We start from the raw sequence: 56,630 nt of genomic DNA, 5'->3' as shown, positions 1-56,630 counted from the left end.
TTCTTGCCCAAGGTGGAACGGGTGAAAAATTCAAAGAGACTGGATTACAAAATTTATTAGGTCGCTTTTCAAATCTAATGGCTACATCTATAGTAGACCCTGCTAAAAAAGCAGATTGGGGACTTGAACCACCCACGTTTAAATTAACTATCTCAAGGGATGGTGATGCGGATGTTGTGATTGAGGCTGGAAGACCTAATCCTGCACAAAATGGATATGTCCGTATTGCTACTAATCAAGAAGATATTGTTTATGAGGTTAGCAAGTATACATTTGAACAGATTTTCCCGAAAGGTCAAGACTTGTTTGACCTGCCTTCATTAAATCTTGATAAGGAAAAAATTGAACAGGTTACTATCGAACAACCAGAAGGTAAAGTTGTAGTTAAGAAAGAAGGTAGCGACTTTAAAGTTCTTGAACCAGCTATTGATCTGAATATTCAAGTATCAACCCTGAACACATTAATATCCGCTTTAGCAAGTTGGAAGTCCGCAGATTACGCTGATAACGACGCAGATGTCGGAGAGTTTAATAAAACAGTAACATTTAAAGCTGGAGACGAAATGCATATCCTGAAATTAGCAGGTAATGCACGGACAATTGATGGTGTCTATGTAATGCTTGACGATAAACCCCAACGTCTCGTAGTTAACCGTACTGATGCTAATAAGATTTTGTTAAAACCCAGAGACGTTTATGAATTAAAAATTTTAGATTTTTCACCTGATAAAGTGACATCCATTGATATAAAAGAAAATGATGTGACACAGACGATTAAGAAGGGAGAAGGTGGCGAATGGATATTGTTGGCAGATGGAAAAGAGACCAAGCTGATAAACGACAATGTTATGAACTTCTTGAATAGCATAAATGGACTACAGGCATTGGATATTCGGCCTGACCTTGCATGGAATTCATTTACACCCGAAGTCAATATGCAGTTTAATATAACCGATAGTGAGCCATTAAACTTCTCTGTCGGGCAAGGACCACAAGAAAGTATTGTTTCGACAGTACCACGCTATAAAGCAGTTGTACAGCTTGCAAAAGAACGTTGGGAAGAGATTAAGAACGCCCTCGCTAAAGCCCGTGAACCGAAACCAGAAGAACCACCCAAACCACCTGAAGAACAACAGACACAATCATCAACTGAACAAGATCAACCAAATGCAGAAACATCAACCGAACAGCCGACAGAGTCAAAAGAAACAGAACAACAGCCAACACCTGCACCAGAATCAACTCAAATAACAATCACTCCCAGCACATCAGAACCACAACAGAGTTCTCAAACATCACAATAGATAATGTATCAAATTAATCATAATACCGACCTTGTATCCTCTACAAGGTCGGTTATTTATTTTTTTTATTGAGCCTATAGGGGAAAATGTGATTTTATAATCGGAAGAATAGTTATCTATAATCTTTTTTGTTTTAATAAGTATGTTAGAATATGACTCATTAATTAACATTAATACTTTGATTAAGGAGACGCAAGATGGCTAAAAAACTTCGGGTTGGATTTATTGGTGCGGGAGGTATTGCAATATTACACTACAACAGATTTTCAAAGATTAAGCAGGCAGAAGTTGTTGCATTGAATGAACCCAGTTCAAAATCAATAGACCAATTTCATAAACATTGCCCAAATTCAGTGTCGCTACCTATATATTCTGACTATAAAGACATGATAAAAAAAGAGAATTTAGATGCGGTAGTCATTTTAAGCCCTCATACCTTGCATTATGAACAAATTATGTATTCTTTGAATTGTGGCTTACATGTATTAACAGAGAAACCGATGGTATGTTCTATCGTTCATGCAAAGGAGGTTATTAAAAAATCGAAACAAGCAAAAAAAATATTGATGATTTCCTACCAACGGCATTTTGAACCGCCATTCCGTTATATGCGTGACCAGATACAAAGAGGTGCTATTGGAGAAGTTCAATTTGTGCAGGCATTATTGTCTCAGGAATGGTTACGTTTAACACGCAATACATGGAGACAGATTCCGAAACTTTCAGGTGGTGGGCAGTTGAATGATTCGGGCAGTCATTTCATTGATATTATGATGTGGATGACAGGTATGAAAGTAAAGGAAGTGTTTGCCAAAGTAGAAAAATTTGATGTTCCTGTGGACATCAATTCCGCTTTGACCTTAAAATTTGAAAATGGTGCATTAGGAAACCTATCTGTAATTGGAAATGCTCCAGGCTGGTATGAAGACCATACAATTGTGGGCAGTAAAGGAGCATTATTCCTAAGACAGGGCATAGGTGTTTTACAGCAAGATGAATTAGGTAAGCCTGTAAAAGTGAAACTGCCGAAAATGTCCAGCGACCCTGACCGCAACTTTATTATGAGCATCTTAGGAAAAGAAATGCCAGAAGTCCCACCCGAATGTGGTCTGAGAACTATGGAAGTAACCGAATCTGCATGGAACTCTGCAAAAACAGGGAAACCCGTCCGTGTTCCATAAATTTATTTTACGATAAATGTATTAGGTCAAGTATGACAACGAAATGTCTACAATTGTTTTGTGCTTACATGTTCTTCTCTCTCTGTGTGTTTGCCATAGACCTTCCTGATGATAAAGATTCACAAATATTCGAACACTACAAACAAGGGGTGTTTTTTTATGAGAAAGGAGATTTTCAATCGGCATTGGAGTGTTTTGAAAAGGCGTCCGTATCAAGTCATTATACTTTTCCATTTGTTCAAATAAGAATTGCACAATGCAAAGACGGTATGAAACTTACAGAAGAAGGGATTAATATTCTTGAGGAACTTATAAAAAAGGAACCGACACCTACTGCATGGAAATTGCCTGCTTATTTTTTTCTTGCCAAATATTACGAAAAAACAAATAATTCCCCATTAGCAGGACGATATTATTTAAATATTCACTCGGATATTCTCTTGCCATGGTGGATGGTTTCTCTCATAAATGACGGTGGTGCATTTTTAATAAAGACGAAAGAATTCCAAAAAGAGGGTTCTACCTTACTACAGCAAGTAATCAATTATGGTGGATATAATTTATCCCGAAAAGATTCCTTACTCAACTTATGTTTATCTGAAAATGAAGCAGATAGGGCTTTTGCTATCCGATACCTCCTCAGAAGCGGATATTTATCAGAGGCATGGTTTATCATCAGTAATCAATTTCCTAAATTATGGTTGGTATACACAGGCACGGTAAGTTCAGTTGCAACATGGAAAATATTTGAAGATGGAGGGAAAGAATTTATAGAGCAAATAAAGAATAGCAAAGATTCCGATTATGCATCATTGATTTTCGAATATGTTCTCCGTTGTCTTGTCCTTTCTAAAAAGACTTCCTTTGCAAATCAAATTTTAGAAAAAATGAATTATGATGTTCCTATCAATTTTGATATGGGCGAATTTTTATACTGGGCAGGCCAAAAGTCAGAACAGAATAACGATAAGGAATCCATCCTTTTCTACTACAAGACGCTCTTAAGAATGTTTCCACAACATAAACGAATTTCGGAGGCAGTTTTTAATTTGGGTTTCTGGTTTTATAGTAAAGAGGATGTTGTCAATGCATATGCCTATTTTGAAAAATTAATAACAGACTATCCACAATCATTTTATTTTGCAAGGTCTGCATATCTAAATGGGTTAATTTATGAAAAGAATGGTAATAAATTAAAAGCGAAGGAATATTTCAAAAAAGCATTGCAGGGGAAATTGGGTGATTATTATGTCCATCGCTCTGCTGATAAATTATTAAAAGATTACCATGAATCAATAGCACATCAAAAAATAGCTCCGTTAAAACATTTGCCTGTTTCATCATTGATTGTGGATAAGCAAATTTCTCATGACATAGACACAATTACGAAAATATTGAATAAGAATACTGAATTGAAATGGTTAAATTATTTTGCAGAAATAGGGGTAGAAGAAAAGGAGTGGATTGCCTTTGACATTTGCAAAAGGGCTCAAAATGGAGAGATTGAATTGGATACTCTTCCCCTATTGTCTCATTTAGGGACTGCTCAAGTTGTTTGGGATTACTACTATTCACAATGTTTCACCACAAAGAAAGAAATGATAAATAAGAGCAACGAATGGCAGATATTATTCCCTATGCCATATTATCAATCTGTGCTCCACTGGTCAAAGAAGGTAGATGTAAATCCTTTTCTAATCTGGTCTATAATGAAACAAGAAAGTTCATATCGGACATCTGTTATTTCTACCTCAAATGCGAGAGGACTCCTACAACTTATACCCAGCACTGCAAAATGGATTGCAAATAAAGACGACAGACTAAAAGGGATTGACTATTTTTTGTGGAAATACCCTGAATATAATATTGCCTTAGGGTCTGTATATTTTCGATACCTATTAGACCGATTTAATGGGAATGTTGTGTATGCTATAGCTGGATATAATGCAGGTCCTGGAAGGGTAGACGAATGGAAGAGAAATATAAAAGATAATGATTTAGAAACATTTATTGAAAATATCCCATTTAAAGAGACACGAAACTATGTAAAAAAAGTTTTGGGCAACTATGCAGGTTACCATTCTATTTATAAAGGCTTTTAGCTTACAGTAAATGTACAAATTTATTTTTTCTATATATTTGTGCTACGATATGGATAGAGATATTCAATCCCCTATTGTTCACGATTAAAAACAACCCTTTTTGGAGGAAAAAATTATGCGTATGGTTAAAGTTCTTTTCATTTCAGCCATGCTAATGGTTAGTGGCTATTCTGCGATGGCTCAGGATGTTGCTGAAGGACAGTGGATAAACCTGTTCGATGGCGAATCTCTTTTTGGCTGGGTTCAGTTTGGTGATGCAGATTGGAGTGTTCAAAATGGCGTGTTAACCGCTACAAAAGGCACAGGTGGATGGCTCGCTACAACATGTCCATTTGCTAATTTTGAATTATCCGCAAAAATAAAAGTTTCTGGTGATGGCACAGCAGGTCTGGCAATTCGTGTTCCATTAGAAGGACATTATTCGGAGAATGGTGGCGGTGCTATTACATTACAAGCTGGCGGTGAATATGATATTTCCGTGCGTGCAGTGGGAAATGCAGTATCCGCATCTGTTAATGGCAATCCCGTAGAAGGATTAAATATCACAAATGCAAAAGGACATATCGGTATTCTCTATCATAAATACCATGATAAGAAAAAATCCACTAAGATTGAAGTTCAGTCAATGAAATTAAAGCCTGTTCAACTGAAATCTTTATTTAATGGCGTTGACCTGACAGGCTGGAATATTATCCCTGACCATAAATCTGTTTTCTCGGTTGTTGATGGTGCATTAAATATTAAAGATGGTAATGGACAAATTGAAACCGCGGATGTATATAAAGATTTCCTTCTACAGTTAGATATTTTTGTAAACGGTAAAGCCCTGAACAGTGGTGTTTTCTTCCGCGGTCCGAAAGGTGTATTCTGGAAAGGTTATGAGTCTCAAGTCAAGAACGCATGGCTTAGCAACGACCGCACAAAACCTGTCGATTTTGGAACGGGTGGTATCTATGGTGTTCAAGAATCCCGCAAGGTTGTATCAAATGATAAAGAATGGTATACCAAAACCATTGTTTGCGATGGCAATCACATGGCGGTGTGGTTAAATGGCTATTTAGTTAGTGATTTGTACGATACTCGCCCTGTTCATCCCGAAGGAGATGGGAAGAATGGGTATGTTCCATCTGCAGGGACGATACATTTACAAGGGCACGACCCTACAACCGATTTATCGTTCAAAAACATAAATATACAGGTGTATCCTGAAAAGTAAGAAATGTTTTGATAGCGAATTATTTCCAAGAAGGGACGAAGACGTATTCGTCCCTTCTTATTTATATCCCAGACTAAGTTACACAGGCAGAGTTCCTGTGTCACTTTTTGGGGGATATATACTGTTTTGTGTCCTTACATTTTTGCAAAACGAACTATCAAATAGATAACCTAATAAAAAAGATGCAGTTAAACACTTTTTCAAGGAGATTAACAATGGACACGATGGCAACCCGTTATCAAAATTGTTTGAAGCGATATGTTACCGCATTACGAAATGAAAAACCTGATTGTGTCCCTATCCGACCATTTGTAGCAGAGTTCACAGCACGTTATTGTGGTTTTACCTGTCAGCAAGTAACTCATGATTATCGGATTGCCTTTGATGCGGTTTGCCAAACTGTGAAAGATTTTGATTGGGATGCGGTTGTCCCAAATATGGTGTATGTATGGACAGGTTTGGCTCAATCGTTGGGCTTGAAATATTACGGAATTCCTGGAATTGAACTTGACCCGAACACAGGGTTTCAATATAAAGAACCGCCCGAAGACCAGGCATTTATGAAAGAGGATGAATATGATGAATTAATTGCTGACCCAACGGGTTTTTTATACGAAAAATGGTTGCCTCGTGTATCAACAGAAGTGGTTGAACCTGGAAAACCCGCGAAAGTAAGGACTTATCAGGCATTAGTCAAAACAGCCATGGCAATGTATGATTATTTCTATGCCTTTGGTCCTCAAATTGAACGATTAAAAAACGAATGTGGAACAGTCTCTGCTATCGCGGGGATTTTTAAAGCACCTCTGGATATTATTGCGGATAAATTACGTGGTTATATTGGTTTGACGATGGATTTACTAATCCAGCCAGATAAAGTATTAAAAGCATGTGAAGCCTTGATGCCCCATTTGCATCATGTGGCAAAGACAACCGCTGACCCTAATAAATTAGTTCCCATCGGCTTTTGGATGCATCGCGGTTGTACTCCATTTGTTACTCGAGAACAATTTCATAAATTCTATTGGCCTACACTGAAACCTATCATTGAAGAACTCTGGCGAGAAAGGCAGCAGGTTTTATTTTATGCAGAAGGTAATTGGGATGACCATTTAGAATCTTTCGCAGAATTGCCTGAAAAAAGTATTGTGTTCCATATTGACCGTAGTTCTCCCGAAAAAGTTCAAAAAATATTAGGTGAAAAATTCTGTATTAGTGGTGGATTACCGAACGCTATCCTTGCAGTAGGGACACCGAAAGAAGTGCGGGAACAGTGTAAAAAATTAATAAAACTTTTAGCCAAAGATGGTGGATACATTATGGACGCCAGTGCTATTATCCAAAATGATGCAAAAGTTGAGAACATTCAGGCTTTTACAGAGGCGACTCGTGAATATGGAATATATAATGGTATGGGTTGGTCAGGAATTGACAATGTATTAAACAGTGAACAGACGGTACAATCCACAGATGGATTGCACATCCAGAAACCGTCATGGCTGTCCTGTTATCCACCTGCTGGTGTATGTGTGCCCTGGGAAGAAAAACGGAAAGAAATACCTCAAATCAAGGGAGACGAATTGCTGGTTGAACAAATCTGGAACGGGATTGAAGCACATGGCTATACCTTTATCTGGCAAATGTTATTGTCTTTTTAAAACAGGCAATCAGAACGAATGAAAAAAATATTTAGGCTTTTATTTGTATGGTTGATAGTTCTTATAATTCTTTTTGCTACTTTGGAAATATTGTGTGATATTTATATACTCCACTTCATGGATAAAGGAACTTTTACTAATTATGCCTCAGTTGAGCAAATCTTCAGGAGAGTAAACAAGGAAAGAACAGAGTTAAAGGCGACTCTTCATCCATATAAGGGGTATTTCCTAACACCAAACTATACCGATGGTTGCAATAAGCATAATTCATACGGATTCAGGGGAGATGAACTGGGAGAAAAGAAGGAAGGCGAAATTTGGATAGCCTGTTTAGGGGAATCTACAACATATGATTCTGATATTGAATGCTGGGAAGATGCCTATCCCGCTCAATTGGAGAAAACCTTAAATGAGAAAGGGATAAAAGCAAAAGTAATTAATGCGGGTGTTGATGGCTGGACCAGTTTTGAGATTCTGATTGATTTTACACTTCATGTGTCTAAATTCCCTGTGGATATAGTTATTTATTATGGTGGGCTTAATGATATTGGACAAACACGCTTTGTCTATCCTATTCCTGATAATCTATTAGAGAGGGACATCGTTCTTGCCCGTAGGGGTATAGACGGATTATTTAATTATCCATTCTGGGAACGTAGTTCATTACTTCGGATTTTTATGTTAAAAGCAGGTTTGGCGATACCTCATACAGACTTAATTTTTCTTCATTACAGCCCTGAGAATAGGATGAACCAGTTTATCATTCAATTAATAAAAGGCACCTACCCATCAGGCATATTTAAGGAAGTTTCTCCAGAAAAAATCCTATCATCTAACCCTCCAATATGGTTCGAACACAATATTAGGAATCTTATCCTCCTGGCAAAATCAAAATCCATAACCCCTGTCTTAATGACATACATGATAAACACATCAAATAAAAATGATATTTTGATTGTACCTACATCTCCTGGGAAAGATATCTTGAAAAACATAATGATTAGAGGCATTAATGAGACTAATGATGTATTGAAAAAATTAAGTGTTGAATTAAATACCGCTTTATATGATCTACCCTCTTATTTTCCAACAGAAAATCCAAGTCTATTCCTTGATTTAGTTCATAACACACCACAAGGTGCTCATATAAAAGCGGAATTACTTGGTGAGTATTTAATTAACTCAGGAATATGTAAATGACACGATATTTCAAGATTTTTCTATCTTTTGTTATAACCGCTGGGGTTATTTTTGTCCTCGCCGAAATATCTACAAATATATACGTTTATTATTTTGCAGATGAGGATTCGCTGAGCCGTTATGCATCGATAACACAACTTGCAAGGATATTTAATAAGGATAAGAACAAATTAAGGATAACACCGCACCCTTATACGGTTTATACTTTGTCTCCTAATTATGAGGAGGGGTGCAATAAACACAATTTGTATGGATTTAGAGGCAAGGAACTTGGAACGAAGGAAGATGGGGAAATATGGATTGCATGTTTGGGGGAATCAACTACCTATGATTACGATATTGAATGCTGGGAGAAAGCCTATCCTGCTCAATTAGAAAAGTATTTAAATGAACAGGGAGTTAAAGCAAAAGTTATCAATGCGGGTGTTGATGGCTGGACCAGTTTTGAGATTTTGATTGATTTTAACCTTCGTGTTTCACGGTTACCTATTGATATTCTCATTTATTATGGTGGATTCAACGATATAATATTTACCCGATTGGTTCATCCAATACCTAAAAATCCTTTAGAGAGAGATATTACGTGTGCTCGTTGGGGTATAGACGGAATGTTTAATTATCCCTTCTGGGAGACCAGTTCTGTAATGCGAATTATCCTTGTAAAACTGGGATATGCAATCCCACATTTTGATTTGTTTTCGATGCATTTAAGCCCGCAAAATTGTTTCATAGATGTTGTTGTTCAATTATTGAATCGTTCTTATCCAGAAGGTATTTTTAAGGATATTCCAATTGAGAACATATTATTAAACAATCCACCAATATGGTTTGAGCAAAATTTGACTAATCTTGTTTTACTTGCTAAGTCCAAATCAATAATTCCCATTTTAACTACGTATGCTCTAAACAAATCCAAGCATAATAATCATTTTATAGTGAGAGATGAAAAATCTGTTGCTATTATTAATCGAATTATGTCGTTTGGCATAAAAGAAATGAATTCAGTGATAGAGAAAATTGCAAAAGAACAAAATATACCTATTTTAGATTTGGATAATTCCTATCCCGTTGACGGAAATCTATTCACAGATCTAATTCATAATAACGAGCAAGGCGCACAAATAAAAGCAGAACTAATCGCTAAATTCCTAATCAACTCACACATTATCAATCTTCCCAAACACGACTAATCCATTTCTCAACTTAACTACAAATATACTATGTATTCTTTATATCCATTTGTTTAGATAATTGGTATAATTAGTTAGTTCTACATTCACGATATTACATATAAAAATACGTTATTACTTATCTATTTAATTCCTGCTTCAACAAAAAATTTCTTCCATTCCTCTTTTCGCCATTTCAATGTGTCAATAGGAACTAAATATCTTTTTTCCCTTACAACTCCTAAATAGGGAAGTTCAATACCTTCATTAACGGGTACAAATTCTTCTGTATTGAAATATCCACAAATAAAAGCCTTTAAGTCAGTTTGTATTTCGCCACACTTGTATTTTTTTACTCTTTCCCGCAAATTACTTAAGTATTAGCTAAATAAAATATCTGAGGAAGGAATTTTACCTTCTGCAAAATTTAGAAGTCTTGTAAAACCACAAACCTCAACAAAAAATTGCAAAATAGGTTGCTGGGGAACAGAACATTTCACCATAATTCCATAATCGTAACCTATATCTGCTTCTGCCCATATTCCTCCCAAAGATGGCGAGGATTTAATACTTATTTTTTTTCCTCGCATTCATAATATCTGTTCTGTATTTTTCTATCTGCCTTGATATTTCCCAATCCAGTTCAATCTTTTTCCCTATAAAATTTTTCTCCAAAAATTTTTTAATCATAACTTCGCCTAATTTTCCTGTAAATTGGTCAACCAAGATAGATTCAAATGTTCTTCGTCGTTCTCGGAAACCTTTTGCACTTGTTGTTGCTCTCGTTCCCCCAGAAAACATTTGATAAGTAATTTCCATACAAAATAATAATAATCTAACAATATCTTCATCATCAATTTTAACAATAACAGTATTAGGCACGAGTTTTTCATAAATCCATAACAAAAGTTTTTCATCATTCAAGAAAGTCTTTTTCCCTTCATAAAAAACTATGTTATAATCATTCATCCTACAAGCAGAAAGTAATAAATCTCCTAATTCATCAAATTCAAAATATATTTTGCTCTTCTTAAAAATAATTTCCTGCTGTTCATTAATAAAATAGGACAAAATGGTTTTAAATTTTGTACTGTTCTTAAGGTCTACCTTTTTTATTGGTATCATATATCAACCTCTTTTTAAAATTATTAAATGTTCGGTTTTGATTCTACTATCCTCTTCTCCCGAAGCAGGATTTATCTTTGATTCGAACATTACACGAGAAACAATTCTATCAACATACGTTATTTCGTGATACCACCCCATTTGTTCTAAATGTTCAATAATGATATCGTCAATCGGTATAGAGGTTGTCCTGATTTTTGCAGGCCCTACGAAAATACACATATAGTTTTTAACTTTATTTTCTAATCGAGAAAAAGTACCTAATATCCCATGAAAATAACGGTCATATAGTAATAATAAATGACGTTCTTTTATTTTTTCTCTATATTGATAAAATGTCTGTGAATAGATATCTATCTCCGGAACAGTACAATAAGGAATCTCTTTTTTATTTAATTCTTTAATATAAGTTTCATCATAACCAAGCCAAAAAAGTTCTAATTTTGTAGAACGAATATATTCTTGTGCTTGTAAATAAGGTGGGGAAGTAATTAGAATATTGACTTCGTTATCTAACTCTTCTTTTAATGTATCAATCCCTGATTTTATTCTATATTCTACATTTTGTGGCTTTAGTAGTTTGTTTTCAAGAAGTTTTCTTTGTAATTTCCCTACTTCCTTTTCAAGCATATTATAAAAAATTGTTTTCCAATCTTTTTTTATTAACTCTGTTATCTTCTGCTTAGAATGTCTCGATTTATACAATTTATGGACCTTTTCATCAGCATAAGAAAAATACTTTGTAACATTTAATAAAGGAATAAGAAACAAGTATTTTAATCTATCCTCCAAAGAATAAATAAAACCCCATGATGTTGACAATATTTGAAGAAATTCCTCTGGAAACCAATAATTCAAATTAGACCACTTAGGAAGAAATTCTTTTTTAGAGATTTTAATTTCATTTAAAAGTTCAAATAAATTGACTTTAGGATATTCCATTATCGCTGTATTGTGAATTACATTTATAAGAGGATTCAAGTCCCATAGTTCATAAGGGTTCCCATAAACTCTTGACACAACTCCTACCGTTCCGTAACCTGCAAACGGATCAAAAATTTTTATTCCTGGTTTTGCGTATTCTTTTAATATAAATGCTATTACCTGAGGAATAAATTTGGCAGGATATTTATAAATTTCAAAGGCACCATAAGTGGTTGAAGGTATTTCTGGAATTGTTTCTCTGAAAAGTATCGGGACTTTTTTATTCGTAAGGGGAATAAAAGAAACTTCTTTATTCTTAGGGATTTTATTTTCTTGCCATAATGGTAATTGGTATGTTTTTTTCATATTACCTCAATATATCATGAGCATTGAAAGTGTTCTAATTATTCTATCATATTTTATAATTCATAATTTTATTAATAAATGTTTAATCATTGAAAATAGCAAAAACTTATGTATTACTTTGAGATGGGTTGACCTGTGCTGGCGAGAACAGTTTGCCATAAGGACCCGTTCGGGTCAACTTTTTTACGGCCTGAAATAACCATTTTGATGGGGATATGAACGAATTGATTATGGATATAACCAATGGTTAGTCCTGTGCGTCCTGTCATTCCTGCATGCACTGCATTTCGAGCCAGTGCATCACAAAAAGCCGAATCTTCTGCATTCGCAGGAACACTTCGTATTAAATAACTTGGGTCGAAATATTTCATCTGTGCAGGAATTCGTTTTTTATTAAAATAAGTTGTAATTGTATCTCTTAAAAATTTACCCGTATCAGGGTGTACAATATTCCCCGATGCATCTTGTTGTTCCTTTCCTTCTTTTATCCATTCTAAACCTGCACCTTCTGCAATAGCGATAAGTGCATGTTCTCTTGTAAGGATTCTTTGCTCAAGCCATGCTAAAAAACCATTATTACCATGAAGAGGAACTGTTACTTCTGGGATGATTGCATAATTAACCAACTGACTTGCAAGAACAGAATAAGCAGTAACAAACCCTGAATCTCTACCCATTAACTTAACCAAACCTATACCATATCGGACAGACTTTGCCTCTGTATGTGCACAAATAAGGACTTTCCTTGCTTCCTCAATGGCGGTGTTAAAACCAAAGGTTCGTGAAGTATATAAAATATCATTATCTATAGTTTTAGGAATTCCAATTATTGAAATGGGGTATGATTTTTCTTGCAATACATGGAATAATTGATAGGCACCACGATGTGTTCCATCTCCACCAACACAAAATAGTACATTAACACCCATAGAATACAAACATGAAATCATTTTTTCTGGAGCTTGTGGTCCCCGCGATGTGCCTAATATTGTTCCTCCTTCGTCGTGTATCTCGTCCACAATTTCAGGGTCAAGCTGAATCGGATGTAAATTTTTTTCTGGATTTAATCCTTCATATCCATAGCGAAAACCTAAAATTTTCCGAACCCCATAATGAAACCACAATTCTACCACTAAGGAACGAATTACATTATTTAATCCTGGACATATACCTCCGCAGGTTACTATTCCCGCAACTGTCTTCTCGGGTTGGAAGAAAATTTTCTTTCGTGGACCTGCTTTCTCAAAATATATCTGCTCTTTTTCTAAATACTCTCCTTGTTCATTAATCTCTATTGAATTAGAGATATAAGTATTATCATCAATAAATAGTAAATTCTTTTTATCCTGTTCTGATAAAAATTTTTCTAATGGTGAAATAATATTACATTCTCCAAGTAATGAAATTTTAGCAATCATAACTAACCCTTTTAATTATCCGATTATTACGCAAAGAAACTATAAAATATAGTGTTGTTTTTTCTATGATTTATGATATAATAAGATTAATAAAAATTATAACATATATATAATATTTAATTTCGGATAATTATTATGAAATGGTGTGGGAGAACAATTTCATTCTTTGTGTTTTTCCTTTCATTTTCATATACTCACGCAGATTTATACCGTATTTACGAAGGTGCACCTAATGATGCAACGGGAAATCCTAACGAGTGGGGGTTTGAACAATTATCTGATGCATGGACACACGCCACAGTTACAAATCCCGGTAATCACACTATCCGAATAGAATGGCAAGGACCAAGTCAAAGTGAGGGGGTGTACTTTCTCGTACCGGAATTAGTCCTCGCAGATAGTGGTGATATTGAAGTAATTGCTGATGTTGGCATTCGTCCGGAGATTAGACCCAATAGCGATCATCCTGTATTTACAAATAATTCTACGATGGGAAAAATTTTAAAAATTATTGGTTACGATGAAGGTGTGTACAACCGAATAGCGTTATTTTCTGAATACTCTTCTCCGCTGATTGCTACCTCGATGAATGGAAACGGTGTTTTTATAGTCGAGAAAGCAAATTTTATCAAAAAGGAGCGTGTTTGGGAGCCAGTAGAACAACCGGGAGCACCCAATGGAAGTTATATATATTTGCAGAATGTTCCTGCGAGCAAGCACCAGTTTTACATGGTTAGGTTCTTAGGAGGGGACGAAGTCGAGCAAACTTTACCGTTGATGGTTCTTGGACCAATGAATGGCACTGGAATAATGGAAGCCCAGTTGCGATATATAGACTTTAGCTATGCCAAGGGGAGAGGGACTAGATTATCACTGAAAAATGTGGTCAAAATCGCATTAGAAGAATGTATCTTTGCTCCGGAAGAGAGTAGTACCTATTCCGATAGTGCAATAGCAGTAAAAGCGGATAGCCCTACTGCAAGTGATGGCGGGTCGGAGGTAGTTTTTTATAATTGTTCATTTCGAAGTGGTAGTGCAAATCTATTTGATAAGTTAGGCGAGGATAATCAAACTACGCCGAATATTTATCGGCTATACAAGCCAGTATTCACAGGTGCCTGTGGAGAGCGTGCATTCAACTTTCAGCAAAGTAGTGCTCGAGTAGAAATATTAGGATTAGAACCAGGTACAGATTGGTTCGACACAGCAGATGATGTAATCCCATCTCCAATATACTGGGTAAATATGGATGGTATGACAAGCAATACAGGGACTTATGCTCGCATATTGCGTGGCTCAATAAAATTTTACCGTGCGAAGGGTATAATCAAGCCATATATTGGTTATGCAATTACCTGTTTAGGCGGAGAATTATCAGGACCGGTTGAAATTGAGAGGATTCTTGTTGGTGGGGTTTTGGTGCAGGGACATTTCGCTCCGGTGCCACTGGCGGTAATTATGGTCCTGAACTGAACATTGCTAATACCATTTTTTACGGTGGTGGCGTTCTTTCATATATAGATACACGCGGTTTTAGTGACACCTTATCTCCTACTGCGTTTGCTAACATTCGTTTGCATCATGTAACACTTACTTCGCCGGAAGCTAACCCAGTAACGAATTGGCTAATTCATGGTAGGACGGGTGATACATTATATTCTGCGGGCACTATTTTTGATGCTCCTAATGCCTCTAATATTTTGCCCGTTTGGGAAACAGGTTTTGAATGGAAAAACTTAGCATGGAACCGTAACTCTGCAGATGGGAAAGGTGGTTTCGAGACACCGCCAGATGACCAAATTATAATTTATGCCGATCCAAAATTGGATGATGTCGGCAAATTACAGACAGGGAGTGGTGCATTAGGCCGTTCAGGAATAACAGATACAACCAATATAGATTTTGAAGGACAAAGTAGGCCTTTACCTTCATTCTATGCCTCGCCAGATATTGGTGCTGACGAAGGATTCTTCCGTCCCACAGACATAATACCCGATTCCGACCCAATAGAGGTGCTGGACAATGTTCCTGAAGGTACAGTTGTAGCAGAGTTTACTGTGGTTGACCCTGACCCAGAAGAGCCACATACCAGGTAGCGGAACAACCTAAAAAACAAATGAACTGTGGTTGACCCTGACCCAGAAGAGCCACATACCCTGAATTTGGTTCAGAACGGAAATGGAGCGTTTCGACTTGATGGCAATCAATTGGTGGTGGATTTGCCAAGTGTATTAAATGGATCCGAGAATCCATATTTAACCGTTCAGGTCTGGGCAACGGATATGATGGGATTATATTATGATGAGACTTTTCATGTCCATGTGATTGATGCGACACCTGCGTATGTTGCCTCGGTGCAGGTTACTCAGCCATTGGAAGTCGAGGTGCAGTTTTCAGAGCCGATGCGAACAGATGAATTGGGCGAACCGAGTAATTACACTATTTCTAATGATGGCAAAGGAACCTTATCCGACAATCCAAGCCAAGTGACGGAAATAGATAATAAGAATGTAAGACTAATCTGGAACAGCGGAGAGATGAAAAATGGGGGAGATATAACTGTAACCGTAACAGGGGTGTTCGATGCACAAGGCAATCCCATAGGTCAACCGAATAGTGGAACACATGTCGGCGGTGGAACTGGGGGTGTGCCTCCAATGTTAGCATCGATCGAAGTGATGGGGCCACGACGGATTAATGTTGTTTTTTCGGAATCTATGAAAGAAATTGAGCCAGGTAATGTGCTGAATCCTGCCAATTATCGATGGTGGATAGATACTCCTCCAGGTAGTGAACCTACCAATGTAGAAAAGGTAGCTGAATTTCCACCGACCTATGCTATATCGTGGACAACAGGCACAGGTATTTCAGAAGGGCAAGAAGTAACAGTGCAGGTAAATGATGTTCAGGATTTAGCAGGGAATGTAATTGACCCACTGCACAATACCGCATCAGATATTTTTGAGGTAACATTGCCAAGGGCATTGTCCCTTACAGCAGTCAATGAGAGGACTTTAAAAATTAAGTATAGTGAGGATATGGGCTCTTCGGCATTGTTTATTGGTAATTATACAGTTGGTAATCCGTCAGGGGCTTCTGGTAAAGGTACGCTTGTTATTCACCCGTCCAGGGTTATCCAGGATACAGACTCAAGAACCTATATATTGGAGTGGGACGAGGGTGAAATGAAAGGTGGCTCATTGGTTCAGATTGAGGTGCAAAATGTCAAAGACATATACGGAAATCTAATCGATCCGGATTGGGATACAGTGGTATGTTCGAGTATCGGGATACCTCCCTATGTTATTGATGTAAGAGTAGTCGATAGTAAAAGAATACGGGTTTTATTCTCGGAGGCGATGGAACCATATATGATTCTGGCTACGAGGTATAGTTTATCTGGACCGGGTAAGGGCACGTTAAGCACAAATCCTAACACGGTGCAGAAAATAGCACCCGATAATTATCTTTTAAATTGGAATAACGGGAATTTATTACAGGGTGAAGATATCACTGTTAGCGTGTCCACAGGAACAGACCTTGCCGGAAATTATTTAATCGAACCAAAAAGTAAAACAGTAACAAATCGTATTAAGATTCTTTCATACCTTGTAGGAGGGGATTACTATCTCGGAGATGCAGTTGTTCTGTCATTTAATATTTCTGGTGGGGAAGGGGCACTCACATATCAATGGCTCAAAGATGGGGAGTCCGTAGGGCCCAATTCAAATACATGGGAGATTAATGGATTAACATTACAAGATGCAGGAGAATACCAATGTTATGTGGGTGACTCTCGAGAAGAAATGGTTTATACAAATAAGGTTCGTTTAAGAATTTATCCTCGTATGGAGTTATTACAACAGCCAGAAGGAGCGATTGTCGTTGATGGGGGGCATTATACATTAATGATTAATATTACAGGTGGTATTCCTCCTATAAATTATCAATGGTGGAAAGATGGTGAGCCTATTGGTGGTAATGAATCTATGTTGTTGATTGAAGATATGTCAAAAGAGGATGAGGGAATTTATTGGGTGGAGGTTTCTGATGCGAAAGAAACAATAGTATCAAAACAAGTGGAAATTAAATACACAACTGGACTTACATCTATAACTTCTTTCGGCATCGTTAATATCATTATTGTTATTGTTGTTATGGGCGTTTTATATGTTAGGAAATTAAACATCGCGCAACGTTAGAGTGAGAAAAAAGTTATAAATTAGGGATTATTCCCAGCGGGGTTTGATGCTTTCTCCATACGAGATGACGTCTTCTACTTGGGGCAAACTTACTTCAACCCCCATCTGTTCCAGTAATGTCCCTTCTGCAAGATAGAGGTCGGTAAGGGCTTTTTCGTATGCAATTTGTGCTTGTAATTCCAGAGTTTTTGCAACTGTATAATCTGTTTGTACTTGTAATACTCGCCAGCTGGTACTAACTCCTAAACGGAGTCGTTTTTCTTCTGCGATAACATTCGCTTCTTGTAATTTGCGTGCCTGACGATTGCTTTCGACAAGAACACGATTTGTCTCCACGTTTCGTACTGCCAGATGAACACCCATCATAATTGTTTGTTCTATTTTCTTTTTTTGTTCCTCTGATTCGCGTTTAGTAAGACGGGCTCGCTGATAGGCACCTCTCCCAGCACGATTACCGAGGGGAACCACGGCTTTAATTCCATAGGTATAGTAAGTCTCATCATCATCACGAATTCCGTAAAACATTTTAGCAAGGGAACGGTCTCTTCCACCTTGCCCGTAACTACCAATAACATCCACTTGCGGAAGCATTTCGTTACGTGCTTTTAATAATTGTAAGTCAGCAATGTCAATCTGCAAGCTTGCCATAACAATTTCAGGGCGATTCTTTAGAGCCTTTTCAACAGATTGGTCTACATCAGGTGCTAAATTTTCTACGTTAAGACGTTCGTTTTCAAAACTATGAGGTCTGTCCGTGGGAACAATTAACGTTTTTGAGAATAAATCACCATCTCTTAATAAAAGAAAGTTTTTCAGGATATCTGATGCACTTTCTAATTGTGCCTGTGCAGTAACCAGCTCACTTTGTCGTGTTGCGACACCCGCTTTGGCTTGGAGTACTTCAATATCTGCGGCTGTGCCAATTTCGCGTCGTTTTTCACTGATGGATAATAATCGTTCTGCATTTGCCAAAGCCTCTTCACGAACCTTCACATTTTCCATCGCTCCCACAAGGTCCCAGTAAGCTTTAATAATTTCCGCAACTGTATTCATAACGGTCATTCTTAATTGGGCTTCGCCAATTTTTTCCGAATGTTTTGCCATCTCAATCTGAACAGCATTAACCTTAATACCAAAGCCTTTTAGTAATGGCTGAGTAAGGGTTAGTAAGAGTCGTCCACCATACTCTTTGGTAAAATCTGAGAAGGACGTTTCTTCAATTTCATTATTGAAAGTAACTGCGTATTGTGTGCCTAATTTTATTTTTCCTGCAACTGTTGATTCGAAAGTTGTTTGATGTGTTTCTACGCTATTAATTCCAGCATAAGCACGAATTTGCTGATTGGCGATAATAGAAGCGTAATTATATTGAAGAGATGTTTGCCAAAATGGGTCAAACATCCCTGAGGCTGTTAATTGGTCTGCTTGTGCCTTTCTTGGTTCTAATCCACTAACGATAATATCTGGATTCTGTTTTAATGCTATCTCAATACATTCCTTTAATGACATACGTGCAACAGCATTCGGTCCTCGTCGCTCTTCTGTGGCTTTCCGTAACGCATCGAGGTCAATTAGGTCTACGGATATTTCCTTTTGAAGATTTAGTTCGCTTCGTCCAGAATTTGCATTGATACCACTGTCAGTTTCTGTAAGAATATCTTTGGCTTGTTCTTCTGATACACCTAATTGAGAATTATCTTTATTTTCCTTCTCTGTATCTTGTGAAAAAGCGAATGGTGTAGATAGTAAAGAAATAAAAAGTAAAATACGTATGAACTGTTGCGTTCTGACGGAGATATCTTTGGTTTTCATGCTCAATCTTTTCCTTCTTGAGTTAATGATAAATACAAATTATATGATATTTGGTAAAGGAAACAAAATATGTTAAAATAAACTCAAGAGTTAATTCTATGTGCGGTGTAAATAGAATCTGCCAATATAAACAATTAATTTAATTATTTGTTACTGAAAGTGGGTATTTTTTTAAGATGAAAGGTTCAACAAATTCATTATTTAGTCTCGTTGTTTTATGGGGTATTATTTTTATTGTTATTGCTTCTTTCTTGACAGCACATTATTATATTTCACAATATCAATATTTTGTAGATCCTGAAAATTATATTATTAGAGCAAAATACTACTTTCAAAAAGGAAATATAGACAAGGCGAAAGAGGAAATAGAAAGAGGTATACAGATATTCAAGCCCGTTGATGAAAAAGCATATTTATTTTTAAAAGACATCAAAACAAAAACAGGGGACATAGGTTCTATAGAAAAATTAGTTATGTATTATGAAATTGCAAAACTTGTAAAGAACTGTCATACAGCCGAAGTAAACAAATTGGATTTTAATATAAGTGTCTTACATGATGATTTTATAACAAATCTTTCATTATCTAAAACATCATCTTTATCCCTTCTCTCTATGTGGAAACTATTGACAAGAAATACCTGGAAATGTTTACAGAATGGAGGATGGACAGAAAAACAAATTCTGACTTTTCTCCTATATAGCGGGGGGGTATTTGATTTTACTTCAAGAATAGGTAATACAGGTGTAGAAATTGACGAAGATGTATTAATACTAAGTGAAGGTAGTCCAGAGGGAAGTGGAGCACAGATATGGTTTCAAGGAAAGAACTATGCAGGAAATCGAAGGGGGCTGTATGTATTAATACTAACACCTCCTCCTTGTAAAGTTTTCAGAGCAGACCGTTTTGATATATGGGAAAGTCAAAATGAAGCCTATAAGATGGAGCAGTTTTTAGAAGAAGTGCCAGAGGGACATATTGGAGTTTTTGCAGTATCGGATGAAGCGACAGAAAATATGACAGACACATTAGAACAAAAGTTATTATCCTTCGGTTTTTCTAAGAAAACATATAATCAAAAAGATTTAGTATTATTTGGTTATGGTTATGCTTTTGCAGGGATTGGTGTTAAAGGTGCAAAAGAAGGGATGGCGGTTCAAAATTGGGCTAAGTATGAACCTTCAAAAAAGAATATCCCTGTTGCAGTTGTAGGTATATTAAAAGGAGGCCAAAAGAAATGAAAACACACGACTGGGCATATGTCACTGTTTTTGCACTATCATTTTTATGCACATTGATTCTGGTTCCGATTTTTCGATGGTTAGCAATGAAATTGGGTATTTATGATGTGCCTAATGAGAGTAGAAAAGTTCACAAAAAACCTATACCCTATTTAGGAGGCTTAGCTTTTTATATTACCTATTTGTTAGCGTGCTTATTTGTTGAATGTAGATATCCACAATATTTTGATAATAAGATGGTAGTAATTGGTATTGGTGGAACATTTATTGTATTGATGGGAGTGTTAGATGATTTAATCTCAATTCCAGCAAGCAAGAAATTAGTAATTGAATTAATATTTGGAATAATTCTCTTTTTTTGGGGGTTTCAAGTAACCACTATTGCACATCCTTTAGGAGGTACTATTAATGTTGGACCTTTAGCTTTGGTGATAACTGTATTATGGATAGTTGGTGTTACTAATGCGATTAATATCGTAGATGGACTTGATGGACTTGCGAGTGGTTTAGTGGCTATTTCATCACTCACTATTTTTACTATATCTTATAGTAATAAACAGATACTTAGTTGTTTAATTATGAGCATTTTGTTAGGTTGCACGATTGCTTTTCTAATATATAATTCTCATCCAGCATCAGTTTTTATGGGTGATGCAGGGGCACTTTTTTTAGGTTTTGTTTTAGGCTGTGCCACATTAGTAGAGCGTAAAAAGGGTGTTACAATTGTTGCATTAACAGTACCTATTGTTGTATTAGCAGTTCCCTTCTTAGATACCTTTTTGAGTTTTTTAAGGAGGATGCGCCGTCCCAAAGAAGTTGGTTTTTTTGCCTCAGATAAAGATTGTATATATCATCGATTGTTACGATTAGGCTTATCCCAAAGACAAGTAGTATTTTCCTTGTATTATTTTTCTATTTGTATGGGGTTCCTTGCATATATCACTTCGTTATTACCATCAAAATACGCTTTTCTCGTACTTATTTTAGTTTGTATGATGATATTAATGGGAGTGATTATCTTACATTTCGTTGAAAATATCGCGGGAGAAAAACAGAATCAGAACAATAATATACAGGGATAAAACGATTTCCCGATGTACATAAAACCTTGATATCAAGTTAATTTAAGTAGTTTAAGAGTTTTTTCTAATAATTGGATTTCCTGTTTGGAAAGTTCACGATGTGGAGGACGGACAAATCCTGCATCGATACCTCTTAGTTTCAATGCTTGTTTAAAGATGGCAAGGTTTCTACCGTATTGTAGGATTTGACAAAGTTTTGTTAATTGGGATTGGTAAATCCATGCTTCGGGCAGTTTACGTTTCATCACATTTTCATAGACGCCGAGATAAATTTCTGGTGCCACATTAGATGTTCCAGAAACAGCTGCTTGCACCCCTGCTAAGAAAGCCTGATAGCCGTATTCATCTACACCGTTTATTATAGTGAAAGATGTAGGTTTTTGGAGTAATAATTCAGATAAGTTCACCATATTCCCTGTGCTGTCTTTAATTCCAACAATATTTTTGTGTTTTTTTGCTAATTTGATAATAAGTGAATTGGTTAGAAAATTCCTTGCACAGGATGGAATATTATAAAGTAATATAGGAAAGTTAGGGAATTCAGAAGCAATGGTGGAGAAATATTTATAGAGAGCCTCTTCATCATAATAATAATATCCTGGTGCAACTATACCTGCACCGTAGGTTCCTTTTTCAACTGCATGAGCAGTAAGTTCTATTGTTGAATGTAAATCAAAAGTGCCTGTATGAGCAATGACCATTATTTTCCTATTTACACATTTCAAAACACTTTCCAAAAGTTCTTTTCGTTCCTCTATGGACATTACAAGACCTTCGCCTGTTGTTCCGCCTACGAACAACCCATGCACCCCTTTCTCCTGAAGAAATTGTATAAGGCGATGTAGCTTAGGATGGTCAATTTCTTTTCCACCTTTAGTAAATGGGGTTAAATTTGCACAAATAATACCGCGGATACTTTTTTGTTCCATTGTTACTTCCTTCAATCGTTTAATTTTTATTCCTTCAGGGATACCTATCTGGTCCCCAAGGTTTTACATCTAATTGTTGTCGTTGAGTAATAAGAGAATATGCATCTATGTCATTATTCACGATAACACCAGGACCAACACATGAATAAGCACCGACTCGTATACCTGGCATAAACATGACATTAATACCTGTCCTACAATAATCACCTATATACGTTAGGTTGCCGTGATATGGAGGTGTTTCTAAATGTTCTTTACATTTCATTGGTCGCGTTGTATTATCAAATCGCCAGGTAGCACTAATAGTACCGGCACCGATGTCTACATGTGAACCAATCATTCCCGAGATACAACAATAATGAACCATAAATACTGTATCTAATGTTAAACCATAAAATTCTGCATTATGTAAGACTAAATTTGAATCTCCTAATACTGACTCACTAAATATCTTTGCATATTCAGAGACTATAGACTTTGTTCCTATAAAAACTTGACTTTCTATAATAGCACCGTAACTGATTTGACTATCGGATCCCAAAAATAGGTTTCCTTTAATAATAGTGTTTTTGTCTATATTTGCTCCTTCTTCGAGCCAGAGTTTCGCCGTCGATGCAATATCAGCTCCGTCGCTTATTTTTGCTTTACTCGCAATCTTCGAGCTTTCTAAATTACGGAAAAAGTGGTTTAATGCTTTTTGATTTGCCTCAATAATGTCCCAAGGATGGTCTAAATCGACAACAAAATCCCGAGCAGAAATTACAGATATTTCTTGTTTATCTTCGAGCATAATTTCTAACATTGAGGGTATATTTCCCTCTGGCATTGGCACAACCCCTAAAGGTGTAGAGTGGATTATCCCTGCTTCCTTTTGAATATAGGCATCAATCATATTTGTTTTCCCAATCACAGCACCACAAAACCAGTAATTAGATTCATTTCTATTAAAATCAAGCCCTTCCAATTTCCTATTAGAAGATACCTTTAAAAGTAAAGAATGTTTAGGGGCTGGCTGTTGATTGGAGGCTAAAACAGATGTAACAGGCTGTTGTTCCTTATAAGTATTTATAAAGTGTTTCAGGGTATGATGCGTTGTCACAATATCGCCATGTATAATCATCAGTTCGGGTGTAGAAACAGAAGGAATTGCTACTCGAATTGAAGAGGCAGGGTCATCACATTCTTTGAGATGAATGAAACTAATTTGACTTATATCCTTCAATGCGTATCGTATGCTTTGTTCAAGGTGCTTTGTAAGAACAATAATATGTTCTATACCCAAATCTTTTAATTGTAGAGCCAGCCTTCGTATAGCAGGGGTATTTAATATTGGAACTGTAACCTTGTTTCTAATTGTAGAAAAGGGGAAAGCACTTGAGCCTTTTCCACCAGCAAGGATAATCGCAGAAATCATTATGACGACACCTTTTTTATAAAATATAACTGCAGTTATAAAGCATTATTCTGGAAAAATTTTACGATTATGTATGTAGCATCTGGTTCAGGGGCTGTTGGACCCACGATAAATTTCGGATATCGATTTTTACCACCAGGCCAGGTATGTCCACCTCCATTAACCTTATACAACATAACCCTTGGGTTGCACTTAAAATCAAATATCTCTGTGGTGAAATTATCATCACGGTTTGTGTCTGGATAGTTTTTTAACAATGGTTCTTCCTGGCATCCGTATTGGGTTGCCCACCATTTTGCATTCTCTTCTGCGGATAAGAAAGTGGTTTTTTTAATGCCAGCATGAGTTGCTCCTCCATCATAAGGGACAACAGGGTCTTTTGTTCCATGGATAATAAGGACGGGAATGTTTTTTATTGGCTTTCGCTGGCTTGCATGTTCCTGTGTCATACTCCCCATCACAGGTGCGATTGCAGATATTTTATCAGAATAACATGCAAATGCCTGTATCATCATTCCTCCCGCAGATGCGCCTGTTGCATATATTCTTCCTGGATCTACGCGATATTCCAACACCAAAAACTGAATAAGTTCTTCTATAAAGCGGGTATCATCGTTTGGAATAGGGTCTGTTTTCCATGTTCGCCATCTCCCTTGTGGATATACGACGATAAATTGCTCCCTATCAGCATAATCGTTTAATTGGGTGAGTTTTTCCATGCCTCGTGCTGTATCACTAAATTGATGAAAGGCAAGAAGGAGAGGCGGTTGTATACTCGTGTCCAGTTTAGATGGTATGTGAATACGATAATATCGTGTTTTACCGTCAACTGTAATTTTTGAATATCCCACATAGCAGGAAGTTAACGATAAGGCAATGGCAATAGATAAAATAATAATTGTAACCCCTGAGAATGTGAATAAGCATTTTTTACATTTTCTCATATATATCCCTTCCATTGATTAGGTTTCCATTCAGCAACGTAGTGTATAAAATAGTATAATATAACATAACTAACATTTATTTTATACTTAGTATTTTACAGAAAGCGAGAAGTGACATGGAGTCTTCATCGTGTAGTATTAATTTGTCGCGAGTCAATTATCCTGGACAAATCCGTCTGGAGCTTAAAGGTTCAATTTTAATAATTCACAAAGAGACATGGGTATCAAAATATTCGTTATATGTGCCAGTGGAAGTGGTTCATATTGAAGAAAGTAGAAATCGTAATTATCGGAAGTTATGGGAAGGGGTAATTGGCTTGATGGTAGCTTTTTTGTTGTTTTTACCTCTTAGCCTGTGGTTTATCTACAAGCCTTTATTCAAAAATTCTGATTTGTTATGGATGCTTCCATTAATTGGGTTGTTTATTTTCTCTTTTATTGTGGGTTTGCGTGGGATAATTTTATTTTTCAAATTTAATCCTGTGATGAATATTATACTGACACATAAAGCACAGGCGATGCGTTTTTCATTTTGGTTGAAACCTGAAGTAAAAGTAGCAGTAGAAAATTTAATAATGCAAATTCAAAAAATAAAAGAAACATTGCAGAAAAATAATTATGTTCCACTTCGCATCTGTCCGATGTGGTATCATTCTAAACCTTATCGAAGGGCATTTTTAGTTGGTTCCGCTATCAGTTTTATATTATTCTGTATCATATCTATCCTTTATGTATTTCAAGTTGCAGACGATTATAACTACAACATTTGGTGGTTATATATTATTCTTCCATTCCCTCCGATTGTCTCTATTTTAAGTGAATTTATCCGCCGTAATTTCCCTTTTACGTTACCTGCGGAATTTAAGCGTGCAAGACGTGCTGTTGAAAATGGGAATTATTCTATGGCAATTTTTGAACTACAACAATTATTAAAAAAGCAACCACATCTTAACTTTGTTCGTTTTTTTCTTATACAGGTTCTGACAGAACACGGTGAATTTGATACAGCACTAAAACAATGTGAGGAATTCTATTCTCAAGCACCATCGTTAGCCACAGAATTACAGACTACCATCTGGTGGTTACGGTGTGTTCAGGAACGAATGAATGAAACCAAGCCTAACCATAATAGCAGTCAAGAAGGTTGACGTGCGTAAGAAATATATTATAATTTTGAACAGTGATAATGAGTTTGATGTGTCTTAAGGCCAAAGTACTTTTCAAGGAAAATCTGTTTTTTTGTTAAAATTAATATACCTTTATAATACTTTTTTAATTTATACAGGAAAGGTAGCGTATGCGAGTCCTAATTTTTGGTGCAAAAGGTCAGTTAGGTAAAGATTTAATAAAGTGTTTTCAACCAGAATATCAAGTTATAGGATATGACCTACCAGAATTAGACATTACAAATGCAACTGAGGTGTATAGGTTATTAGAAGGAGAGGCTCCTGACCTCGTTATTAATTCGGCAGCATATACAAATGTTGACCGAGCAGAGGAAGAAATTGACAAGGCTTTTCTTGTAAACGAGGTTGGAGCACGTTTTGTTGCTGACCTTGCAAAGCAGTGGAATGTGCCTGTTGTTTACTACAGCACAGATTACGTATTCGATGGGACACAAAGGAAACCCTATACAGAAGATGATATTCCCAATCCCTTGTCAGTTTATGGACGTTCTAAATTGGCTGGTGAGCAGGCAACAAAAGAAGTAAATCCGAAACATTTTATTTTGAGGACCGCATGGCTTTATGGTCCAGGTGGAAATAATTTTATTGAAAAGATGGTAAACCGTGCACGCACTGCGGAGAAATTAGAAATATCTGATGATGAAATTGGTTCTCCCACATATACTTGGGATTTAGCCCAGATGACGTTAGACATTGCTAAAACCCACCAATACGGATTATATCATGCGACAAATAGTGGTGAATGCTCACGTTACCAATGGATGAAAGAATGTTTTGAATTATTAGATATATCAACACCAGTGCTTCCCTGTTCCCGTTCAAAGTTTGTGCTCCCCGCACAGAGACCTGCATATTCAGCTATGGACAATCGGAAAATTACTTCTGTACTCGGTAGAAAAATACCGTCATGGCGTGAAGCGGTAAAAGAATACATAAAACGTAGGGAAGAAATCTGATGAAGAAAATACTCGTAACGGGTGGGGCTGGTTTTATCGGCTCAGCCTTTATCCGTAATATGTTGGCATGGTACCCTGACCTTTCTATTGTGAATCTTGATAAACTTACCTATGCTGGTAACCTTGATAATTTACGAGGTATTGATGAATCACGATACACCTTTATTCGTGGAGATATTGCGGATGCAGATACCGTAGAACGGGCTATAGAATCTTGCGATGCGGTAGTGAATTTTGCAGCGGAAACACATGTAGACCGCAGTTTAATGGGTGCCAAGGACTTTCTCAAAACAAATGTAGAGGGTGTATATCAGATTCTAATTACTGCTCAAAAAAAGAATGTAAGTAGGGTACTATTGGTTTCGACAGATGAAGTCTATGGAAGCAGAGATAAAGGTTCTGCTACGGAGACCGATTTGATAAACCCACGCAATCCATACAGTGCCTCTAAAGCGGGCGGTGAATTGTTAGGCAAAGCCTTTTTTGAATCGTTTAAGTTGCCAGTATTAATCACACGTGGATGCAATACCTACGGACCCTATCAATATCCTGAGAAGGTTCTACCTCTGTTTATCACCAATGCAATTGAAAACAAACCCTTACCTTTATACAAGGGTGGAGAACACAACGTTCGTGATTGGCTATATGTTGATGACCATTGCCGAGCAATAGACACCGTTTTAAGGGAGGGGACACCTGGCGAGATATATAACATCTCTGCAGGATTTGAAAAAGAAAATATTGAAATCACACGTAAGGTTCTCGAACTAACAGGAAAAGATGAAGCGTTAATTCAATGGTTACCCGACCGTCCAGGACATGATTATCGGTATTCCATGAATTCCGCTAAACTTCGAGCATTAGGTTGGGCACCATCTGTTAACTGGGAGGAAGGAATTCAAAAAACAGTTCGGTGGTATAAGGAAAATGAATGGTGGTGGCGGAAAATTAAAGAAGGTGAATTTAAGAAGTACTATGAGGAACAATATATAAGTAAAATGAAACTAAATAGTTGAAGGAGGTTTACTACTATGGCACAAGAATGCAAAAATCAAGAACGGAATCAATCTTTTTGCTCATGTAGTTATCCGGGTTGCCCGAGACATGCCTTATGTTGTGAATGTCTCCAATACCATCTTAAAAAGAGACAACTGCCTGGATGCTGTTTCCCACCAGAGGTGGAGAAGACATATGACCGTTCTTTTGAAGCCTTTGCTCGTGCATGGAATTTAACAAAGTAGCAAATATAAATTGATTTGGACTTTCAAATATGAAAGAATTGCTCAACATATTAAAGAACCAACAACGAAGCGTAGTCGTGGTTGGTAGTGCTAATGTTGATATGGTGGCAAAAGTTCCACGGATGCCAAAGGAAGGGGAATCCCTTCGTGGGGACTCGTTATCCGTGGTTTTCGGTGGGAAGGGGGCAAATCAAGCTGTAGCCCTTGCAAGGCTCGGGGCAAAGGTTCGTTTTATCGCTTGTGTTGGGAAAGACCAATATGGAAAAGCTATGAAACAAAATTTTAAGAATGAAGGAATACCAACCCATACTATTAAAGAGGCAGTCGATTCTTTATCTGGAACCGCATTAATATTTGTTGATAAAACAGGTAAAAATAGTATTGTTGTAATTCCAGGTGCCAACCATGATTTAAAACCGAAGGATGTTATACAGCAGAAAGGTATATTCAAAAAGGGAGATGTGTTCCTTACCCAATTAGAATTACTATCCGAGACTGTGGAGGCATCCATTATCTTAGCCAAGGAGGCTGGTTTAATAACTATTGTTGATGCAGGTCCACCAAGAAAAATCTCTAAATATATCTTCCCCTATATTGATATTATTTCGCCTAACGAAACAGAGACAGAGTTCCTTGTTGGAAAGAAACCAGAGACAAAAAAGGATTGTCAAGTTTGTGCTGAGAAATTGATGAAAATGGGTGCTCGTGCTGTCGTGCTGAAATTAGGGGCAAGAGGTTGTTTTTATAGTGATGGTGAAAAAAAATTTTTCATTAATGGATATAAAATTAATACGGTTGATACCACTGCTGCAGGTGATGCATTTACTGCTGGGTTGGCATTAGCATGGGGACGAACATCCATAGAAGAGGCGTTGCAGTTTGCCAATGCTGTTGGTGCTTTGGCTTGCACCCGATTTGGTGCTCAACCTTCAATGCCAACATTATCTGAAGTATCCACATTTTTAAAACAAATATAAAGATAATCAAATTAATTTAAACGACTCCATCAAGGTGTGACGTAAATATGGATAAACAAGATTTTAATTTTAATAACGTTAAATATTCTGCATCTGTGATGTGTCTTGACTTAGGAAATCTAAAAGAAGAGTTTCGTACCCTTCAAAGAATAAATATTAATGAACTTCATTTTGACATGATGGACGGTAGATTCGTTCCAAATTTAACATTGGGTTTCGATTTCATTTCTCTCGCAAAAAAATGTTGTTCTCTACCGTGCTGGGCTCACTTGATGATAGAAAAACCTGAACGGTATTTGAAACGACTGGTTGAGAAAGGCTGTTCTGGAATTACTGTGCATGTCGAAGCGTGCATACATCCACATAGAGTTGTTAAACATATACGTGATTTAGGACTCCTTGCAGGGATAGCTATCAATCCCATGACACCATTAGACGAATTGGAATACCTATTGCCTGAGGTGGACAGGGTATTAGTGATGACAGTAGACCCTGGGTATGCAGGACAAAAATTAATTCCCCAGTCTTTCGAGAGAGTTCAAATTCTTGCTCGAAAAATTAAATACCATCAATATTCTGTAGATATTGAAGTGGATGGGAATATAACAGTAAGAAATGGAGCAAAATTCATTCGTTTAGGAGCTAATATTCTTATTTTAGGTTCTTCAAGTATCTTTCATGGGTTGGCACGGAATTATGAGGAGACTTTTCCACACTTCTGTCAAGAAATTGAAAAGTTAGCCCATCTTGTATAGAAAGTATAGTTTACTTAGCTTTTGCCCGTCGTTCTTTTAACTCTCTCCATGTACTCAAAATGATTTTTTCATCATCAAGGAATTTTTTAAGTTCTGGATTTATCATCAATAAATAATCACCTTTTCTTGTGACTGCAGATTGAGTGAAAAATGGAAATTCCTCCGTCGGAATAGCACAATGTAAAATAACCTCTGTTACACCTGGTTTCATTTCATGCAATGTTTTTTTCATCTGGTCTAATTTATCTTCTACTTTCCAGTCATAGGCAAATGTTATAACATCATCTAAAACAGGCAAACCGGCATCCCAGATTTTTTGTGCCCAGTTCTTTACATAATCCTGAGTGAAGGGTAATTCTTGCTGTAAATACTGCATGTGTCCACCTGGAAACAGGACTGGTATCTGCTTTTCAATTCCCAAATTGATATATTTTTCTGTAAATCCCGGAGTGGCAAATAGAGTGCCCATGTGTGTATCCAGATGTGTAGGTTTTATTCCCATCCGTTCTGCAAGGGCTAATTGTGCACGAATCTCACGGTCTACTTCCTCTGGTTTTGCATGAACAACCACATCGGCAACATCTCCCCACATATAGCCTGATTCATCTACTAACCCGAGCACTTGCTGAAAACCGGAGACGGGACTCCAACGGTAATTATCCCATTCGGAGGTTAACGTTAGATGAAGTCCTGCATCCCATTGTGGATTTTTTTTCCATTCCTTCACAAATTCATCAACCCATGCACAGGGCATCATGATACTGCATGATGTGGCTACTCCTTTAGTAAAAGACTCTATTGTTGCTTGGTTTGCACCATGACAAAGTCCAACATCATCAATATGAAATATAATAACCCGACTCCCTTTTTCCCAGCCTAAACGTTCCGCATATGTTATCGGTTCTTCACAATAAATTATTGTTGACATAAATAGGAAAATAGCGAATCCAAACATAAAAAATTCTTTTTTCATAATGTTTTCCTTTATTAAATTTTGATTGAATAATTCATGACAAAAGTATAAAATATTAATAAAGTATTATACTTTCATTATTTTATTGTATAATAATTAGAGAATAATTGTAAACTATTGAGTGATAAAGCGGTGAATAGATAAATTTTTAAATATGTTGAATAAGGTTTTACTATATGAGAAGGACACTACAAGATTATAGTTCCTCACCTGGACAGAAGATTGATGCAGATGCGGTGTGTGTGCAATGTGGCACGGTCAATCCAGAAGGGACACTTATTTGTAAAACCTGTGGTAATAATCTACGTGACCAAAAAAGGTTAAGAATGCAGGCAGAAGAGCAATTATTAGTGGGAGATGAATTGCCCAGTCCACGAAATATTGTTTTGGGTATCATTGCTATTCTCGGGACTATTGTTATTATCTTTGCTGGACTGAATGCAGACCAAATTATGATGTGGTTAGTAAGTAGTAGCGAATTTTCATTTTCATCAGAATCACCGTGGTCTGGTAATTTGGGAAAGCAATTAAATACTATGGCAGAAAATTTGAAGTCACAGGTAGTAGCAAGCAACCAGATTTATGAAGCAATTCAAAAACCTTTGAATATAGAAACCATGGAAGGGACATTTGTCATTGCAGTACGAGATGTGGATGATAATTATGCCCCTGTGGGAAAGGCATTAGTACGTTCTCAACAAGATGATGCTTATTTGTTCGTTGCCTTATTAGACAATGGAGCACAGGTTCGTGGGGTAGCTCAAAAGCAAGAACAACGGCTTGTCGCATATTGGGATCGTGCGTCCTGTGAATGGGGTGGAAATCGTGGTGCTGTTTCAGGTATCGTCTCCAAACGGGAAGATGGTCATTTTGAGGGATATGGAGGTAGCGAATTGACAAGTGAGAATTTCGGTTTCTATGCGTTCAGGTTGCCATAAAAAATAAGAGGGATTATAATTCTAAACCGCAAATTCTCCCAACATATTTTTAATTTGTAATCTAAAGATAAAGGATATCTAAATGTTTAAAATGACTTTTTTTTCTAATCTTAAACAAAAATTACAAAAGACAAGAAGTGCATTAGCAGATGGAATAAAAAATATTTTTTCCTTATACCCCAAATTAAGTGATGATGTTTATAACTCCCTTGAAGAATTATTAATTGAAGCAGATTTGGGAGTAAATACAAGTCTTTTTTTGATAGAGCGATTAAAGGAAGAAGTAAAAAAGCAAGGGATAACCGAACCAGAACAAGCATTGGCTTTATTAAAATCAATTATGACAGAAATGTTAACCTCGGATAAGGATGAAATTTGTTGGGTTGCGGAACCACCTCCACATGTTACCCTGATTGTTGGTGTCAATGGTTCAGGAAAAACTACAACTGCAGGGAAAATATCTGCCCTGTTAGGGAGAGAAGGGAAAAAAGTAATCCTTGCTGCGGGAGATACATTTCGAGCTGCGGCTGGTGAACAATTAGAAATATGGAGTCAACGTAGCGGTGCCGAATTAATTCGTCATCAAGAAGGAGCAGACCCTGCCGCAGTAGCATATGATGCTGTTGATGCTGGAATTGCACGTAAAGCGAATAATGTGATTATAGATACCGCTGGTAGACTACATACAAAAGTTAACCTGATGGAAGAATTAAAAAAGATACATCGTGTAATAAAAAAACGAATGCCCGAAGCACCACATGAAGTATTACTCGTGCTCGACGCAACAACAGGGCAGAATGCAATGCAACAGGCACGGATATTTACAGAGGCGTTAAATATTACTGGGATTGTTTTAACAAAACTGGATGGAACAGCCAAAGGAGGTGTAGTATTAGGAATTCAGAGAGAATTAAATATACCTATTCGTCTAATTGGTGTTGGCGAAAGCGTAGAAGATCTACAACCCTTTGACCCAAATTCATTTGTTGACGCTTTATTCAATGGATAAAAAATATTCCTCTATGAGCATAAATGATAAAAGGCTATTGCAAATTGCTGAAGAAATTAGAAAATGTCGATTTTGCGATAAAAAATTGCCATTAGGAGCAAATCCTATTTTGCGGGTTGGGATTACGTCTCCTATCTTGATTGTAGGACAGGCACCAGGATTAAAAGTTCATCAAACAGGCTTGCCCTGGAATGACCCCAGCGGAGACAAACTAAGGAAATGGCTAAACGTATCAAGAGAACAGTTCTATGATACACGGTATTTCTCAATCATTCCGACTGGATTTTGTTATCCTGGCCGAAACGTAAAAGGTGGAGATTTGCCACCACGACATGAATGTGCCGATTTATGGTGGTCAAAACTTCTTCCTTTCACTTCAAAATATAAGTTAATTCTTCTTGTAGGTGGATATGCTCATAAATTATTTTTAAAAGATAGAATTAAATCTACACTTACAGAGACGGTATTTCATTGGAAGGAATATTTTCCACCCATTATAGTGTGTCCACATCCTTCATTCCGTAATAATCTCTGGTTAAAGAAAAATGCATGGTTCACTCAAGAAGTGGTTCCCATTATTCAGAAAATGGTAAGAAGTATAATTAGAGAAATAGAGAGAGAATGATAAGGTTATAACTTGAAATTCAAAAATAAAAGTGGTATAAATATAGACATATCTTTTTGAGAAGGTAGTTAGATAGTTGAATAACACAAAACACTAACAGGAAAGGGTCTAACATGAAAAGACGCATTTTGTATCTTACAATTGCTACAGTCGTTGTATGCATGAGCTTAGTCATTCTCGGTTGTCAGACTGGAAAAAAGGTAACACCCGAAGAAGCTATCTCTGCAAAAATTAATCAATTTGCAGAAACATTAAAGGCAAAAAACATTGACGGAGTGATGGGAATTTTCTCCGAAAAATTTGAACATTATGAATGGGGTGATAAGGCTGGTGCACGTGAATTTTTACAACAGGCAGTGGATGTAGGTTATCTCGATAATCTTGAAGTGGATTTAAGCAAATTACAAATTAAAGTAGATGGAAATACTGCCACAGCATATCCTATTGATATAAAAGGCAATTTTGGTTCCACTACTGTAGAATTGACATTCACAAACGAAAATGGAAACTGGCTCGTTACAGGTCTGGATGCCAGTGATATTTAATAAACTTTTACCAATTTAATATCACATTGATATAAACTACGACATCGGAAAAGGGGTGTCGTAGTTTTGTTTTTAGTAGATAAAAAATTAAAACTTTAGAGGTATTAAGATACATAAAGAGGAGTATCGTAGTGGCTTTATCTAATCTAAGTTTGTCGTATGTGGATGAGCATTGGAACGATTTTGTTTATTCCTTAAAAGAATTCGTATCGATTCCTTCCATTTCTACACTGTCCGAAAACAAAAAGGATGTCCTTCGGACAGCACAGTGGTTAATGCACTATTTTAAGAAATTAGATTTTCATCGAGTTGAATTAATCGAGACTGACATGCATCCACTGGTTTTTGCAGAATATAAACCGCCTAATCCTGTAGCCACATTGTTAATCTATGGGCATTATGATGTCCAGCCAGCAGACCCTGAAAGTGAATGGCTAACAAAGCCATTCGAACCTACAATAAAAGGGGACTATATCTATGGACGGGGTGTATCTGATATGAAAGGGCAATTATTAGCCCAGATGTCCGCCACAGAGGCATGGCTCGCACATAATACCTTACCACTGCACTTAAAATACATCCTTGAAGGTGAGGAAGAAATTGGTTCTCCCAGTATGCAACTTGTTTTAAGAAAATACAAAGATTTATTAAAGGCTGATGTGGCATTGAATTGTGATGCAGGTATTTTTGCTCCTACTATTCCTGCAATAACATACGGACTTCGAGGGTTGACTTATTTTGAATTGGAGTTAAAAGGTCCCAAACAGGATTTACACAGTGGTCTTTATGGAGGGACTATCCGTAATCCTTTGCATGTTCTATGTGAACTCATAGCAAAAATGCATGATGAACAGGGGAGGGTAACACTACCGCATTTTTATGAACATGTTCGTCCACTAAGCGAAGAAGAAAGAACATTGTTGGCTGAAATTCCACATAGTGATGACGAATGGAAAAATATAACAGGTATGTCGCATCTTTATGGCGAAGCTGGATACAGTACCATTGAAAGAGTGGGAGCCAGACCTACTCTGGAAATTAATGGAATCATCGGAGGTTTTACAGGAGAAGGGGCAAAAACAGTTCTACCCTCAAAGGCACGGGCAAAAATTTCGACGCGAATTGTGCCTGACCAGGAACCAGAAAAGATAGAAACATACCTTCGTGAATTTCTACAGACACACTGTCCACCTGAAATCAAGTGGAATTTAATACTTCATTCCTGTGCCCCACCAGCATTGATGAATTTAAAATCATCGTATATGAAATCAGCCGTAAACGCATTAGAAAAAGAATTTGGGCGTAAACCCATATTTCGCAGAGAAGGTGGAAGTGTGCCTGTTGTCGCATGGCTCCAACAATATTTAGGTATTGATTCAATCATGTTAGGCTTCGCTCTCCCAGATGATGGTATTCATGGTCCCAATGAACATCAAAACTTACCCCTTCTAAAGAAAGGTATTCGGGTGTATCTAAATTTCTATAACGAACTCATAAATTCGGTCGGAAGGGAAAAATGATAAAAATAAACAAAGGAATCATGCTGACAATTCGAGGTATTCCCATTCATCATCATACACCAATCACATGCGGTATTAAAGAGGGTAAAATCCTTTGGGTAGGAGCAGAAAACAAGACAAAAAAGGCAGATTTGGGGGATAACGAGACAATTATTGCCCCATTGCTATTTGATGCCCAGATAAACGGTGGGTTTGGAATTAGCGTTCAAGACGAGAAGTTAGATGATATAAAAATCTTAGAATTGTCAGAGCAGTTATTAAAAATAGGTGTTACCTCGTGGGTTCCAACAATTGTTTCAAATTCTCTTGAAAAAATGGCATTCCTTTGTTCAGTTATATCAGATGCTATCAAAAAGCATAAAGAGCTTTCTTCTGCAATTCCTGGGATTCATTTAGAAGGACCATGGATTTCCTCCGAAGATGGGCCTCGGGGTGCTCATGCAAAAGAATTTGTTCGAGAACCATCTATAAAGGATTGGGAAAAGTATTTTTCCCATTTGAGTGATGCTATTTTGTATGTAACATTAGCCCCAGAATTGAAAAATGCCATTTCTTTTATAAAATACCTGGTTGCCCATAAAATAACGGTTGCTCTGGGTCATCATAATGCAACCATAGAAACAATGCAAGAGGCAATAACAGCAGGGGCAACTATTTGTACCCATCTTGGGAATGGTATTCATAATTACATACATCGCCATCATAATCCGATATGGTTTGCCCTTGCGAACAACAACTTGAATGTATCTATAATTGCAGATGGGCATCACTTGCCCGAGCCGATATTAAAAGTGATAGCCATGTGTAAAGGTTGGAGAAAGGTGTTTCTTGTTTCCGATGCCACACAATTTATGGGGATGAAACCAGGAGAATATACTGAGTTCGGTTCTCAAGTAGAACTACAAAAGGATAGAAAATTATGTTTAAAAGGTACACCGTATCTTGCAGGAAGTGCCACATCCCTTACAGATTGTATCCCTGTATGGCAGAAAGCAACTTCATTGCCACTAAATACATGTTTTTATTCAGCCTCAGTTGTCCCTGCAAAATCGTTAGGTGTAAAAATTTCGCCATTTAAACTTGTTCCAGGGAGAGTAACTAACTTTATGCTATTGCAAGAAAAAATCATTGCCAATAGGAAAAGGCTAATCCCAATTGCAATTTTTAGTAATGATAGGTGGTTCATTAAAAAATAAAATGGTTATAATGAAACGAAAACAAAGAAATTTGTATTTTATATATTAGTAAATGTTGTAAAATAATGATAATATCGTTATAAAACGAGTTGGGAGAGACGAAGTGCCCAAAGCATATTTAGTAAACGATGACAAAGGAGAAAAAATACCTCTCCCTACCCATTTAATTATTGGCAGAACTAAAGAATGTGGTTTAATTTTAGAAGACCCGGCGGTCTCTCGCAAACATATTGAATTGAAGGCTAAAGAAGGAGGCTATATCTGGAAAGATTTAGGAAGTACAAACGGCACATACATCAACGGGCAAAAGATGCTTTCAGGAGAACTTCATCCTGGCGACTTAATTCAGATTGGGAAAACAACCTTCCGTTTTGAGATAGAGCAGAACAAAGAGCCAACAGAAAATCTTAAAAAAGAGTCAGAAATTGGCGACCAAAGTTCTATTGTGGCTCATTCCTTTCTCAGCATGGATGAGACAACACTTCCTTCTACAAAGCAACAACGAGCCAACTTGTTATTAGAGACCCTTTGCAAAGTTATTAATGAAATCGCAACTAATTTCAATCATTGTGAATTACAAAACAAAATTATCGAAGCAACCTCTCGTGTACTACCTATCGACCACGGTGCCATTTTACTAACAGACGAAAACGGTAATGTATTACCATGCCCTCAATGTCAACGTGTTCATCAGTGGGAAGGAGGACATCTTATCTCTGTTCCAGTAAATCGAGTATCCATTAGCAGTACTGTTATTTATAAAGTAGTTAAAGAACGGCAAAGTCTGCTTTATCAGGATATTATGGAAAACGATGAGCTAAAAAAAGCAGTAAGTATTATTTCCTTAAATGTCCAATCTGTCATTTGTGCTCCGCTTCGTGCCAAAGAGAAAGTGATCGGTTTGTTATATATGGATACAGTATCGGAACAGAGCAGATATACCGAAGAAGAATTGTTACTTGCCTCCGCTGTGGGTAATGCGGCAGGTCTCGCTATGGAAAATGTTCGAATATATCAAGAATTAATAGAAAAGTATAGATTAGACCAGGAATTAAAAACTGCAGCTGTCATTCAGCAAGGCTTCTTATTTGACAATTGGAAATCTATCCCGAACAATTGTGATATGTATGCACGAACTTTGCCAGCAAAGGTAGTAGGTGGTGATTTTTATGATGTCATTTTATTACCAAAAGATAAAATTGGGTTTATTGTAGGAGATGTATCTGGAAAAGGAATGCCTGCTTCCCTTGCTATGGTGCGATTGCTTACTGAATTTAGAATTCAGGCACAACGATTATCCTCACAAGTGGATGTAATCAATGCCCTAAATGAAGACCTCTTCGAGTATGGACAGCAAGGCATGTTTTGCTCTTTATGTTATGTCGTTGTAGATATAAAGACTGGAGAAATTTCTGTAGTTAATGCTGGACATTTACCGACATTATGGTTAAGAAATCACAAAACGGACTATTGTTTCCACCCAAGTGGACCACCGTTAGGAGTTCTACCTAACTCCACATGGAAAGTTGAAAACGACATTTTATCGAAGGAAGACTCTATTTTATTATTTACCGACGGAATCATTGAGGCAAGAAATGAAGATAATGAAAAAGAAATTATTGACAGAGAATTTGGTATTGATAGATTAAAAAAAATGGTTGAGACTATACATTTTGAAAATGCAGAACAGTTTGTACAGGCGATATTAAGTGAAGTTCAGAAACACACAGAACCTAATTCACCTCATGACGATTGCACATTACTCCTATTTCGGTGGCTAAACCATGCGTGATGACTTAAAAATAACATTCCGTTCACATCCAAAACTCTTAAAGCCTATTAGGGCTTTAATAAAAAATTATTTAGACGTGGTAGGCTTTTCCAAAGACCGAATAGATGATATTGTTTTAGGACTTGATGAAGCATGCACAAACTGTATTCGCCATGCATACCACAATTCCCGTTCAGGTATAATACAATTAACAGCACGACTGGGAACAGTATGGCTTGAATTTGAAATACAGGATTGTGGAGCATGCCCACCAAAAAACTTTTTAGACAGAAAGGAAGTTGCACCTCTACAACCTACAACTATCAAGCCACATGGACTTGGTTTAATTATTCTTAAACGTGCATTTGAAGAAATACAGTTTAATGTAGATAATGATGGTAGAAATTGTCTTATCCTGAGAACCCGTAGAAAAGGTTTCAAGAAAGGTTAACTTATGTCCATAGAAGTAAAATCGGTAGAACAAAATGGAAACTATAAAATTCAAGTATCGGGTCAAGTTGACTTATACACTTCCCCAAATCTACGCAAAGCGATTATGGAAGCTGTCGATAAATCAAATACCTCTATTATAATACAGTTATCAACTGTGGAGTATATGGATTCTTCGGGGGTCGCAACATTAGTAGAAGGATTACGCTCTGCTATGAAACAAAAAAAATCTTTTAAGTTATCTACTCCTTCACCAGCAGTCCGCAAAGTATTGAACCTTGCTCGATTAGAATCTGTCTTTACTATTATAGAAAGTAATGAGGAGTAATGAGATTCCTGTTAGGTTATATAGGTCATCATTTTTTAAATGGCTTACACTCTCTATTAATTGTTTGTGTACTTATTATGGACACTTTAAATTGGCTTTTTTGGCAACCCCTGCGAGGCAGAGGTTTACGATGGCAAAGTGCGGTAGAACATTTCGTTGAATATGGCTTCCGTTCTATGCCTATCGTTGGGCTTATCTCTTTATTGGTCGGGATTATTATGGCAATGCAGTCCGCATATACATTACAGCAATGGGGTGCAACGATATTTATAGCGAATCTGGTGGGTATATCTGCTTTAAGAGAATTAGCACCGTTAATGTCTGCAATTCTTATTACAGGTAGAAGTGGCTCGGCTATAACTGCGGAAATTGGCACAATGAAGGTATCTGAAGAGGTGGATGCCCTTATGGTTATGGGGTTAAATCCGACAAAATTTCTTGTCGTGCCAAAATTTTTGGGGATGATACTTGCAGTGCCCTGTGTTACAGTGCTATCCATGGCAATTATGATTGCAGGTGGATTTGTGGTAGCCGTTGGAATTCTCGGAATTGATTTTTGGGCTTATTTTGACCAAACAGCAAATGCCCTTGTCGCCAAGGACTTATATTCAGGGCTAATAAAAAGTTTATTTTTTGGCTTTACCATCTGTTGGGTGGGTATTTATCGTGGATTTCAAGTTGAAGGTAGCGCAGAAAGTGTTGGGAAAATGACCACTTCTTCTGTAGTAACATCAATTTTTACAATAATCATTGTAGATTTAATCTGGACAGCTTTATTTTACTTTACAGAATGATGAACAATAATAACTCCGAATACATAATTGAAGTTGAAAACCTTGTCGTGGAGTACGGGACAAGGCGAGTCCTTGATAATATCTCATTTAAGGTAAAAAAAGGTGAGATATTTGTAATCCTTGGCGGTAGTGGTTGCGGGAAAAGTACATTACTCAGAACATTAGTAGGATTACTCCGACCAAGTTTTGGAAAAATTTATATGTTTGGGAAAGATGTTACAGCCCTTAATACACAACAACAAATAGAACTGAGAAAACGGATTGGCATGTGTTTTCAGAACTCCGCTCTGTTTAATTCGATGACAGTAGGAGAGAATGTGGCGTTACCCTTAAAAGAACATACCAACCTTGCAGACTCAACAATAGAAATCATGACACAAATTAAACTGGACCTGGTAGGTCTCGGAGGGTGTGCCCATTTATATCCCTCTCAATTAAGCGGAGGAATGAAAAAACGTGCTGGAATAGCACGGGCTATGGCGTTAGACCCTGAGATTATTTTCTATGATGAACCTTCCTCAGGATTAGACCCTATTGTCGCAGCAGGATTAGACCAGCTTATACGAAAAATGCAAAGCACATTTAACCTTACCAGTGTTGTTGTCACTCACGATTTGGAAAGCGTTCAAATCATTGCAGACCGTGTTTGTCTCCTACATGAAGGTAAAATTGTGGCTATTGGCGATTTGAAAGAGATGGGACTTCATTCTGACCCATACTTACGTCAATTTTTTGCACGAACTCCAAATCCAGAAGAAAATCAAACCGCCCCGTCAATTTTGGATACTTTTGAAAATATGTAATAATACATAACATAAACAAATATTGGTATAAAACAATGAATTCAAAAGCAGTTGAATTTACGAAAAAAGAAATTATAGCGGGATTGTTTGTTTTAATTAGCATCATCATTCTAATTGCGTTTATCCTAACAGTACGAGGTTACAGACCTTACGCTGGCACAAAAATATACTATACCAAGTTTAAAAACACATTAGGTTTAGATCGTGGTGCGGATGTACGCTATGGCGGTTTAAAGATTGGTAAAGTTATCGATATATTTACTGACCCTGAAGATATAACTCAGGTATGTGTGAAAATTGCGGTTGCACCAAATATTATTCTAAATCAAAAATGTGTGGCTACGGTAGAACAAGTTTCTCTCACCTCAGCACGCCATTTAGAAATATCCACAGGTGACGCCCAAGCACCTGTCCTTGAAGAAGGAGGACTTATTGCTTCTGTGAATAAATCTGGCGGAATTGTTGAATTGCCCGATTTTTCGTCCACTATAGCAAAGGTTGAACAACTTTTAGATGACCTAACAGATTTCTTGGGTATGGAAAGAACAAGGACTGCTGAAGCATCTGGCGAGAATAGACCACGTGTATCAGACCTGACAAAGCAAATTAACGATACCTTAAGCGAAGGGAAAGACTTTATTACTGAGCTGAAAAATCTTATGGGTGAGCAAAAACCACATATTACAGAAATTGTAAAAAATGTAACGGATATAGAAAAGGACGTAAAAAAACTATTAGAACAAGTTAACGCTGTTATTGCAGAAAATAGAGGACCTATTCGCGATTCAATGAACTCAATTAAGGAGGTTCTTACACGAGTCCAAACATTATCAGAGAAAACTGCTGACGACTTAGAAACAATTTTAGCGAATGTAGAAGAAATAACAAGTAATGTTGATACCTTATCTTCAGAGGCACGGAATTGGATAGGAAAAAATCGCAGGAATTTAGATGAAGTTATGCTCGACTTAAAAGAGACTATTCGTAATCTACGTATTCTCTCACAAACATTGGCTGAACAACCTCAATCCTTAATTACAGGGAAAATCCCAGGAGGGAAGAAATGAAATATATTACCTGTATAATATCCACAATTTTCATATTCTTAATTGGAAATATATGTATCGGTTGTATATCTGCGCCACCACTTCATTACTACACCTTGGAATGGTCATTAAAACACCAGCAAGATACTTCACAACCCCTATGGCTTCAAGTGGCAAGTATTAAGTTAGCAGAACCATTAAAACGAAAAGAAATTATGATAAGAAAGAGCCCAGTCGAAATTGAATATTATTCAACACATCTTTGGGCTTCCAGTTTAGAAGAATTATTAACCCATAAAATAAACCAATCTTTTATGTGTGAAAATTTAAGTAAAAACACCCCTGATGTTTATCTTCATATCGATGTATTAAATTTTGAAGTAGTAGAAATGTCTCCACAAATTAACGTGGACGTAAAATTTGTTGTGCAATTCCTCAATCCAGAAAACATGAAACTCATTACCCAAAAAGTATACGCAGTTGAAAAACAGCCAGCAGATAAAGACGTAAAAGAAGTAGTAAAAACGTTATCTTTGTGTGTGGATGAAATTATAGATAATATATACAAAGATGCAACCCATCTGAATAAAACATAAAAGACAAAGGAATTCCATCCATGCCAAGGGTAGAAATGGATGACCATCTAAGTGATTATGAGCGGGCTGTATGTTATTTTACGTTGCCTCGTATCGTTTATCGCTTAAATCCAATACTGTTATTAGTCTACTTTATCATTGTGTTCGTTTCCTTCTCTGTAACCTGTTGGGGATTGATATTAGGAAATCAACAAGTTTTATATATTGGAACAGTATCATTAGTATTCATTACACTATTTGGTATTATCTTTTTTACAGGAAGGGCACTCTTAAACGAATTACGTTGGAGAAAATACTTGGCAGAGGCTCATGTCGCTGTTCAACAGAACATTGTAGATTTACCAGACCCTTTTTTAAATCACAACCTATATATAATTCCTGGGGATGTTCGGAAAGAAGGGCTATTCCCTTGCGTAAATTCAGAAGGTGAAATATACTTTTTTGTTGAGGAGAAAGAGAAAGAAAAAAAGTGGATTATAAAAGACCCATTAGAAAAAGAAATATGTTATATTTTAGCAAAACGAAGTTGGTTCTCTATCACTTTTACATCAACAGCACCTAAAATACTTGACGTTTACAAGGAAAATAAACATATTGCCACTATAAAACCAAAGTTTTCCTTCTTTGGTTCTGCCTATGTAGTAACGCTTTTTGGAAATAACTCCGAACCATATTGGGTTTTACAGTCTGGCATCTTCCTTCATGATGAATTAGTAGGACGAATTTATCAGGTACGTCGAAATCTATATCTTGATATAAAAAAAGAACATTTCAATCTTGGACTTTTATCCTTCTTCATTTGCTATCAAGACTAATGTGTTTTAACAATCAATAAGTAGAGGGAATAGATATGACAGACCTTTCAAGAAGAGATTTTATACAAACAGCCTTGTTAATCCCTCCGTCATTATCATTAAGCATGCTTATGAATCAAAGGGAAAAATTAAAAGAAAAAGCAAGCATTGGTGTCGTTGGAGTTGGCAATCGGGGACATTTTTTGGTCGATTTATTAACCCAGTGTTCCGATGTCGTGATTCGTGCTATTGCTGACATAAGAAAAGAACATGCAGAACGCACAAAATCGTTATGCACACAACGACAAAGTTTCGTCCCAGAAATTTACACAAACGGAGAGACCGATTTTGAAAATCTGGTAAAACGAGAAGACATTGATTGTGTGTTATGCGCCACCTCCTGGGAATGGCATACACCAGTAGCCATATCATCAATGAAGGCAGGTAAATTAACCGCAATTGAGGTCCCAGCAGGAATCACTCTTAAAGAATGTTGGGAACTAATTAAAACCTCAAATAGATATAATCAACCCTGTTTCATGTTAGAGAATGTCTGCTACTTTAAAGAGCCACTCACCATTCTTCGTATGATACGTGAAGGGCTTTTTGGTGAGGTTGTTCATGCAGAAGGTGGTTACCAACATGATTGCCGATATCTGTTAGCAGATGAAACAGGCACGTTAAACTGGCGTGGAAAAGGATTAATTAACAGAATAGGAAATACATATCCAACGCATCCTATCGGACCTATCTCACAGTGGCTTAACATTAATAGAGGTGACCGATTTGTTTCCTTATACAGTGTATCAACCCCACCATTCGGGATGCATGAATACTTTGTAAAAAAATATGGTGCCGACCACAAACTCGCAAAAATGAATATCAAACATGGTGACATAAATACAACCATACTTCAAACAGCCTTAGGAAAAACAGTGACGTTATATCATGACACAACCTTACCACGTCCTTACGACTCTATATTTAGAGTTCAAGGAACAAAGGGAATTTATTTCGGGTCTCTACAAAAAATTTATTTAGAGGATATTAGCCCACAAAAAGATACATGGGAAGATTTTGAACCTTACACTGATAAATATGCACATCCTATGTGGTCTGCTTACGAATCCGCTGGCGGTTCAACTGCTGGACATGGACTTGGTGATTTTATCACAGTTCGTGAATTGGTACGTGCCATCCGAACAGGACAAACCTCACTTCCTGATGTATACGATTCGGCAACATGGTCAGCTATTATTGAATTATCAGAACAATCAGCATCTGTAGGTGGAAAGAAAATAGAGTTTCCAGATTTTACAGATGGCAAATGGAAAACAAACTCCCCTATTCCCATTATTCAAATCCCTGAACAGTGGCTTTCGGTGTGTAACAGGAAATAATAAAAGTATATTTAAATAATAAACAATACAAACAAAATATTACTAAGGTTTTTGTTTTAAGATTACTCTTCTTTCGTATTGGAGGCATCGTTCGATTTAAGAGCAAGTAGCATCTCTTTTATATCAAAGAAGCCACGCACTCCCACATAAAATGTCATCGTAAAATACCACGCAATGCAAAATATCGTAATTAACAACCAAAAAAAAGACATCTACAAATCTCCTTTGTATTAAGGATTCTGCTTGTTCAAGACGAGATGTTTTTTCAATAATGAACCGATAATCATTGCCAATCCAGAAACGATATATGAAGAGATACCAGATTTATATGGACCGATTTCTTGAGCCCATTCCGCTGTTGCTGGAAGCTGTTGAAGAACTAAAAATCCGATAGGGAAAAGGGCACCTAAAATAATAGACCCCATAGCACCCCAGTTATTTGCATCTTTCCAATAACAGCAAGCAATTAAAAGCACAGACATACTTGATAGATAGATTGTTCCCGTAACCCCGAGATAGTCCCATAGATTTCCTTTTAATGGATACCATAATCCATAAAACAAAAGGAATAAACCTATCATCGCCACAATAAACCGATTCATAAGCACGCCTTTTTTCTCTGACCATTCCCGTTTTTTGCGGAATGGAGCCAGAATATCATTGTAGATAACACCTCCCCATGTTAACATATATGCAGAGTCCGTAGACATGTCTGCTGCTAACATTCCCGCAATCAAAATTCCCATTAAACCACTGGGAAGAAACATACTCAAAAACTTGGGCATTGCATATAATGTATTTCCACCGACTTGTTCTGGAGTTAATGTCGCTAAAGCTGCAATGCCCCACAAACCTGGGATGAGAAACCGTGCTGTGAAGAAAAAACTCGTATGAGCATAAATTTGCCTTCCTGTTTTTGTGCTTTTTGCGGAAAGAACCCGCTGAATTACTGCCTGCCAGGTGAGTACAACCGCAAATTGTAAACAAAGGTTAAACAATACAAACTCCCAACCACGTTCCATCAAAAATGGATTAAAGCCAGCAGAACCATGATGTTTCTGAACAGCCTCAACTAATGGAGTCCAACCTATCTTTCCTAAAATTAACACAGTAACAACAAGCATCCCTAAACTCATTACTATAAACTGCAAAAAATCTGTTACAAGAACCGACAACATCCCCCCAAGAACAGTATATACTGCTACGATTATCAAAAGAACACTCATCATAATTTCAAGCTGATGGGATTGAGCAAAGGCATCTGGATTAAAACCGGCCGTGAGAAGTAAAAACTCACCACCTGTTCTCAGAAATACACCCATATTTAAAAGACCACCAAGGACAATAACAACACCTGATAACCATCTCACCGTAGAACCAAAACGCTTCTCAAATAATTCTGGAATAGTCATAACTCCTGCGTCTCGTAAAGGTTTAATACAGAAACCAGTAATACCTACGACAAGCATAGCAATTGTTTGTAATATCCCTGGTGTTGCCCCAGCAAATCCCATTTTATAACCATTTTGTGCTGTATACATACACGTCACAATACCAAATTCTGTCGCCGCAAGTGAAGCAATCCCCAAATAAAGGTTCATCTCCCTGCCAGCAACAAGATAATGCTCTACTTTCCCTACATACTTTCGAACTGCCAACCCAGCAATAATAGTTAAAAGCAAATAAACACCGACAATACTCGCATCAAGAAATGAAAAATGTGATAACATCCTCTTTAACCCTTATAAGTTAAATGTTTGTTAATAAATTACAAAGAATCATACCAAACCTATTATTTCTTCACCAATTTCAAATTAAAAACCCCTCTAAAAGATGTATTGGGTTCTTACTCTTCGTTCTTTTTCTTTAATCGTTCACAGAGAATGTTAATGATGTTTAGTAATAGCCGTACTGCTGTTTGTTTAGTCAACAATTTATGAAATGAAGTTTCACTAAAAATTAATAGTTGTGAATCTTGGAGAACTTTCACAGTGGCTGAACGCGGTTCTTTAGTAAATAATGCCATCTCACCAAAAATTTCACCACTATCTAATGTAACAATTTGTTTCTCGTCCCGATACACACCAACAGAACCACTTAAAATTAAATAAACATGATTACCCATACTCCCCTGATAAAACACAACCTCATCTTTCTTAAAGTGGACAATAAGCCCACTATCGAACAATCGTTCTACTTCATCTGAAGATAACCCTTTAAATAGGGCAGACACAATACCTTCTTGTTTTGTAAATACGTCGTCCATATATACAGTCTGTTATAAAATTTATTTTCAGAAAATTATATCCAATACACAAATCTTCGGCATAGTGGGCATAAAAATAGATTATCTTTTTCCTGCTTTACTCTTTGGACAAAATCTGTAGATAATGTCATAAAACAACCATGACAGGTATTGCCCTCAATAGGCACTACTGCAGGTGGTCTTCTTTCTTTTAGCTTATCATAATGTTGGAGTGTATCTTTAGAAATGAGAGAACGCAAATTATCTATCTTCTGTTGAAGTTGCTTTTTTCCACGTGTAGCCACTTTAAATTCTTCTTCAATCATTTGAAGACGTATTAACAATAGAATTTCAGGGACAGGACCCGATGGGGGTGGGGTAATTAAAACCCTTTCGTCTGGTTTTTTTTCTAAATGAGACAATTTATTTTGCTCATCCTGTTTTAGAAGTAAATCTAATAACTTGTCATGAATTGCTTTTGCCGATGTCTGTTTTATAATCGTCTGGACATTCTCCTTTTTCGAAAATACCTTCGATACACTTGAAAGAAGACTTAAATAAACATGGTTCTGTGTAGGGGGATAGCAGATTAAGATGACTAAAAATACAGGTTTGCGGTCTTGAGCAACAAAATCAATACCATCTGGAATACGTGCTATCGCGGTAATTATCTTATTTAAACCGCGAATACTCGCATGCGGTAAAGCAATACCATTTCCAACACCAGTACTATCTACCGACTCTCGCTCTATCACTGCGGAAAGAACCTTTTCGCGGTCTGTTATCTTGCTTTCTTCTTTTAGCAAATCTACCAATGATGAAATGACCTCTTGTTTACTTTGCGCTTCTAACTTGGGAATTATTGTTTTAGGTGAAAAAAACTTCTCAAAATCCATATCCATTCCCTTTTTCCTTGATTAGGGTTAAAAATAAAAAATCATAACAAACTATAAATATTATTATTCTTTAAAGACATTTATTTCCAATTATTATGTAGGATAAAACAAAACGGTCAAAAAATAACTCTTTCCCTTTTATGTCTGACGTAATCATTTAGAAAAAATAATTACACCTCACTTTCCTGATACAGAATTGTAACTACAATTATTGTTTCCTGGTCTCTACCATCGTGTCTTGCTGATGTGCATGGGCATTGTGCTATCTGAATGATTTTAGGGCGTGTCCGTTTAATCCAATCGTTTATCAAATTATCCATTTGATGAAGTCCTTCTACGCTTGCTTTACCAATAAAAGACTGAACCCTCATAAATGTTTCTCCTTGTCTACAATAATTATATATCACATTGTTTTAATACTTTTTCAACAGCGTTCCGCATTACATCCACAGGGGCAGGTATCCCTGTCCATAATTCGAATTGTAATACTGCTTGTTCTACGAGCATTTCTATCCCTGTTATTACTGTGCAATTCCTTTTTTGTGCTTCCTTTATCAATTCAGTGTACAGTGGTCGATATACCATATCAAATACGACATGCTGAGAAGAAAGAACATCAAAAGGGAAAGCCAACTTCTCGGAGTTATGTCCCTCCATCCCCATAGGTGTCCCCTGTATAATGATTTCATGTTCCGTAATATACCGCTGAATGTCCTCACTTAAGTATCCATGTTGAAAAAGAATATTAGGATAAGTGTGTTTTAGATCAGTAAGCAGTTTTTCCAGCCGTGACGGTGTTCTACCGAGTATAGTAATCTGTGCAGGTTGTACCATTTGAGCAAAAGTAAACGCAACAGCACGAACAGCACCGCCAGCACCGAGGAAAAGAATTCTCTTCCCCGACAAAGTAACACCTGCCCTTGAAAAAGCCTTGAGTGTCCCTTGACCGTCTGTATTCGTTCCCAAAAGTTGTTCCCCTTCGTGAGTAATTGTGTTAACACTACCTATTTTCTGGGCAACTGGATCGACTCTATCAAGATATTGGATTACTGCCTCTTTGTGGGGAATGGTCACACTTATCCCACGAAATCCATCAAGAGCACGCATCCCTTTTAGACAACCTTCAAGGTCGGTAACATCAAAGGCAAGATAAACATAATTAAGACCTAAACTCTGAAACCCAGCATTATGAATGACAGGGGACAACGAGTGTCGAACTGGATGTCCTATTACTGCACATAATTTTGTATTTACATCAATTTTCATATTCAATACTTTTAGTTAATTAACCTGGAGGCCATCCCAATTCTCTACCTCCTAAAATATGCAAATGAATGTGAAATATAAGCTGGCCACCATGAGCGTTACAACTTAGAACATATCTAAAGCCAGGTTCTGCAATTCCTTCCTTTTTTGCAATTTCATTTGCCCGTAAAAGCATCCTTCCTAAAAGAGCTTCATCCTCTTCACTGGCATCCGTTATCCGAGCAATATGCTTCCGTGGTATTAAAAGAACATGAACGGGTGCTGCAGGATGAATATCTCGAAAAGCATAAAATTCATCATCAGAATATACTTCTGTCGAAGGTATTTCTTTACGTGCTATTTTACAAAACAGGCAATCTTCACTCATGATAATATCTCCCTATTGTTTATATTTATTTTGCTAAAAAAATATCGTGCTAATCAAATGAAAAATTATTTTGGGGCGATTTCTCAAAATAACCTTGTTTTCCCAAAATGAAAAAAGAACCTAATAAAGCAGACAATTCACTACGATATACATCAGGCCCTAAATAAATAGGCTTTGCCCCTGCTTTCTCCGCCATTGCAATCTCATTTTCAGAAAAATCCCCTTCAGGTCCGATGATAAGTCCACAGGGCTTGGAACAGTCTACTTGAGATATGGACATTGACGAATGTGAAGCCGTAGCTATCAATAATTTACCCTCAAAATCTTTGATTGCTGATAATAAACCCTCATGCATAGTTACATTTGGGAACCAAGGTCGACCGACAATTTTACATGATTGAACCACCCATCTCTTTATTTTATCATCTCGCCGTATGGGACGCGTCGAGCGTTCCGACTGAAAAAAACGAAATTCGGAAATACCCATCTCAGTTCCATATGTCACTAATGTTTCAATGGCATTGTCCCGATGTAACCAGCCAATAATCAAACAGACATCCGTTTCTTTTTGAATATATTGATATTTGATTATCTTTGCAGTTAATATGTCTTTACAGATATTAGTTACCTTACAAAACCACTTTCCTCCTTGCCCATCAATAAAACCGATATGCTCCCCTGCCTTCACTCGAACAACACGAATAGCATGATGAGCCTCTTCCCCTTGTAAAACAATATCCCCTTCTTTTGGAGAGTGATGTGGAATTACAAAGTAAAATAAATGAGACATATCAAACATCCTTTAAATAACCGTCGATTTTCTATACTTTATGAGTGTATGTTAAAATAAATCAATTTTCAACTTGGGGAGTCATAAAAATGAATGATAACAAAAACAAAATCGACTTAAAAGCGATGTATCGCACTAAAACAGAAGGCTCTTTCCCAGAATCTATCAACGTATTGGGAAAACAATGGATTAAGGTTGAAGACCTTCGATACGGAACCAATCCACATCAGCCAGCTGCATTTTATAGACCTGCGGATGGAACTAATATCTTTTTGGGGGCATATCAAATTTTGAAAACAGGCAAAAGTGGGTTGTCTCAAACAAATCTTGAAGATTTACACCATGCCTTTGGAATACTAAAATATTTGCAAAAACCTGCTTGTGCAGTTATGAAACATTGCAATCCGTCAGGTGTCGCAATCCAACAGGAAGGCCAAACGTTAGCAGATGTTTACCGCCGTGCACGTGATGCCGACTCGCAAGCAGCCTTCGGTGGCGTTGTCGCTTTTAATGTTGAAGTCGATGAAGCAACTGCAATTGAAATTATGCAAACCGTAATTGAAGGAGTCTCCGCTCCATCTTTTACACCAGAAGCATTGTCCGTTTTTAACGATTTTGAAAAATATAAAAAGAATAAAGAAATACGTATTATTAAGGTACCTCCATTAGACCTTTTACCCAAATATATTGGAGATAGTATCACGACATGGGAAATGAAAGTTTTTGATGACGGTAGCATTGTGTTGGCTCAGCCATATCTTACAAAAATAAGAAGTGCCAATGATTTCATAAAGGCTTCTGTAGAACATCCGAAAAAAGGAAAGATTGAAAGTGAAGTTATCCCCTCTCAGCAAGAATTGGAAGACCTTCTTTTTGCCTGGTATATAAACATCCATGTTCGTTCGAATGGCGTCGTAATTGTAAAAAATGGACAGACATTAGCAGTTGGGACAGGACAACAAGACCGCGTCGGTGCTGTCGAACAAGCTATAGAAAAAGCAAAGAAAAAGTATAAAGGTAGTGAAACTCTCAACGGTGCAGTTCTTGCCTCGGATGGCTTCTTCCCATTTCCTGATGCAGTAGAAACTGCTGTGCGTGAAGGAATACATGCCATTGTTCAACCCGGTGGAAGTGTTAACGATTATGATGTTATTGAATTTGCCAACCGCGTAGGTGTGGCTATGTTATTTACGGGTGAGCGTTGCTTCTCTCATCACTAATTTATAAATCTTCAAATAACCGCATATACCTGAAATTGTCTACATTGATATGCCCCCATGCATCCATACTGTCGTCAATAATTTCAACCTCAGCTTTCTTCCCTTTATATTCAGACACCATCCAAATTTCAGCCTGCATATCCTCCCGATTCTCTTTGTTTTTTGATGTCCTTACAACTTTACCATCAACATAAAGTCGAACTTCCAATCCCGAGCCTTTACCACCACCTAATAGAAACCAAATAGCAGGCCCACGGATAATAAAAGGTTCCGAACGTAAAGTCCCAAAAGCCATATCCTTACGAACGCTCCCCGGTTCCTCTCCCGGTTTCCCTTGGTAACGTTCATAAGTACCTATCCAATATTTGCCCTGATGATTAGAATGTTTACCGTATTCTCGTGCCGCAGGATTGTCTCCCAATGTCGGTTGATTCTCAAAAGCGGAACCTTCACCTTTCCAATGGTCTAAATTACCTGATTCAAAATCGCTATTCGGAAACAAAAGCATGTTATCAGGTACCCGATACCCACGAAAGTCATCCGCATTAATACAGCCCCATACACCTTTTTCCTTGTCAATAATAGATATAACCGATGACATAGACATAAATTCTTTAACATCCCAAAATTCTCTTCGCATCATCGGATGATTTAATCCGTACGATTCACGAACAACTTCTCCATTGACAATCAACCTCACCGCAGTTGTTTTTTTCATACCACCCCCAATTAAGAAGCCAATGTACGGAGTATCAATTGTAAAAGGCTGTGAAATTAATTCCCCAACCGCTTCGTTCTTTTGGGTCTCCCCCGCTTTCTGATGTGGCAGAGCCTGATAATTTTCAAATGTACCTATCCACCAATTCCCCTCTGGAAGTGCCGATTTTGGTGCTTCTCTAACAAGGACGTTATCACCATACGTCGGCTGATTTATAAATGCTTTACCAAAAGCTCGCCAATTTTCTAAATTGCCTTGCTCAAAATTACTATTTGGGAATAATAATTTAGCACTTTTTGAAAATCTTGGAATAGGTGTTGGTACAACTTGTGCAATCGAAACAAAAACTATAGCAAACATGCTAATGAGTAAAAGTAATAATTTCTTTCCCATAATCAAATCCTTATAGTAACTTTGCTCTTTATGTGCATTTCAATTATAACGGATTTTAAAGTTATAATTTCACCTGCTAAGTCAGGTTAAAATCATTTTTTGTTAATACCTAAAAAATTGTATACTATATACTTTGAAAAATCGTTAAACTTAAAATCCTTATGAGGATTTAAGAGTGGAAGATAAGGATATTTCACAAAATTTACCATTTGACAGAGGGTTAAATATTTACATATCCGAGATTTCAAAGATTCCTTTACTAAGTGCAGAGGAAGAAAGAAAATTAGCATTCCGCATGCATAAAGGGGATGGCTCGGCAAGACGAAAATTGATTCTTTCCAATCTTCGTCTGGTTGTAAGTATTGCAAAAAGGTATGCCCGCTTCGGCGTGCCCATTTTAGATTTAATAGAGGAAGGAAATATTGGACTTGTAAAAGCAGTCGAAAGTTTCGACCCCAAACATGGAACAAAATTTTCTACCTATGCAACATGGTGGATTCGACAAGCAATCACACGCGCACTATCAAACCAATGCCGAACCATACGCGTCCCCACGTACTTAAACGAACACTTATTAAGATATCGAAAAATCATAGAGGATTACTTCAAAAAAACAGGAGCATATCCATACCCAGAAGAAATTGCAAAAATATTAGGTATCTCGGTTGATGAGGCGGAGCAATTACAAGAGTCTAATGAAACTGTAATGTCATTCGATTTCATACAAAGTATCGATGATAGAGAAGACCCGTATGCCAGCGCCAAAATTAAAACCTCCTTTCGAGTAGAAAGTTTTGCTGAAGATATTGAGAAGGAGCAAGATCTGGAATTCCTTATCTCGTTACTGCCAAAAAATGAAGCCGAAGTAATGCGCTATCGTTATGGCCTTGTTGATGGAAAACCTCATACACTGGAAGAAACAGGAAAAGCATTAAATCTCACCCGAGAACGAGTTCGTCTATATGAACGACTCGCTTTAAAATTTCTGAGAAAATACGTTGCCAATAATAAAGACTTGTTCTAATATTTAACATCCAAGATACCAGGGAATTGAAAAATATGGATCTGAAAAAAATCATTCGCAATGTGCCTGATTTTCCCAAACCAGGGATACAATTCAAGGATATAACCACTCTACTCTTGAATCCTGAGGCATTCCATTATGCTATCGATTGCTTCGTGCAACATTATCGACCCATGAATATTCAAGCTATTGTTGCTATTGAGTCTCGTGGATTCATTTTCGGCTCTGCTATCGCTTATTTAATGAATATACCTCTGGTTCTGGCAAGGAAAAAAGGAAAACTTCCGTATGAAAAAATATCAGAAAGTTTTGCATTAGAATATGGCTGGGATACAATCGAAATGCATATTGATGCATTAAAGGAAGGACAACGCACAGTTATTATTGATGATTTACTCGCCACAGGTGGAACTGCATCTGCGGTAAAAAACTTGATTGAGCAATTAAATGCAATCCCAGTTGAGGCAGGCTTCGTAGTCGAACTCCCAGCTCTTAAAGGCAGAGATGCTCTTACCCCTCTCCCCGTGTTTTCATTAGTGCAATATGACGACCTCTAATAAAAAACACACTATATATTATGACATCAACAAAACTACCATCAATTCTGAAAATTTTATTCTTAACTGCAAGACCCAAAACATTAGGAGCAAGTATTGCCCCCGTTATAATGGGAACCGCTATCGCAGTTCGAGATGGACATTTCCACGCAATTTCTGCTATATGTTCCTTATTAGGTGCAGTACTAATTCAAATATTATCTAACTACGCTAATGACTATTTCGATTTCGTAAAGGGGGCTGACCGTGAAAACCGTGTAGGTCCAACACGTGCAACCAGTGCTGGTTGGCTTACTCCAAAGCAAATGCAGTTAGCATTGGCTATTCTTGTGATTACATCTTTACTCCCTGGAGGGTATTTAATTTATAGAGGTGGTTTGCCCATTTTGACCATTGGTGCGGTTTCATTAATTCTTGCTTTTGCCTATACCGCAGGACCAATACCCCTTGCTTATCTGGGTTTGGGAGATTTATTTGTCTTTGTATTTTTTGGTCCTGTCGCTGTGATGGGAACCTATTATGTTCAATCTTTTCAAGTCTCATTACATGGGCTTTTAGTAGGATTTTCCGCAGGATGTCTCTCAGTAGCCATCCTTACAGTAAACAATTATCGTGATGTTGAAAATGATGCTGTTGTCGGCAAACGAACACTTGCAGTTCGACTCGGCAAAAAGTTCGCTCAAATCGAATATATTACGATGCTTCTTATGAGTGTTGTTGTTATTCCTCTCATTCTCGCATTCAATGAAGGTGGGCAAAAAGATGTGCTGTTATTAATTGTTCTTATAATTCCTTCTTTATTCCTGATAAGGGCTATGTTTCGCCTTAAAGGTAGTGAGTTAAACTTACTATTAGCCAATACAGCGAAATTGCTGTTGCTATACAGCATCCTTTTTTCTATATTGTGGATTTATTAATGAAAAAATCTGTTTATATTCGAAAATTATCCCTTTATCGTTACGAAATTCCGTTAAAAACGACGATCTTTATTCGAGGACTTCCATTCTCTTCTAAACAAGGACTGGTCATAAAGTTTGAGGATACAGAAGCTAACGAAGCATGGGGAGAAATCTCTCTTCTACCACCAACAGAAGAAAAAATAAAAAGATGTATAGAATGGATAGAAAAAAATTATAAACATTTTTTAGGTAAGATTGATTTGTCCTTTCTGGATAAATGTCCAGAAATAAAATTTGCCACTGTTAGTGCAATTAATTGTCTAAATTGCAATGTAGATAACTACTCTGACACACCTATAAAAATGAACGCACTTCTCGCAGGCGAGTTTCCTACAATCCTTGAAGAAGCCGAACGGAAAAGAAATCAGGGCTATTCTATTTTTAAACTAAAAATAGGGGAATATCCTTTAACAACCGCTGTTGAGTTAATAACCCAGATACAAAAAATAATCGGGAATGAAGCCCAAATCGTTTTAGACTTAAACCGACAATGGACACTACACCAAACATTAGATCTTACAGCACAGATTGAAAATAAAAGAATACTGTATATCGAGGATCCAGTTAAAACATTGGAGGAATTACCAACCTACCTTAATACATCACCTATCAAAGCAGGGATTGACGAATTCCTTGAGACATGGAACATTGCATTAGAAAGTATATGCAAAAATTATTTAGAGAACATAGTCTTTGTAATTAAACCCTCTATACTTTATGGAACAGAGACATGGCAAAAGGTATGTAACAACAAATCTACAATGAAGGTTATTACATCTGCATGGGAGACAGGCATCGGCTTACGAGGAATATTAAATTTACTCTTCCGAAACGAAGTACATGTAGAATTCGTTGGCATGGATACCTATTCCTACCTCGAACATGACATCATAACCCCACCTCTTTCCCTCACATTTCCTCAAATATCTCCCTCTACAATTAAAGAACCCTTCTCAATAATACAACACCAATTAGAAACAATCCTCTCATGCAAAAAATAAAAT

Annotated in this window: 57 protein-coding genes; 38 read left to right on the top strand and 19 right to left on the bottom strand. The window is 37.0% G+C overall.

Going from position 1 to position 56,630, the window contains the following annotated elements; translation table 11 throughout:
- The 7 genes from PLJ10_07870 to PLJ10_07840 all read left to right on the top strand — a co-directional run.
- On the top strand, positions 1–1,304 hold a 1,304-nt coding region (locus tag PLJ10_07870), incomplete at its 5' end, for a DUF4340 domain-containing protein (protein ID HOK09565.1).
- Positions 1,305–1,501: 197 nt separating this feature from the next.
- Positions 1,502–2,485 carry a Gfo/Idh/MocA family oxidoreductase gene (locus PLJ10_07865; GenBank protein HOK09564.1) on the top strand — a complete coding sequence of 328 codons (984 nt, stop codon included), beginning with the start codon at positions 1,502–1,504 and terminating at the stop codon, positions 2,483–2,485.
- 32 nt (positions 2,486–2,517) lie between these two features.
- A complete protein-coding gene (locus PLJ10_07860; GenBank protein ID HOK09563.1) occupies positions 2,518–4,587 on the top strand; it encodes a transglycosylase SLT domain-containing protein in 2,070 nt (689 codons plus the stop codon).
- 115 nt (positions 4,588–4,702) lie between these two features.
- Positions 4,703–5,803 carry a DUF1080 domain-containing protein gene (locus PLJ10_07855; GenBank protein ID HOK09562.1) on the top strand — a complete coding sequence of 367 codons (1,101 nt, stop codon included), beginning with the start codon at positions 4,703–4,705 and terminating at the stop codon, positions 5,801–5,803.
- 215 nt (positions 5,804–6,018) lie between these two features.
- The gene (locus tag PLJ10_07850) at positions 6,019–7,461 is read left to right on the top strand and encodes a uroporphyrinogen decarboxylase family protein (GenBank protein ID HOK09561.1); all 1,443 of its coding nucleotides are present in this window, start codon (positions 6,019–6,021) and stop codon (positions 7,459–7,461) included.
- Between the two features lie 18 nt (positions 7,462–7,479).
- Entirely contained in the window at positions 7,480–8,661 is a 1,182-nt protein-coding gene (locus PLJ10_07845; protein HOK09560.1) for an SGNH/GDSL hydrolase family protein, read from the top strand.
- Complete coding sequence (locus PLJ10_07840) at positions 8,658–9,851, top strand: SGNH/GDSL hydrolase family protein (protein HOK09559.1); 1,194 nt, start codon at positions 8,658–8,660, stop codon at positions 9,849–9,851. Before PLJ10_07845 ends, PLJ10_07840 begins: the two co-directional genes overlap by 4 nt.
- Positions 9,852–9,973: 122 nt before the next feature.
- On the opposite strand, the gene PLJ10_07835 is transcribed toward PLJ10_07840, so the two are convergent.
- From PLJ10_07835 to PLJ10_07815, 5 genes are all read right to left on the bottom strand, one after another.
- On the bottom strand, positions 9,974–10,198 hold the full coding sequence (locus tag PLJ10_07835) for a hypothetical protein (protein HOK09558.1): 225 nt from the start codon (positions 10,196–10,198) through the stop codon (positions 9,974–9,976).
- Positions 10,199–10,210: 12 nt separating this feature from the next.
- Positions 10,211–10,420 (bottom strand): hypothetical protein, encoded by a 210-nt coding sequence (locus tag PLJ10_07830; protein HOK09557.1) that lies wholly within the window; start codon positions 10,418–10,420, stop codon positions 10,211–10,213.
- On the bottom strand, positions 10,395–10,955 hold the full coding sequence (locus PLJ10_07825) for a hypothetical protein (GenBank protein ID HOK09556.1): 561 nt from the start codon (positions 10,953–10,955) through the stop codon (positions 10,395–10,397). Before PLJ10_07825 ends, PLJ10_07830 begins: the two co-directional genes overlap by 26 nt.
- Before the next feature lie 3 nt (positions 10,956–10,958).
- Entirely contained in the window at positions 10,959–12,245 is a 1,287-nt protein-coding gene (locus tag PLJ10_07820; GenBank protein HOK09555.1) for a hypothetical protein, read from the bottom strand.
- 113 nt (positions 12,246–12,358) lie between these two features.
- On the bottom strand, positions 12,359–13,663 hold the full coding sequence (locus PLJ10_07815; GenBank protein ID HOK09554.1) for an ATP-dependent 6-phosphofructokinase: 1,305 nt from the start codon (positions 13,661–13,663) through the stop codon (positions 12,359–12,361).
- Positions 13,664–13,798: 135 nt separating this feature from the next.
- Here PLJ10_07815 and PLJ10_07810 point away from each other — a divergent pair, with 135 nt between their 5' ends.
- From PLJ10_07810 to PLJ10_07800, 3 genes are all read left to right on the top strand, one after another.
- Entirely contained in the window at positions 13,799–15,136 is a 1,338-nt protein-coding gene (locus PLJ10_07810) for a hypothetical protein (GenBank protein ID HOK09553.1), read from the top strand.
- 101 nt (positions 15,137–15,237) lie between these two features.
- Complete coding sequence (locus PLJ10_07805) at positions 15,238–15,759, top strand: hypothetical protein (GenBank protein ID HOK09552.1); 522 nt, start codon at positions 15,238–15,240, stop codon at positions 15,757–15,759.
- Positions 15,760–15,786: 27 nt separating this feature from the next.
- The gene (locus tag PLJ10_07800) at positions 15,787–17,865 is read left to right on the top strand and encodes a hypothetical protein (protein HOK09551.1); all 2,079 of its coding nucleotides are present in this window, start codon (positions 15,787–15,789) and stop codon (positions 17,863–17,865) included.
- A 27-nt stretch (positions 17,866–17,892) separates the two neighbouring features.
- Here PLJ10_07800 and PLJ10_07795 read toward each other — a convergent pair whose 3' ends face one another.
- Positions 17,893–19,677 (bottom strand): TolC family protein, encoded by a 1,785-nt coding sequence (locus tag PLJ10_07795; protein ID HOK09550.1) that lies wholly within the window; start codon positions 19,675–19,677, stop codon positions 17,893–17,895.
- A gap of 176 nt (positions 19,678–19,853) precedes the next feature.
- Between PLJ10_07795 and PLJ10_07790 the strand changes: the two genes are divergently transcribed.
- A complete protein-coding gene (locus PLJ10_07790) occupies positions 19,854–20,918 on the top strand; it encodes an interleukin-like EMT inducer domain-containing protein (GenBank protein ID HOK09549.1) in 1,065 nt (354 codons plus the stop codon).
- Complete coding sequence (locus PLJ10_07785; GenBank protein ID HOK09548.1) at positions 20,915–22,000, top strand: MraY family glycosyltransferase; 1,086 nt, start codon at positions 20,915–20,917, stop codon at positions 21,998–22,000. Before PLJ10_07790 ends, PLJ10_07785 begins: the two co-directional genes overlap by 4 nt.
- A 32-nt stretch (positions 22,001–22,032) precedes the next feature.
- Here the strand turns inward: PLJ10_07785 and PLJ10_07780 are convergent, their stop codons facing one another.
- Genes PLJ10_07780 through PLJ10_07770 form a run of 3 tightly spaced genes read right to left on the bottom strand, consistent with a single transcriptional unit; the run spans position 22,033 to position 25,287 of the window.
- Positions 22,033–22,929 carry a dihydrodipicolinate synthase family protein gene (locus PLJ10_07780; GenBank protein HOK09547.1) on the bottom strand — a complete coding sequence of 299 codons (897 nt, stop codon included), beginning with the start codon at positions 22,927–22,929 and terminating at the stop codon, positions 22,033–22,035.
- Positions 22,930–22,963: 34 nt separating this feature from the next.
- On the bottom strand, positions 22,964–24,343 hold the full coding sequence (locus tag PLJ10_07775) for an NTP transferase domain-containing protein (protein ID HOK09546.1): 1,380 nt from the start codon (positions 24,341–24,343) through the stop codon (positions 22,964–22,966).
- Between the two features lie 35 nt (positions 24,344–24,378).
- Entirely contained in the window at positions 24,379–25,287 is a 909-nt protein-coding gene (locus PLJ10_07770) for a PHB depolymerase family esterase (protein HOK09545.1), read from the bottom strand.
- A 116-nt stretch (positions 25,288–25,403) separates the two neighbouring features.
- Here PLJ10_07770 and PLJ10_07765 point away from each other — a divergent pair, with 116 nt between their 5' ends.
- From PLJ10_07765 to PLJ10_07740, 6 genes are all read left to right on the top strand, one after another.
- Entirely contained in the window at positions 25,404–26,435 is a 1,032-nt protein-coding gene (locus tag PLJ10_07765) for a tetratricopeptide repeat protein (GenBank protein HOK09544.1), read from the top strand.
- Positions 26,436–26,584: 149 nt separating this feature from the next.
- Positions 26,585–27,430 carry a dTDP-4-dehydrorhamnose reductase gene (rfbD, locus tag PLJ10_07760; protein ID HOK09543.1) on the top strand — a complete coding sequence of 282 codons (846 nt, stop codon included), beginning with the start codon at positions 26,585–26,587 and terminating at the stop codon, positions 27,428–27,430.
- Positions 27,430–28,446, top strand: a complete 1,017-nt coding sequence (gene rfbB / locus PLJ10_07755; GenBank protein ID HOK09542.1) for a dTDP-glucose 4,6-dehydratase — start codon at positions 27,430–27,432, stop codon at positions 28,444–28,446. The genes rfbD and rfbB overlap by 1 nt, the downstream gene beginning before the upstream one ends.
- Positions 28,447–28,461: 15 nt before the next feature.
- On the top strand, positions 28,462–28,671 hold the full coding sequence (locus tag PLJ10_07750; protein HOK09541.1) for a DUF6485 family protein: 210 nt from the start codon (positions 28,462–28,464) through the stop codon (positions 28,669–28,671).
- A 29-nt stretch (positions 28,672–28,700) separates the two neighbouring features.
- Complete coding sequence (gene rbsK, locus PLJ10_07745; GenBank protein HOK09540.1) at positions 28,701–29,648, top strand: ribokinase; 948 nt, start codon at positions 28,701–28,703, stop codon at positions 29,646–29,648.
- Between the two features lie 47 nt (positions 29,649–29,695).
- Entirely contained in the window at positions 29,696–30,403 is a 708-nt protein-coding gene (locus PLJ10_07740) for a ribulose-phosphate 3-epimerase (GenBank protein HOK09539.1), read from the top strand.
- A gap of 10 nt (positions 30,404–30,413) precedes the next feature.
- Here the strand turns inward: PLJ10_07740 and PLJ10_07735 are convergent, their stop codons facing one another.
- On the bottom strand, positions 30,414–31,376 hold the full coding sequence (locus PLJ10_07735) for a polysaccharide deacetylase family protein (GenBank protein HOK09538.1): 963 nt from the start codon (positions 31,374–31,376) through the stop codon (positions 30,414–30,416).
- Between the two features lie 176 nt (positions 31,377–31,552).
- Here PLJ10_07735 and PLJ10_07730 point away from each other — a divergent pair, with 176 nt between their 5' ends.
- The 15 genes from PLJ10_07730 to PLJ10_07660 all read left to right on the top strand — a co-directional run bounded on the left by PLJ10_07730 (position 31,553) and on the right by PLJ10_07660 (position 45,191).
- Positions 31,553–32,314 (top strand): hypothetical protein, encoded by a 762-nt coding sequence (locus PLJ10_07730; protein HOK09537.1) that lies wholly within the window; start codon positions 31,553–31,555, stop codon positions 32,312–32,314.
- Positions 32,315–32,396: 82 nt separating this feature from the next.
- Positions 32,397–33,323 carry a signal recognition particle-docking protein FtsY gene (gene ftsY, locus PLJ10_07725; protein ID HOK09536.1) on the top strand — a complete coding sequence of 309 codons (927 nt, stop codon included), beginning with the start codon at positions 32,397–32,399 and terminating at the stop codon, positions 33,321–33,323.
- Between the two features lie 13 nt (positions 33,324–33,336).
- On the top strand, positions 33,337–33,948 hold the full coding sequence (locus PLJ10_07720) for a uracil-DNA glycosylase family protein (protein ID HOK09535.1): 612 nt from the start codon (positions 33,337–33,339) through the stop codon (positions 33,946–33,948).
- A gap of 113 nt (positions 33,949–34,061) precedes the next feature.
- Complete coding sequence (locus PLJ10_07715; GenBank protein HOK09534.1) at positions 34,062–34,493, top strand: hypothetical protein; 432 nt, start codon at positions 34,062–34,064, stop codon at positions 34,491–34,493.
- 131 nt (positions 34,494–34,624) lie between these two features.
- Positions 34,625–36,013 (top strand): dipeptidase, encoded by a 1,389-nt coding sequence (locus tag PLJ10_07710; protein ID HOK09533.1) that lies wholly within the window; start codon positions 34,625–34,627, stop codon positions 36,011–36,013.
- Between the two features lie 20 nt (positions 36,014–36,033).
- Positions 36,034–37,209, top strand: a complete 1,176-nt coding sequence (locus PLJ10_07705; GenBank protein HOK09532.1) for a hypothetical protein — start codon at positions 36,034–36,036, stop codon at positions 37,207–37,209.
- A gap of 103 nt (positions 37,210–37,312) precedes the next feature.
- Positions 37,313–39,001, top strand: a complete 1,689-nt coding sequence (locus PLJ10_07700) for a SpoIIE family protein phosphatase (GenBank protein ID HOK09531.1) — start codon at positions 37,313–37,315, stop codon at positions 38,999–39,001.
- Complete coding sequence (locus PLJ10_07695) at positions 38,994–39,431, top strand: ATP-binding protein (protein ID HOK09530.1); 438 nt, start codon at positions 38,994–38,996, stop codon at positions 39,429–39,431. The genes PLJ10_07700 and PLJ10_07695 overlap by 8 nt, the downstream gene beginning before the upstream one ends.
- Before the next feature lie 3 nt (positions 39,432–39,434).
- A complete protein-coding gene (locus PLJ10_07690) occupies positions 39,435–39,758 on the top strand; it encodes an STAS domain-containing protein (GenBank protein ID HOK09529.1) in 324 nt (107 codons plus the stop codon).
- Complete coding sequence (locus PLJ10_07685; protein HOK09528.1) at positions 39,758–40,552, top strand: ABC transporter permease; 795 nt, start codon at positions 39,758–39,760, stop codon at positions 40,550–40,552. The genes PLJ10_07690 and PLJ10_07685 overlap by 1 nt, the downstream gene beginning before the upstream one ends.
- A complete protein-coding gene (locus tag PLJ10_07680) occupies positions 40,552–41,355 on the top strand; it encodes an ABC transporter ATP-binding protein (GenBank protein HOK09527.1) in 804 nt (267 codons plus the stop codon). Before PLJ10_07685 ends, PLJ10_07680 begins: the two co-directional genes overlap by 1 nt.
- A 35-nt stretch (positions 41,356–41,390) precedes the next feature.
- Positions 41,391–42,422 (top strand): MlaD family protein, encoded by a 1,032-nt coding sequence (locus PLJ10_07675; protein HOK09526.1) that lies wholly within the window; start codon positions 41,391–41,393, stop codon positions 42,420–42,422.
- Positions 42,419–42,997: an ABC-type transport auxiliary lipoprotein family protein gene (locus tag PLJ10_07670; GenBank protein ID HOK09525.1), complete on the top strand. Its 579-nt coding sequence runs from the start codon at positions 42,419–42,421 to the stop codon at positions 42,995–42,997. The genes PLJ10_07675 and PLJ10_07670 overlap by 4 nt, the downstream gene beginning before the upstream one ends.
- Before the next feature lie 20 nt (positions 42,998–43,017).
- Positions 43,018–43,812 carry a hypothetical protein gene (locus PLJ10_07665; protein HOK09524.1) on the top strand — a complete coding sequence of 265 codons (795 nt, stop codon included), beginning with the start codon at positions 43,018–43,020 and terminating at the stop codon, positions 43,810–43,812.
- Between the two features lie 35 nt (positions 43,813–43,847).
- A complete protein-coding gene (locus PLJ10_07660; protein HOK09523.1) occupies positions 43,848–45,191 on the top strand; it encodes a Gfo/Idh/MocA family oxidoreductase in 1,344 nt (447 codons plus the stop codon).
- Between the two features lie 62 nt (positions 45,192–45,253).
- On the opposite strand, the gene PLJ10_07655 is transcribed toward PLJ10_07660, so the two are convergent.
- The 8 genes from PLJ10_07655 to PLJ10_07620 all read right to left on the bottom strand — a co-directional run bounded on the left by PLJ10_07655 (position 45,254) and on the right by PLJ10_07620 (position 50,755).
- Entirely contained in the window at positions 45,254–45,403 is a 150-nt protein-coding gene (locus tag PLJ10_07655; GenBank protein HOK09522.1) for a hypothetical protein, read from the bottom strand.
- Positions 45,404–45,421: 18 nt separating this feature from the next.
- The gene (locus PLJ10_07650; GenBank protein HOK09521.1) at positions 45,422–46,921 is read right to left on the bottom strand and encodes a sodium:solute symporter family protein; all 1,500 of its coding nucleotides are present in this window, start codon (positions 46,919–46,921) and stop codon (positions 45,422–45,424) included.
- Between the two features lie 116 nt (positions 46,922–47,037).
- A complete protein-coding gene (locus tag PLJ10_07645) occupies positions 47,038–47,457 on the bottom strand; it encodes a cyclic nucleotide-binding domain-containing protein (protein HOK09520.1) in 420 nt (139 codons plus the stop codon).
- Positions 47,458–47,492: 35 nt separating this feature from the next.
- Complete coding sequence (locus PLJ10_07640; GenBank protein ID HOK09519.1) at positions 47,493–48,338, bottom strand: PTS sugar transporter subunit IIA; 846 nt, start codon at positions 48,336–48,338, stop codon at positions 47,493–47,495.
- A 164-nt stretch (positions 48,339–48,502) separates the two neighbouring features.
- Entirely contained in the window at positions 48,503–48,703 is a 201-nt protein-coding gene (locus PLJ10_07635; protein HOK09518.1) for a hypothetical protein, read from the bottom strand.
- Positions 48,704–48,728: 25 nt separating this feature from the next.
- On the bottom strand, positions 48,729–49,598 hold the full coding sequence (locus tag PLJ10_07630; GenBank protein ID HOK09517.1) for a shikimate dehydrogenase: 870 nt from the start codon (positions 49,596–49,598) through the stop codon (positions 48,729–48,731).
- 19 nt (positions 49,599–49,617) lie between these two features.
- Positions 49,618–49,965: a histidine triad nucleotide-binding protein gene (locus PLJ10_07625; GenBank protein HOK09516.1), complete on the bottom strand. Its 348-nt coding sequence runs from the start codon at positions 49,963–49,965 to the stop codon at positions 49,618–49,620.
- 49 nt (positions 49,966–50,014) lie between these two features.
- Entirely contained in the window at positions 50,015–50,755 is a 741-nt protein-coding gene (locus PLJ10_07620) for an RsmE family RNA methyltransferase (GenBank protein HOK09515.1), read from the bottom strand.
- A gap of 89 nt (positions 50,756–50,844) precedes the next feature.
- Between PLJ10_07620 and PLJ10_07615 the strand changes: the two genes are divergently transcribed.
- Positions 50,845–51,975: an IMP cyclohydrolase gene (locus PLJ10_07615; protein ID HOK09514.1), complete on the top strand. Its 1,131-nt coding sequence runs from the start codon at positions 50,845–50,847 to the stop codon at positions 51,973–51,975.
- 1 nt (position 51,976) lies between these two features.
- On the opposite strand, the gene PLJ10_07610 is transcribed toward PLJ10_07615, so the two are convergent.
- Positions 51,977–53,086 (bottom strand): hypothetical protein, encoded by a 1,110-nt coding sequence (locus PLJ10_07610; protein ID HOK09513.1) that lies wholly within the window; start codon positions 53,084–53,086, stop codon positions 51,977–51,979.
- 175 nt (positions 53,087–53,261) lie between these two features.
- Here PLJ10_07610 and PLJ10_07605 point away from each other — a divergent pair, with 175 nt between their 5' ends.
- The 4 genes from PLJ10_07605 to PLJ10_07590 are packed head-to-tail and all read left to right on the top strand — an operon-like array spanning position 53,262 to position 56,627.
- A complete protein-coding gene (locus PLJ10_07605) occupies positions 53,262–54,110 on the top strand; it encodes an RNA polymerase sigma factor RpoD/SigA (protein HOK09512.1) in 849 nt (282 codons plus the stop codon).
- Between the two features lie 35 nt (positions 54,111–54,145).
- Positions 54,146–54,667, top strand: coding sequence for an adenine phosphoribosyltransferase (locus PLJ10_07600; protein HOK09511.1), 522 nt, complete (start codon positions 54,146–54,148; stop codon positions 54,665–54,667).
- Between the two features lie 20 nt (positions 54,668–54,687).
- A complete protein-coding gene (locus PLJ10_07595; GenBank protein ID HOK09510.1) occupies positions 54,688–55,584 on the top strand; it encodes a 1,4-dihydroxy-2-naphthoate polyprenyltransferase in 897 nt (298 codons plus the stop codon).
- Positions 55,584–56,627, top strand: coding sequence for an enolase C-terminal domain-like protein (locus tag PLJ10_07590; protein ID HOK09509.1), 1,044 nt, complete (start codon positions 55,584–55,586; stop codon positions 56,625–56,627). Before PLJ10_07595 ends, PLJ10_07590 begins: the two co-directional genes overlap by 1 nt.
- The last annotated feature ends 3 nt before the right edge of the window (positions 56,628–56,630 follow it).

Source organism: Candidatus Hydrogenedens sp., from assembly GCA_035361075.1.
Taxonomy (GTDB): Bacteria; Hydrogenedentota; Hydrogenedentia; order Hydrogenedentales; family Hydrogenedentaceae; genus Hydrogenedens.
The sequence above is the reverse complement of the archived record's forward strand: the minus strand, read 5'-3'. Positions and strand labels throughout refer to the sequence as shown.

Coding starts and splice junctions, on each gene's coding strand:
- PLJ10_07865 (HOK09564.1), top strand. CDS start 1,502: ATGGCTAAAAAACTTCGGGTTGGATTTATTGGTGCGGGAGGTATTGCA.
- PLJ10_07860 (HOK09563.1), top strand. CDS start 2,518: ATGACAACGAAATGTCTACAATTGTTTTGTGCTTACATGTTCTTCTCT.
- PLJ10_07855 (HOK09562.1), top strand. CDS start 4,703: ATGCGTATGGTTAAAGTTCTTTTCATTTCAGCCATGCTAATGGTTAGT.
- PLJ10_07850 (HOK09561.1), top strand. CDS start 6,019: ATGGACACGATGGCAACCCGTTATCAAAATTGTTTGAAGCGATATGTT.
- PLJ10_07845 (HOK09560.1), top strand. CDS start 7,480: ATGAAAAAAATATTTAGGCTTTTATTTGTATGGTTGATAGTTCTTATA.
- PLJ10_07840 (HOK09559.1), top strand. CDS start 8,658: ATGACACGATATTTCAAGATTTTTCTATCTTTTGTTATAACCGCTGGG.
- PLJ10_07830 (HOK09557.1), bottom strand. CDS start 10,420: ATGCGAGGAAAAAAAATAAGTATTAAATCCTCGCCATCTTTGGGAGGA.
- PLJ10_07825 (HOK09556.1), bottom strand. CDS start 10,955: ATGATACCAATAAAAAAGGTAGACCTTAAGAACAGTACAAAATTTAAA.
- PLJ10_07820 (HOK09555.1), bottom strand. CDS start 12,245: ATGAAAAAAACATACCAATTACCATTATGGCAAGAAAATAAAATCCCT.
- PLJ10_07815 (HOK09554.1), bottom strand. CDS start 13,663: ATGATTGCTAAAATTTCATTACTTGGAGAATGTAATATTATTTCACCA.
- PLJ10_07810 (HOK09553.1), top strand. CDS start 13,799: ATGAAATGGTGTGGGAGAACAATTTCATTCTTTGTGTTTTTCCTTTCA.
- PLJ10_07795 (HOK09550.1), bottom strand. CDS start 19,677: ATGAAAACCAAAGATATCTCCGTCAGAACGCAACAGTTCATACGTATT.
- PLJ10_07790 (HOK09549.1), top strand. CDS start 19,854: ATGAAAGGTTCAACAAATTCATTATTTAGTCTCGTTGTTTTATGGGGT.
- PLJ10_07785 (HOK09548.1), top strand. CDS start 20,915: ATGAAAACACACGACTGGGCATATGTCACTGTTTTTGCACTATCATTT.
- PLJ10_07780 (HOK09547.1), bottom strand. CDS start 22,929: ATGGAACAAAAAAGTATCCGCGGTATTATTTGTGCAAATTTAACCCCA.
- PLJ10_07775 (HOK09546.1), bottom strand. CDS start 24,343: ATGATTTCTGCGATTATCCTTGCTGGTGGAAAAGGCTCAAGTGCTTTC.
- PLJ10_07770 (HOK09545.1), bottom strand. CDS start 25,287: ATGAGAAAATGTAAAAAATGCTTATTCACATTCTCAGGGGTTACAATT.
- PLJ10_07765 (HOK09544.1), top strand. CDS start 25,404: ATGGAGTCTTCATCGTGTAGTATTAATTTGTCGCGAGTCAATTATCCT.
- rfbD (HOK09543.1), top strand. CDS start 26,585: ATGCGAGTCCTAATTTTTGGTGCAAAAGGTCAGTTAGGTAAAGATTTA.
- rfbB (HOK09542.1), top strand. CDS start 27,430: ATGAAGAAAATACTCGTAACGGGTGGGGCTGGTTTTATCGGCTCAGCC.
- PLJ10_07750 (HOK09541.1), top strand. CDS start 28,462: ATGGCACAAGAATGCAAAAATCAAGAACGGAATCAATCTTTTTGCTCA.
- rbsK (HOK09540.1), top strand. CDS start 28,701: ATGAAAGAATTGCTCAACATATTAAAGAACCAACAACGAAGCGTAGTC.
- PLJ10_07740 (HOK09539.1), top strand. CDS start 29,696: ATGGATAAACAAGATTTTAATTTTAATAACGTTAAATATTCTGCATCT.
- PLJ10_07735 (HOK09538.1), bottom strand. CDS start 31,376: ATGAAAAAAGAATTTTTTATGTTTGGATTCGCTATTTTCCTATTTATG.
- PLJ10_07730 (HOK09537.1), top strand. CDS start 31,553: ATGAGAAGGACACTACAAGATTATAGTTCCTCACCTGGACAGAAGATT.
- ftsY (HOK09536.1), top strand. CDS start 32,397: ATGTTTAAAATGACTTTTTTTTCTAATCTTAAACAAAAATTACAAAAG.
- PLJ10_07720 (HOK09535.1), top strand. CDS start 33,337: ATGAGCATAAATGATAAAAGGCTATTGCAAATTGCTGAAGAAATTAGA.
- PLJ10_07715 (HOK09534.1), top strand. CDS start 34,062: ATGAAAAGACGCATTTTGTATCTTACAATTGCTACAGTCGTTGTATGC.
- PLJ10_07705 (HOK09532.1), top strand. CDS start 36,034: ATGCTGACAATTCGAGGTATTCCCATTCATCATCATACACCAATCACA.
- PLJ10_07695 (HOK09530.1), top strand. CDS start 38,994: ATGCGTGATGACTTAAAAATAACATTCCGTTCACATCCAAAACTCTTA.
- PLJ10_07690 (HOK09529.1), top strand. CDS start 39,435: ATGTCCATAGAAGTAAAATCGGTAGAACAAAATGGAAACTATAAAATT.
- PLJ10_07685 (HOK09528.1), top strand. CDS start 39,758: ATGAGATTCCTGTTAGGTTATATAGGTCATCATTTTTTAAATGGCTTA.
- PLJ10_07680 (HOK09527.1), top strand. CDS start 40,552: ATGAACAATAATAACTCCGAATACATAATTGAAGTTGAAAACCTTGTC.
- PLJ10_07675 (HOK09526.1), top strand. CDS start 41,391: ATGAATTCAAAAGCAGTTGAATTTACGAAAAAAGAAATTATAGCGGGA.
- PLJ10_07670 (HOK09525.1), top strand. CDS start 42,419: ATGAAATATATTACCTGTATAATATCCACAATTTTCATATTCTTAATT.
- PLJ10_07665 (HOK09524.1), top strand. CDS start 43,018: ATGCCAAGGGTAGAAATGGATGACCATCTAAGTGATTATGAGCGGGCT.
- PLJ10_07660 (HOK09523.1), top strand. CDS start 43,848: ATGACAGACCTTTCAAGAAGAGATTTTATACAAACAGCCTTGTTAATC.
- PLJ10_07655 (HOK09522.1), bottom strand. CDS start 45,403: ATGTCTTTTTTTTGGTTGTTAATTACGATATTTTGCATTGCGTGGTAT.
- PLJ10_07650 (HOK09521.1), bottom strand. CDS start 46,921: ATGTTATCACATTTTTCATTTCTTGATGCGAGTATTGTCGGTGTTTAT.
- PLJ10_07645 (HOK09520.1), bottom strand. CDS start 47,457: ATGGACGACGTATTTACAAAACAAGAAGGTATTGTGTCTGCCCTATTT.
- PLJ10_07640 (HOK09519.1), bottom strand. CDS start 48,338: ATGGATATGGATTTTGAGAAGTTTTTTTCACCTAAAACAATAATTCCC.
- PLJ10_07635 (HOK09518.1), bottom strand. CDS start 48,703: ATGAGGGTTCAGTCTTTTATTGGTAAAGCAAGCGTAGAAGGACTTCAT.
- PLJ10_07630 (HOK09517.1), bottom strand. CDS start 49,598: ATGAAAATTGATGTAAATACAAAATTATGTGCAGTAATAGGACATCCA.
- PLJ10_07625 (HOK09516.1), bottom strand. CDS start 49,965: ATGAGTGAAGATTGCCTGTTTTGTAAAATAGCACGTAAAGAAATACCT.
- PLJ10_07620 (HOK09515.1), bottom strand. CDS start 50,755: ATGTCTCATTTATTTTACTTTGTAATTCCACATCACTCTCCAAAAGAA.
- PLJ10_07615 (HOK09514.1), top strand. CDS start 50,845: ATGAATGATAACAAAAACAAAATCGACTTAAAAGCGATGTATCGCACT.
- PLJ10_07610 (HOK09513.1), bottom strand. CDS start 53,086: ATGGGAAAGAAATTATTACTTTTACTCATTAGCATGTTTGCTATAGTT.
- PLJ10_07600 (HOK09511.1), top strand. CDS start 54,146: ATGGATCTGAAAAAAATCATTCGCAATGTGCCTGATTTTCCCAAACCA.
- PLJ10_07595 (HOK09510.1), top strand. CDS start 54,688: ATGACATCAACAAAACTACCATCAATTCTGAAAATTTTATTCTTAACT.
- PLJ10_07590 (HOK09509.1), top strand. CDS start 55,584: ATGAAAAAATCTGTTTATATTCGAAAATTATCCCTTTATCGTTACGAA.